Below are 56,130 nucleotides of genomic sequence, written 5' to 3'. Positions count from 1 at the left end.
TGCAGGTGCAGGTGGACAAAGCCGTTGTCATTGGCCATTGCTTCCTTCCTCCTCTCGCAATTTTTTTGCCAGCTCCCGAATTTTTGCCAGCCGCCGGTTGAGGCTGGAACGGCTGATCCCCGGCGGGCAGACCTCCATCAGCTGGTTGAGGGATGCCTCGGGGTTTTCCAGCCGCAGCCGGGCGGCCAACAGCAGGTCCTCCCCCAAAAAGTCCGCCCCCCTCTTTTCCAGTATGTACTCGATGTCCGCCGTCTGCCCGGCCGCGGCGGTGGCGGTCTTGTCGATGTTGGCGGTCTCGCAGTTGGTGAGGCGGTTGACCTGGTTGCGGATGTCCTTGTAGATCTTGACGTTCATCACTTCCAGCGACTTCATCGGCGCGCCGACGGCCACCAGCACCTCCTCGATCTCCTTGCTGTCCTTGAAGTAGAGGAGGTTGACGTTCCCCCGGCGGGAGGCCTTGGGCTGCCAGCCGATGCGGCGAAACTCCTCGGCCAGATCCTCCATCAGCCCCCGGCGGGAGGAGGTCAGTTCCAGGTGGTACTCCTTTTGGGGGTTGGTGACCCGCCCCATGCTCAAAAAGGCGCCCGCCAAAAAGTGGCGGCGGCACTCGGTGCAGACAAAGCACTGGCGCTGGATCCGCAGGCTCACCTCCTGCCCAGCGTGGCCGTAAAAGAGGAGGATCTGCTGGATGTCGTCGGGGTCCACGATGCGAAAGGAGTAGAGGCTGTGCCCGGCGGCATTCTGCCGCTCGATGCTGTAGGTGCGCATCATCTCGCCGAAGATGCGGCGGGTCAGCCCCTTGGCGAACTGCACCACCGCCTTTTTCTCCGATACCAGCTCGATGGAGGCAGCGGAAAAAGACCTGCCGCCGAGCAGCAGGCCATACAGCATGGCCGCCGCACAGCAGCGGGTCTCCGGCACATTTTTCATGATCTCCGTCTTGACCGAGGTGGAAAATGACATGGTCTACCTGTCCTTTAAGATGTCCCGGTGGGTGACCTTGGCCTTGAGCCCCTGGTCGGCAAAATGGCGGTTGAGGGTCTCTGCAATGGCCACCGAGCGGTGCTTGCCGCCGGTGCAGCCGATGCCGATGACCAGTTGGCTCTTGCCCTCGTTTTTGTAGTAGGGGACCGAAAAATCCAGCAGGTCAAAGAGCTTTTGCACGTAGAGCCCCGTCTCCTTCTGCCCGAACACGTAGTCGTAGACCGGCTGGTCCAGCCCGGTCTGGTGCTTGAGTTCGGGGATGTAAAAGGGGTTGGGCAGGAACCGCACGTCAAAGACCAAGTCGGCCTCCACCGGAATGCCGTACTTGAAGCCGAAGGAGAGGGTGTCGATTTGGAAGAAGGAGGAGGCGCTGTCGGCAAAGATGTCGATGATGCGCTGCTTGAGCTGGGTGATGGAGAGGAGGGTGGTGTCGATGACGTAGTTGGCCTGCTCCTTTACCGGCTTGAGGATCAGCCGGTCGGCGGCCACCGCCTTTTCCAGCGAACCGGCCACATCTAGCAGGGGGTGGCGGCGGCGGGTCTCCTTGTAGCGGCGCACCAGCACCTCGTCGGCGCAGTCCAAAAAGAGGATCTTCACGTCGACCCCGGTGGCCTTGATGCCCTCCACCTCTTCCAGCAGCTTGTAGAAGAAGTCGCCCGAACGGGCGTCGGCCACCACCGCCACCTTGCGCAGCTTGCCGTCGGTCTGTGCGCAGACCTCAAAGAAGCGGCCGATCAGGGCCGGCGGTATGTTGTCGATGCAGTAGTAGCCCATGTCCTCGATGACCCGCACCGCCTGGCTCTTCCCCGCCCCCGAAAGGCCGGTGATCACCAAAAGCTCCATCTTCGCGTCCATTTTTACATCCCCCTCGCCAACTGCCCGGACGGGCAGTTTGTCTTGTTTGGTCGGTGGGAGACAGCTCTCACTGCTCCCCTAAAAAGCGCACTTCCGGCTCCAGGGAGAAGCCGGTCTTTTCGCGCACGATCCGCTGCACCTGGGCAATCAGCCCCAGCACGTCGGCGCAGGTGGCGCCGTCGGCGTTGACCACGAAACCGCAGTGCTTCTCGCTCACCCGGGCCCCGCCCACCGAAAAGCCCCGCAGCCCACACTCGTCGATGAGCTTGGACGCATAGCTGCCCTGGGGGCGTTTGAAGGTGCTGCCGGCACTGGGCTGCTCCATGGGCTGCTTGGTGTAGCGGCGGCCCAGCAGGTCGTCCATCTTCTCCTTGATGGCCCCCTTCTCCCCCGCCCGCAGGGCGAGGGAGACCCGAGTGATGAGGCAGTTCCGGTCGGAAAAATAGCTGTGGCGGTAGGAAAAGCCGCACTCCTCCCGAGAGAAGGTTGTTTCCTCTCCCCCCTCCCAAAAGGTCACGGAGGAGAGGACATCCTTCATCTCGCCGTCATAGGCGCCGGCGTTCATGTAGGCCGCCCCGCCCACGCTGCCGGGGATCCCCCAGGCAAATTCCAGCCCGGAGAGACCGTGCTGGTAGGCGCTGTAGCAAAGCCTCGCCAAGGAGACCCCGGCGTCCACCTCCACCGCCTCGCCGTCAAAGGAGAGGTGTCCGTATTTGTTGGCGCTCTTGAGCACCACGCCGCGGTAGCCCCCGTCCCCCACCAGCAAGTTGGAACCCCGCCCCAGCGGGAACCAGGGCAACCCCTCCTTCTCCAGCAGGGTGTAGAGCTCCCCCGCCGCCTGGACGGTGTGGGGGACGACCATCCAGTCGGCCGTCCCCCCGATGCGAAAGGTGGTGTGGCGGGAAAGGGGTTCATCGCGCAAGATGTCGCAGTCCTTGGTCTTTGCCTCTTGAATAAAGCGGTCGTAGTTCAAAGCGTTCCTCCTGCCAGTGCAGTATTTCCGGTCACAGGGAGACCGGGACGCGCCGGTTGGCCAGGGCCTTTTCAAAGCGGCCCAGGTCGGCGTTGACGATCAGTTCTTCGGGAAAATCGGCGGCCGCGAGGATGTTGGTGGCCTTTTCAAATTCCCCCACCCGAAAGGGGGAGTGGGCGTCGGTGTTGACGATGACCTCCACCCGGTGCTCTTTGCAGAGTTTGGCGATGGTGAACATGTTTTCGGCCGCCCCCTCGCGGAAGGTCACCGACGAGGCGTTGAATTCGATGTACTTGCCGCTGTCCTTGAAGAGGGGCACCACCCGCTCGTAGTCAAAGCGGTAGCAGTTGGCCCCGGGGTGGCCGAAGACGTCCACATAGGGGTTTTTCAGCAAGTTGAGCACCGCCTCGGTGTTCTCCTCCACGCTGCCGGGGGCGATGACCTCGGGGTGCATCGAGCAGACCACCCACTCCATCTTCTGCAAAAAGTGTTCGTCCAGGTCCACCTTGCCGGTGCAGTCCATCAAGTTCAGCTCGCACCCCCGCAGCACCCGCACCCCTTCGATGACCGGGGGGAGCTGGTGGAGGTTGCCAAAGTGCCAGAGGTCGGGCGAGTCGGGCATGGAGGGGGCGTGGTCGGTCATCCCCAAGATTGGAAGCCCCTTTTCGGCGGCGCCCCGGGCCATCTCAATGACGGTGCCGTAGGCGTGGGTGGAGGCGATGGTGTGGGTGTGGGTGTCTGCAATCAATCTCATGCTGTTTTTATCTCCTTTGGCGTTACACTATTCACTCTATGTGGCCGGGCGGCCGTTCATCCCCTAAAAGAGGTCGACATCCTGCTCCTCGGCCTTTTTCACGTCCTCGATCATTCCCAGGTTGGTCAGCAGCTGGCGGGCGGCGTTGTAGCCCATCCTCTTCTGGCGGTTGTTCATGGCCGCCACCTCGATGATGATGGCCAGGTTCCGCCCGGGCTTCACCGGGATGGTGAGGGAGGGGATCTTGATCCCCAGGATTTCGGTGTGGGTGTTTTCCAGGCCGATGCGGTCGTAGTTCTTGTCGGCCTCCCAGGGCTCCAGGTGGATGATCATATCCACCTTCTCGCTCATCTTGACCGAGCCGATGCCGAAGATGCGGCGGACGTTGACGATGCCGATGCCCCGCAGTTCGACAAAGTGGCGGATGTTGTCGGGCGAAGTGCCCACCAGGGTGGTGGTGGAGGTCTTGCGCAGCTCCACCGCGTCGTCGGCGATGAGCCGGTGGCCCCGCTTGACCAGCTCGATGGCGGTCTCGCTCTTGCCGACGCCGCTCTCCCCCAACAGCAAGATGCCCTCGCCGTAGACCTCGACGAGCACGCCGTGGCGGGTGATGCGGGGGGCCAGTTCGATGTTGAGCAGGGAGTTGAGCCCTGACATGAAGGTGGAGGTGGGCTCGCTGGTGCGCAGCAGGGGGACGCTGTTTTCCTCGGCGTAGCGGATGGCGGACTCGAAAATTTCCAACCCGCGGGTGAAGATGACGGTGACCGGCTGGGTCTTGAAGAAGCGGCAGAGACTTGCGTCCCGCGCTTCGTCGTCGAGGTCCAGCAGGTAGGAGTACTCTAAATTGCCGATGAGTTGGATGCGGGAGCAATCAAAAAAATCGTGATGGCCCGCCAGGTAGAGGCCGGGGCGGTTCAGGTCGCCCACGGTGATGGCGATCTCGGCGGGGTCCTTGGGCATCACGATGGGTTCCAGGCCGAATTTGTGTACGATGGTGGCAAGACTTACGCTGAATTTTCCTTCCATATTTGCAGTCCCCCTTAATGTATCTTAAGTATATATGAAAAATGGCCGCCTTTCAACTGACATTTAGCCGGAAGCGTTTCTTTTAAAAAACGATTATGGTATACTGGGTGCAAGCAAGACCGGCCGGCCCTTCCCTCTGCAGACAGGGGCCTGCCAAACCAATACAGAGGAGTTCTTTGGATTATGAAAGTAGCGCTTTTCGTCGAGACCTATCTGCCGTACATCAACGGTGTGGTCACCCACGTCCACTCGCTGAAGACCGGTCTGGAGATGCTGGGCCACCAGGTGCTGGTGGTGACCGCCGACCCGGAGGTGAAGCGCCACACCCTGAAAGACGGGGTTCTCTACTGCCCCTGTAAAAAGCTCAAGCGGATCTACGGCTATGGCCTGGCCGCCCCCGTGAGCCGGGTGCGGGAAAAGCTCATCGACAACTTCGCCCCCGACATCGTCCACGTCCACCAGGAGTTTGGCATCGGCCTCTTCGGCTACCAGTACGCCAAGCGGCGCAAAGTCCCCATGGTCTACACCATGCACACCATGTACGACGACTACCTCTACTACGTAGTGCCCAAGCACCTGATCCCCGCCGCCAAACAGGTGGCCGGCCGCTACTCGCGGATGTTTGTCAAGGCCGCCGCCCAGGTGACCGGCCCCTCGAAAAAGGTCGAGAGCTATCTGCGCAGCCACGGCATCAAAAAGCCGGTCAACGTGGTGCCCAACCCGGTGGAGCTGGACACCTTCAACCTGGAGCACGCCGACATGGAGAAGGTCGCCGCCCTGCGGGAGCAGTTTGGCTACGCGGCCGACGACTTTGTCACCGTCTTCGTCGGCCGGGTCGGGAAGGAGAAAAACATCGACCAGCTGTTGGACTTCTGGGCCGCCTCCCAGTTGGCAAAGGAACCCCGCCTCAAGCTGATGGTCATCGGCGACGGGCCGGAGCGGGAAGCGTTGATTGCCAAAGCCGCGGCGCTGGGCCTCTCGCCCCAGGTGCAGTTTATCGGCAAGGTGATGCACGACCAGCTGCTGGAATACCTGGTGGCCTGCGACGCCTACGTCACCGCCTCCCTCTCGGACACCAACTCCATCTCTATGCTGGAGGGGATGGCGGTGGGCCTGCCGGTCTTTCACATCCACGACCCCCTGAACAAGGGCCAGGTGGTGGAGGGGGTCAACGGCTTCATCTACAACAGCGCCGACGAGCTGGCGGAAAAACTGCTGGCCTACCGGGATTTGGAGGACAAACAGCCCCTCAAGGAGTCGGTGGTGGAGTCGGTGCAGCACTCTGGCGCCAAGACCCTGGGCGAAAATCTCGAAAAAATCTATGTCAAGGCCCTGCGCTCTTGACTAACGCAAATTTTGTGATATACTATCGCATCGGGCGGAAGGGATACAGCTGTCCTCGAAATGTGGACATTTCCCCCTCCCTGCCCCTGTGTACGATATGGAAATGACTGCGGCCCGGCCTGGGTCGCCGCCTGCACTTCAAATGGCGCGCCAAATCCCCCAGCCAAAGCGGGGGCGCGCCATTTTTTGTGGCGCAGAGAAGAAAACGGAGGGTACCACGGTGAAAAAACAACACTACGACATTGCCATTATCGGCGGCGGCATCGGCGGCATCATGGCCGCTTACCGGATCGCGGAGAACGCCCCGGAGAAATCGGTGGTGCTGGTGGAAAAGGGCCATGCCATCGTCAAGCGGGTCTGCCCCATCGTCGCCAAAAAGGTGCAAAAGTGCATCAAGTGCGAGTCCTGCGCCATCATGGAGGGGATGGCCGGCGCCGGCGCCTTTTCCGATGGCAAGTATGTCATCTCCACCGAGTACGGCGGCTGGCTGACCGACTTTTTGGCCCCCAGCACGGTCATCGACTACATCGAGCAGGCCGACAAGATCCTGGTCTCCTTCGGCGCCACCACCGAGCGGTTCATGCCCAACAACGACCTGAAAAAGCTCTGCCTGCAAAACGACCTGCACATGGCCCAGGCCCAGCTCAAACACCTGGGGACCGACGCCAACTTCGACACCATGCGCAAGCTCATCGAGGAGATCAGCTCCAAGGTGGAGATCGTCACCGACACCAACGTGATCGACGTCAACCGCGAGAGCCACGAGATCTTCACCGAGGACCGCAGCGGCACCGCCTCCTTCAAGGCGGACGAGATCATCTTTGCCGTGGGCCGGGCCGGCAGCCGCTTCTTCTCCGAGTGGTGCGCCCAAAACCAGATCCCGCTGGAAAACAACCAGGTGGACGTGGGGGTGCGCGTCGAGCTGCCCTCGATGATTTGGGACGACTTCTCCAAAAAAATCTACGAGCCCAAAATCTGGTACCGCTCCAAAAAATACGGCGACGTGACGAGGATGTTCTGCTTTAACGAGCGGGGCCAGGTGGTGACCGAGAACACCGACGGAGTGCTCACCGTCAACGGCCACGCCTACCGGGATGAGGCCAAGAAGAGCCAGAACTCCAACTTTGCCCTCCTCTCCACCATCCGCTTCACCCAGCCCTTCAACCAACCCATCGAGTACGCCCGCCACGTGGCCCGGCTGGCCAACCTCATCAGCGGCGGCAGCGTGCTGGTGCAGCGCCTGGGCGATTTGGAGAACGGCCGCCGCACCGATGAGGCCCGGCTGCGCCAGTCCACCACCCGCCCCACCCTGGACGCGGTGGCCGGCGATCTCTCCCTGTGCATGCCCAAGCGCCAGCTCGACAGCATTTTGGAGACCCTGCACGCCCTGGACGCCATTGCCCCCGGCACCGCCAACCACGACACCCTGCTCTACGGCATTGAGTGCAAATACTACTCTGCCCGCCCGGCAGCCGACGACTTTGCCATCAGTGGCTGCAAGGGCATCTACGCCCTGGGCGACGGGGCCGGCTTCACCCGTTCCCTCTCCCAGGCGGCGGCCAACGGCCTTTACGTGGCCGACAAGCTGACCAAGAAATAGCCTTCTTTCCCCTTTGCGAAAGCGGCCAGACCGAGCGATTCGGCCTGGCCGCTTTTTGGCGTGCGCAGCAAAATGGAATGCCCGATCCGCCGGCAATTGCGCAAACGATTGCTAACAATCTCTCAGAATCTGGCAATGGTCACAAAATTTCCTGAAAAGAGTCCCCATTTTTCTGCTGTACCGAAACCTGAAACACCTCGTCTTGCAGCAGGTCAATGGGGTTGCAGCGCCGATCTGCACACAGCTTTTGATAACTTGCGACGGCCTCTGTCAGCTCTTTTTCAGTCACCTGTGGAGAAGTGCGAACAGACACCGTGACCACACTCTCCTCTCTCCCCTCCCCGGGCTGAATATAGGGGGCGGCACTGGCAATCAGCCCCCACTCGCTCTTGTAGCCGTCCAACCGTCGATTGAGGAGGAGATAGCCCAAATACTCCTGTGCCCCCAGGGGGTAGGAGCGCTCCTCCTCCGCGCGGAGGGCCCGCACTGCGCCTGCGCCCAGCGGCCCCGCTTCAATGATTGGCAGGGTGACCCTCGCGTCGGCCAGGTCGCGGATCTCGGCAAAGCCGAACTGGCCGTTTTCCTCCCGGGTGAGGCCCATCCACTCCTCGCTGTATTCGCCGGTGTAGGCGTAAATTTTGGCGCTCGGGCGGATGCGCAGCTGCTCGATGAAGAACTGCCGCAGCAGGGGCAGGTTGCCCCGGTAGACCAGCTCGTCGGAGACAAAGACCTGGTCGGCGCTGTCCAAAAAGACCTCCCGCTGGGAGAGCTGGCGCTGCAAATCGCCCAGGTCCTCCCCCCGCAGGGCGAGGTACTGGTTCTCCTCCGGCTGCAGGATGCAGAGGACCGCCGTGTAGCCGCGCTCGTCCCCCTGCAGCGCCAGGGCGCGGACGATCTTGCGGCGGCTGATCTGCTGCCCGTCGGCACAGCCGGTGAGCAGCAACAGACAACAGAGCAGAGCTGTCACCACACTAGTGAACCGCTTCACCGCGGGCACCTCCTCTCGTCTTTTCCCCTCTGCCCACTGTCCGCTTGTAAAACACGTAGAGCAGGGGCAACAGCGCCAAGGTCAGGGGGGCAAAGCACCCCTTGACCAGGGCGGTGAGCCACTCGTACAGTCGGCTGCTGGCCCCCACCGCCGCCGAGAGGGCGGCCACCAGGGACAAAGCCGTCCAGACCCCGCTGTTGTAGCGGCGATCGGGCAGCACCCCCTGTAGGGCGGTGCAGAGGGCGAGCAGCAGGGCGGTCACCCGCACAAAGGAGATGAGCACCCAGATGACCAGGTAAAAGGAGTCCAGCCGCTGAACCACCGACAGGTCGGAGGAGACGGCCAGGGCGTAAAAGGGGTACTGCTGCATCTGGGCGTAGTTCCCCAGGGCCAGTTTCACCAGCAGGGAGAGCCCCACCGACCCGCCGGTGGCCAGCCAGAAGTAGCCCTGAAAGACCGAGGGGGTGCGCTGCGCCAGGTGCTTGACCAGGGTGAAGAGGAGCAGGAGCTCCACATTGGACTGCAAGACGGCGACAAAGGTCCCCCAGAGCCCGGTCCACCGCACCTGCGAATAGGCCCGCAGGGCCGACGGCTCCACGTTCCCCACCGTGCCGAAGAAGATGAGGGCGACGGAGAGGGCGGCGCAGACAAAAATCACCGAAGCGGTGCGGGCAAAGCTCTCGATCCCCACCACCACGCCGAAAATCAGCACCCCCAGAAAGGGGATCAAAAAGACCAGATAGCTGCTCTGGGGAAAGATCTCCCGGTTGAGAAAGCGGACGAATCCGCAGATGGAGTGGGCGGCGGACAGCCCCAAAAAAGCCGCCAGCAACCCATTGTAGAGCCGCCCCAGGGGCCGGTTGTAAAAGAGCATGAAGTCACAGAGGTTCTTGCCGGTGCCGTCCTCCAGCGCGAAAAAGAGGGCGCCGATCCCCCAGACGGCCAGGTTGCCCAAAACCAATCCGGCGATGCTGGAGCCAAATTCCACCTGTCCGGCAGAGGCGCGGGGGTAGTAGGTCAGGTAGCTGAAGAGGTTGGAGAGGACCAGCAGCAGGACAAACTGCTTGCGGCCGATATACTGTATTCCCTTATGCATCGCCGTGCCCCCCATCGCTCTGCACCGAGGAGCCGGGCAGGTCCTGCACGATGCCGCTGCGGCTTTTCTGCAGGGTGGGCCAGCTGGCCCGCACAAAGACGTCGCGAAACGCCGCCTTGCCAAAGGGGGAGATGGGGCTGGTGTAGGGGATGCCGAAGGTGTTGATGGAGCAGAGGTTGAGCAGCAGCGCCAACAGCCCCAGGGCGATGCCGTAGAGCCCCCAAAAGCCCCCCAGCAGGATAAAGGCGAACTTGAGGATGGTCACCGGCTCGTAGAGATTGGGCACCACAAAGGAGCTGACGGCCGTCAGGGCCACGATCAGCACCATGGGGGTGCCGATGAGGCCGGCCGAGACCGCCGCGTCGCCGATGACCAGGGCCCCGACGATGCTGACGGCGTGCCCCACCGATTTGGGCAGCCGCAGCCCCGCCTCTCTCATGATTTCAAAGATGATGTGGATGATGAGGGCCTCCACCATCAGCGGGAAAGGCGTTCCCTGCTGCGCCTCGATGATCTTGACCAGCAGCTCCTTGTGCAGCAGCTCCGGGTGGTGGGTCACCACCGCCACATAGCCGCCGGGGAGGAGGAAACTGATTGTAAAGGCCAAGAACTTTAAACAGCGGATAAAGGTCACGTAGTAGGGGCGCTGGGCGTAGTCGTCCAGCGACTGAAAGTTCTCGCTGAAGAGATAGGGCGCCACCAGCACAAAGGGGGTGCCGTCGATGAGGATCCCCACCCGGCCCTCCATGATTTTGCCGCAGAGGGTATCCGGGCGCTCGGTGTACCCCACCCCAGAGAAGAGGGAGGCGTTCTTCTTGTCCAAAAACGGGGTCACATAGCCGCTGTCCAGGATGGCCTCCAGGCGGATGGTGCCCAGCCGCTCCTTGATTTCCGCCAGCACCTTGGCGCTGACCTTGTCGGTCATGTAGACCAAAAAGACGTCGGTCTTGCTCTCGCTGCCCAGATTCATGTATTCAAATTTCAGGTGGGGGCTCTTCATCCGCCGGCGGATCATGGTCAGGTTGATGCGGGCGGCCTCCACAAACCCCTCCCTGCTCCCCCGCATGTTCTGCTCGTTCCCCGGCTCGGAGATGGAGCGAAAGTTGAATCCCTGCACCCCCAGGGCCAGCCCCTTTTCGCAGCCGTCGATGAGCAGCACCGCAAAGCCGGACATGGCAAACTGCAACACCTCTTCCCTGGTGAGGACCACCTTCTGGTCGGCGGCCAGAAAATCGGTCCGCCCCAGGGTCAAAAAGAGCTCTTCCGGCTCTTGGATGCAGGCGTCCCGGTACTCGCGCAGGGGCTCGATGATCAGCTCCGCCAGGGTGCCGATGCCGATCATCCCCTCGCAGAAGACCAGCTCGCACCGGTGCCCCGCCAGATGGATGGATTTATTCAAAAAGTCGGAGCTGTTTTGCACCAGCGCCCGCAGGGCGACGATGTTCTCCGTCAAATCAGCGCACAGTCTCATTTCCATCACCTCTCTCTGGCCTATTCTGGCCTTTTTTCCACCGCTTCATACATAATAGAGGCGGCTGACACCATACTAGCGACAGGTGATGTTATGTTAGTTTTGATTGTGCGCACGACGATACTTTACGCCATCGTCGTCATAGCCCTGCGACTGATGGGAAAGCGACAGATCAGCGAGATGCAGCCCTCCGAACTGGTGACCACCATCCTCATCTCCAACATTGTCTCCCTCCCCATCGAAAACACCGATATCCCCATTTTGGCCGGCATCCTGCCCATCTTTTTGATCATCTGCTACGAGGTCTTCCTCTCCTTTTTCTCCCTCAAGAGCAACCGCTTCCGCAAGATGGTCACCGGCACCCCCATCGTGGTGGTGCGGGAGGGGAAAATCGTGCAAAACGAGCTGGAGAAACTGCGGATGACCGTAGAAGACCTGCTGGAAGAGCTGCGCCTCAAGGACATTTTTTCCCTGGAGGACGTCTACTATGCCATTGTCGAGACCAACGGCAAGCTCAGCGTGCTCCAGCGCTTCTCCGCCTCCACCGTACAGAATAAGGACATGCAGATCGCGGGCACCGACCCCACCCCACAGCTGGTGGTCATCAGCGACGGCAAATTGATGGAACAAGCCCTGCGCGACTGCGGGATCACCCGCCAATTCGTGGAGGACAAGCTGGCCGCCAGCCACTGCCGCATCCCCGACGTCTTTCTCATGACCTGCGACAGCTACCGCAACATTCGCATTGTAAAAAAAGAGGGGAGCTGAGCCCCTTTCCAGCTATTTTTTCTGAAAAGGCATATCACTTTACAGTATAAAGGAGGCAGTTTTGTGAAGCGCGTCATCCTCGCACTGAGTATCTTCGCCCTTTCTGTGGCCCTGGCCGTGACCTCGACCCATATTCTCACCAACTGCTACAACGACATCAACGGCAGGCTCAACGAGGTCATCTTGCTGGCCACCGACGGCAGCGAACAGCTGCCCGAAGAAAACGAAAAGCTGATGCAGTCCTGGGAGGACAGCAAACAGCTCATCAACCTGTTCACCAACCGCAAAAACGTAGAGGACATCGGGGTGTCCATCTACAAGATGCAGGGCTATTTGGAGAAGGGGGACCTCTCCCTCTACCTGGGTGAGTGCTACGGTGTCCGCTCCAACTTGGAGCACATCCTTAAGGGCGACAATATCACCTGGGAGATTTTGACCTAGTCACCTGTGTTCACAGCACACAAAAACGACAATGGGGCGCTCGAGAATCTCGTTCTCGGGCGCCCCATTGTCGCCTTGACTGGCAAGGCTTTATTGCATGTGGGAAAATTGCTACTTTCCGTCCTTTTGCAGCAGCCGTTTGAGCTCGTCCATAAAGGAGTTGATGTCCTTGAACTCCCGGTAGACCGAGGCAAAGCGCACATAGGCCACCTCGTCGATCGCCTTGAGCTCCTCCATCACCTTTTCGCCAATTTCGGTGGAGGTGACCTCCCCCATCAGGGAGTTGAGAAAGGACGACTCGATGTCGGCCGCCAACTCCTCCAGCTGGCTCAAGGGGATGGGGCGCTTCTCACAGGCCCGGATCAGCCCGCCCAGCAGTTTGTCCCGGTCGAACAGCTCCCTCGACTTGTCCTTTTTGATGACGATGAGGGGCAGGTTTTCAATCACCTCATAGGTGGTGAAGCGCCGCCCGCAGCTGAGACACTCCCGGCGACGGCGGATCTTCTCCCCCTCTTCAGTGGGGCGGGAATCGACGACTTTGCTCTCTGTATAGGAACAAAACGGACATTTCATATAGCTCTCTCCCTCTCTGCACCCGCCTTTACAGCAGGTCCTCCAAAACATATTGGAGCTGAAACGGCGCAACCCGGCAGTCCACCAGCAGCTGAAAGACGCTCTCAGCCCGCTGGGGCAGTGAAGTGAAATCGGCAATGCGGCGCGACTCTCCGCTCTTACAGGCGGTCACCTCAAACCCGTAGCCAAGGTAGTAGACTTCGTCCAGCTCTCGGTACTCCCCAATCAGGTCGTAGCGAACTCTCTCTTCAAAATCTTCTGTGTAGGCTGTCTTCACAATCATTTCGATTCCTCCATACATATAATATGAAAAATTATACGTTGGATTCCGACAAAAGACAACCAAAAACATTCGACAAATTTCTCGTTTGCTAAGCAAATGCTTATAAATTTACTGTTTTCACAGATTTGGCTCACATCTGAACAATTTGCCATTTTCCCTGCCCAGCAGAGAAAATCCTCGCAGCGGCCCCTCCGGCAGCGGTGCAATCGGCGGCCCTCCTGTTGGGTGAAAAGGGACATTCCCCGCCTGCCGGCCCTTTCTGTCGCCCCTCGCCGCAAGTGACAAGGGGCGGGTCCATTGGCCGCCATCCCCAAAAATCTGTCCTTTCTCTCCGCTCGCCGCCGGCGAGTGCGGGGAACTTTAGGGGCCACCCTGAAAGGGTACAAAAAAGGTGGTCTCCCCTTTTTTCAGGCGCTTTTTAGTATAGGGGATTTCTTGATAAATTGCAACTCTGTGCAGGTCAAAAAAATACCGCTGTCCCATCGGACAGCGGTATTTTTCAAACGCAGGGAACAAAGGCTCGAAGGGCCCTTACTTCTTCTTTTTGGTCTTGGAGGCCTTGGGAGCCTTGGCGGCTTCGGCCTTCTTTTTGGCCTTGTGCTCCTGCCAAACCACCCACAACGGGCCGCTGATGCAGAGGCTGGAGTAGACGCCGGAAATCATGCCCACAATCATGGGGAAAGCGAAGGTCAGGATGGAGGTGACGTTGAAAATCAGCGCCACGATGCAGACCACGCTCATGGCCATAACGGTGGTGATGGTGGTGTTCATGGTGCGCACAAAGCTCTGGTTGATGCTCAGGTTGACCCGTTCGGCCACCGGCATCGAGCGGTGCAGCTGGGTGTTCTCGCGGATGCGGTCGTAGATGACGATGGTGTCGTTGATCGAGTAGCCCAAGATGGTCAAAACGACGGCGATGAAGTTGTCGTTGAGGGGGATGCGGCAGAGGGTAAAGACCGCAAAGACCATGACCACGTCGTGGAGCAGGGCCACCACGGCCATAACGCCCGCCGACCAGCCGCCGATTTTGCGAAAGCGCAGGGCGATGAAGAGGATCATCAGCACGGCGGCAAAGACCACAGCGGCAATGCACTTGAGGAAGAATTCGCCCCCCATGGTGGGGTCGACGCTGTCGATCGACTCCTGGGTCAGCTCGTTGGCGGCAAACTTTTCATCGAGCATCGACTGGATCGAACTGACCTTGTCGATGGAGATGGTGCCCGAATTGGGCAGGGAGATCACCACATTCTGTTTGCCGGTGGCGCTGTTCTGCGAGTACTGCAAGTTGAGGTGCTGGCCGTCCAGCGCCGCTTTCATCTCACTTTCAAAGGAGGATTTGTCCAGCTCACCCTGATAGGAATAGGTGATGATAGCGCCGCCGGTGAACTGGATGTCCCGCTTGACGCCGAAGATCACCGAGACCAGAATGGTCACTGCCACAATGGCCAGAGAGATGGTGAAAAAGATTTTTCGCTTGCCGACGATATTCATGTTACTCTTCATCTTTTTTACCTCCGTACAGCCATTTGGAGCCAAAGCACTTGAACTTGGAGACGGACTTGAGCATCAGCCGTGAAGCGCCCATGCCCATGACAAAGTTCATGAGCACACCCACCAGCAGGGTGTAGCCGAAGGAGTAGATCGAACCGGTGATGGCCGAGGGGAAGAACTGGAAGATGGGTTTGAGCAGGGTGGCAAACATGCTTGCCGGCGGGCCGAAGGCCCCCATGAGGATGATGGCCACGATGATGACGGTGATGTTGCCGTCAAAGATGGCGGAGAAGGCGCGCTTGTAACCGGACTGGATGGCCGCGTTCACCGATTTGCCGGAGCGCAATTCTTCCTTGATGCGCTCGGCGGTGATGACGTTGGCGTCCACCCCCATGCCGATGGCGAGGACGATGCCCGCGATGCCCGGCAGGGTGAGGGTAAAGCTGGGGAAGGGGGCAAAGTAGCCCGAGATGGCGGCGATGGCGCCGGCCGTCTGCCCCACCAGGGCAATGGAGGCGACAGCGCCCGGCAGCCGGTAGACGATGATCATGTACAGGCAGACCAGCAGCAGTGCGATCCCGCCGGCCAACACCATGGCGTCTTTGGCGTCCAGCCCCAGGGTGGGGTTGATGGTGTTGTAGTTGTCGGCCGTCAGGGCAAAGGGCAGGGCGCCGGCGTTGATCTTGTCGGCCAGCTCCTTGGCGCTCTCGGCGTCAAAGTTGCCGGAGATGGTGGCGATCCCGTCGGTGATGTGATCCTTTACATTGGGGTAGCTGATCATCTGGTTGTCCAGCCAGATGGAGATGATCCCATTGCTGGGGGCCAGCTTGGCGGTGGCCTCTGAGAACTTCTCCTTGCCCGAGTCGTTGAGCTCCAGCTGCACCACAAACTGGGCGCTGCTGCCGCTCTGGCCGCTGGTCTGGCCGGCCTTGGCGCTCTTGACGTCGCTGCCGGTCAGGATGATGTTGGTGGCCGTCGTCCCGGTCGGGGCGCCGGTGCTGTCGGTGCTGTTGCCCTCGCGGAAGGTCAGCTCGGCGGTCTCCCCCAACTCCTTGATGGCGTTTTCGGGGTTGAAGTCGCTCTCCCCCTCTTTCCAGGGGAAGCGGACGATGATGCGGTCGTTTTGGTAGTCGGTGTAGACCTCGCTGTCGGTGATATTCTGGGACACCAGGCGCTGTTTGATGACCGACTCGGCGGCGGACATCTCGTCGTCAGTCGCCTCCACATCGGCAGGCGGGGTAAAGGTCACGTCTACGCCGCCGCGGATGTCGATGCCCCACCGGATGCTGTCAACGCCCTTGATGATGATGTTTTCCACATCGCCATACCGGGTGCTGATGCCCGCAATTGCGGTATAAGCCAGCAACACGATGAGTGCAAAGACAACGAAAAATGTGATTTTTCCTCTCTTTTTCACCGGTGAAACTCCTCCAGTTGCAATTTTGAGCGGTGCAGTTGAAAAGCGGCGGAACCGGTCTGCTCCAACCGGCGCTCCCCCGCTCACAAAAGGCACCGTACACATACCGTTCATTATAGGCAAAAAGAGGGGAAAAGTCAAATATTCGGGCGAGGGCGCACCGAGGCGAGAGCCGATTTTTCCGGCAAAGAAGCAGGGCCCCTTCTCCCCTTTCCGCGCCCTTGGGGCAACAGGCGGCCCTGTCCTTCCGGCAGGCGATCCGGACGGCGGTTGGCAGCTGTCTCTGTTTGCCCTTCTCTCCTGTGGGTCCCGACCGGGCCCTTCTGCAAAAGCCGGCCCTCATCGGCCCTCTCTCCGCTGCCAAAAGCGCAGCGATCCCGGCCCTGACGGCTCTTTGACCGGCCTCTTGACAGCCGAACGGACGGGCGCCCATCCCCGCCAAAAGGCCCCTTTGGCCGCAATGGAGACGACCGGCCGTCGCTGGAGACCAGAGAGCCCCTTCATTCTGCCCCCCCCCTATCCTTGCGGTGTCCGCCGGGAGCATGCGGCGCGCGGTTGCGGCCCCTCTTTTGCTGCCCCCTGTACAAAAAAGAGCAGACGCCTTATCGGCGTCTGCTCTTGGGAAGAGGTGAGGTCACCTCTCCGCCCTCTTCTCTTTTTAGGCGGCCTTTTGCTCCAGCCGCTTTTCCAGCGAAGCGATGCGGGTCGCCAGGCAGAGGATGGAGATGGCGCTCTCCAGCTCTTCCAGCGGCGGGTAGGTGGGGGCGATGCGGATGTTGGCGTCATCGGGGTCCTTGCCGTAGGGGTAGGTGGCGCCCACCGGGGTCAGTTTGACCCCCGCCTCCTGGCAGAGCTGCTCCACCCGTTTGGCACAGCCGGGCTCGGTGTAAAAGCTGATGAAATAGCCCCCCAGAGGCTTGGTCCAGCGGGCGATCCCCAGGCCGCCCAGCTCCCGCTGCAACATCTGCTCCACCAGTTCAAACTTGGGCCGCAGGATGTCGGCGTGTTTCTTCATGTGCTCGGCTATCCCCTGGGCAGAGCCGAAGAAGCGGACGTGGCGCAGCTGGTTGATCTTGTCAAAGCCGATGGTCTGGGGGACCGTCAGGGCCTTGATGCGGGCCATGTTCGCCCGGGAAGCGGCGATCACCGCCACCCCGGCGCCGGGGAAGGAGATCTTCGAGGTGGAGGCAAAGACGATGGGCCGGTCGGGACAGCCCGCCTCTTCGCAGCAGCGCAGAATGTCCAGCACCCGGTCGCGCCGGTCGGGATAGAGGTCGTGCACCATGTAGGCGTTGTCCCAGAAGATGGTGAAGTCCTTGGCGGCGGGCTTCATGGCGGCAAAGCGCCGCACCGTCTCATCGCTGAAGCTGGTGCCCTCGGGGTTTTGGTACTGGGGCACACACCAGACCCCTTTGATGAGGGGATCGGCCGCTGCCAGCGCCTCCAGCCGGTCCATATCCGGTCCCTGCGGGGTCATGGCCACCGGGATCATCTCGATGTCCAGCGCCTCGCAGATGCCGAAATGGCGGTCATACCCCGGCGCCGGGCAAAGGAATTTGACCTTCTTCTCCTTCCCCCAAGGGCGCTCGCTCCCCAGGGCGCCCTTGAGCAGGTACTTGGCGATCACGTCGTACATCAGGTTGAGGGAGGAGTTGCCGCCAATGAAGATCTGGTCCTCCCCCACCCCCAGCAGTTCGCCGAAGAGGCGCTTGGCCTCGGGCAGGCCGTCAAAGAAACCGTAGTTGCGGCAGTCGCTGCCGTCTTCGCTGAAGTAGTCCCCCTCCCCCCGCAGGACGTCGTACATCTCCATCGAGAGGGCCAATTGCTCGCTGCAGGGTTTGCCCCGGGACATGTCCAGGGACAACCCCTTTGCAGCTGCCTCCCGATATGCCGCCCGGAGGGAGGACAGCTCTGCCGCCGCCTCTCTCAGCCCCATTTCCCCGTATTCCTTTGCCATCTTTCCTGCCTCCCACAAACTCTCTCTAACAGAAAAAAGCTGCCCTGTATTGCAATTTCAAAAATGAAAAACTTGCAATTTACAGGTGCTTTTTCAAACTTTTATCTTTGTCGATTATTATATACCCTTATTTTATCGGCTGCAACCCCCTTTCATACATTTATCCAGTTATATAAAAGTGCAAGTTAAAAAGTTACATTTCTTCAAATTTCTCACAACTGCCGGCGCCTTTTTCCCCGGTCTTTTCCCAAAAAAGACGCCGGGCAAGCCCTTTTGGGGCCTGTCCGGCGCTCGCTTTTCTCTTTTTTAGAACTCTGCCGAGCCCGTTGTCCGGGGGAAGGGCAGCACGTCGCGGATGTTGGGGATGCCGGTGATGTACATGATCAGCCGCTCAAAGCCCAGGCCGTACCCGGCGTGTTTGGTGCCGCCAAAGCGGCGCAGGTCCAGGTACCACTCGTAGTCCTCTTCCGCCAGGCCCAGTTCGGCCATCCGCGCCGTCAGCACGTCCAGCCGTTCCTCGCGCTGGCTGCCGCCGATGATCTCGCCGATGCCGGGCACCAGCAGGTCGCAGGCCGCCACCGTCTTGCCGTCGTCGTTGATGCGCATGTAGAAGGCCTTGATCTCCTTGGGGTAGTCGGTGACAAAGACCGGCTTCTGAAAGACCTTCTCGGTCAGGTAGCGCTCGTGCTCGGTCTGCAGGTCGCAGCCCCAGAAGACCGGGAACTCGAACTGGTCTTTGTTTTTCTCCAGCAGCTCGATGGCCTCGGTGTAGGTGCAGCGGGCAAAGTCGGCGCTGGCCACCCCTTCCAGCCGCTCGATGAGGCCCTTGTCAAAGAAGTTGTTGAAGAAGGCCATCTCGTCGGGGCAGTTGTCCAGCACATAGCGGATGGCGTATTTGAGCATCGCCTCCGCCAGGTCCATGTTGTCGTTCAAATCGGCAAAGGCGATCTCCGGCTCCAGCATCCAGAACTCGGCCGCGTGGCGGGGGGTGTTGGAGTTTTCCGCCCGGAAGGTGGGGCCAAAGGTGTAGACCTTGCCAAAGGCCAGGGCCATGCTCTCGGCGTTGAGCTGACCGGAGACGGTGAGGCTGGTCTTTTTGCCGAAGAAGTCCTTGCTGTAGTCCACCCGGCCGTCCTCGGTGCGGGGCGGGTTCTCCGCGTCCAGGGTGGTGATGTGGAACATCTCCCCCGCCCCCTCGCAGTCGCTGCCGGTGATGATGGGGGTGTGGGCGTAGACAAAGCCGTTTTCGTTGAAGAAGCGGTGCAGGGCAAAGGCGGCCACCGAGCGCACCCGGAAGGCTGCGTTAAAGGTGTTGGCCCGGGGGCGCAGATGGGCGATGGTGCGCAGATACTCCATGGAGTGGCGCTTTTTCTGCAGGGGGTATTCCGGGCTGCTGGGGCCCTCCACCGAGATGGAGGCCGCGTGGATCTCCAGCGGCTGCTTGGCCTCGGGGGTGAGGACCACCTCCCCCTCCACCGAGAGGGCGGTGCCCACGTTCAGCTTGGCGATTTCCTTGAAATTCTCCACCTGGCCGTCCTGAAAAACCACTTGGAGATTTTTAAAGCAACTCCCGTCGTTGAGCTCGATAAAGCCCAGCGCCTTGGACGAGCGCAGGGTCCGAACCCAGCCGCAGACCGTCACCGTCTTGCCGCCATAGGCTTCGGCCTCCCGGAAAAGCTGTGTCAGTTCCAATCTCTTCATAGTGCAGTAGCCTCCAAAAATCAGTTGATAGCTTTATTAGTATAGTACAAAATTCCGCCCAATACAACAAAAAGGGAGATCCCGCTAAAGAAAGGCGGCTTCTCCCCTCCCCTCGTGACCCTCACACCACCTGAAAGAGGTAGAACTTCAGGTAGTCGGTCTCGGGCACATTCCAGAGGATGGGGTGATCGGGGGCCTGCTGGCGGGCCTCGATCTGCCGGAGGGACACCTGGGCGTCCGCCGCGGCGCTGACGAGCATCTTTCGAAAGAGCTCGTCTCTCATAAAGTGGGAGCAGGAACAGGTGGCCAGATACCCGCCCCGGGGCAACAGCTTCATGGCCCGGTAGTTGATTTCCTTATAGCCCCGCTCGGCCCCGTGTACCGTGTGGCGGGATTTGGTGAAGGCCGGCGGGTCGAGGATGATGAAGTCGTAGGTCCCCCGCCGCTCCTTGGCCAGGGCCGGCAGCAGGTCAAAGACGTTTGCCACCGCGAAGCCCATCTTTTCCTCCAAACCGTTGCGGCGGGCGTTCTCCCGCGCCATCTCCACGGCGGAGGCGGAGACGTCCACCGCCTCCACCCACTCGGCCCCGCCCTTGGCGGCGTTGAGGGCAAAGCTGCCGGTGTGGGTAAAGCAGTCCAGCACCCGCCGACCAGCCGCCAGTTTCGCCACCGCCTGGCGGTTGTACTTCTGGTCCAAAAAGAAACCGGTCTTCTGCCCGTTTTCAAAGTCCACCTGGTAGGCGATCCCGTTTTCGACGATTTCGGTCCGGGTCTGCGCAGGGGGGGCGACCCCGTCCAGGGGGTAAAATCCCTTGCCCTCTTCCATCCCCTCCAAACGGCGGATGGCCACGTCGTTTCGCTCGTAGATGCCGTCGATTTTCTGGCCGTCCCCGGTGAGGATCTTGTAGAGCAGCGAAAAGAGCAGCCCCTTGCGCCGCTCCATCCCCAGCGAGAGGGTCTGGGCCACCAGGATGTTGTCGAATCGGTCCACCGTCAGCCCGGGAAAGGCGTCGGCCTCGCCGAAGATGAGCCGGCAGCAGCGGATGTCTTCGCCCATCACCGCCTTGCGGTAGTCCCAGGCATAGCGCAGCCGCCGCTCCCAAAACGCCTCGTCAAAGCGGTCGTTGGCGTTGCGGGAGAGCAGCCGGATGCGGATTTTGGAGTGGCTGTTGTAAAAGCCTGTCCCCAGGTAGCCGCCCTTGGGGCCAAAGACGTCCACCAGTTCGCCGTCCAGGCAGTCCTCCCCCGCCTGGCGCACCTCGGTGTCGTAAATCCAGGGGTGCCCCCGCAGGATCGACGCCTCTGCCTTGGGGCTCACCGCTGCGGCCGGATAGGGCCTGGTCTCTTTCATCTTGTCTCCTCCTCTTTTGGCGCCAAAACCACCTGCCCGTTTTGGCAGACGGGGACCGATCGGCTGATGTTTAGCTGGATGCAGTAGGCGATGTCCTCTGCCAGGTCGTTTTTGAGCATGGTGCCGTAGTGGCGGGTGGGGCGCAGCAGCCCGTCCATATCCGCCCCGTAGCCCTCGAACATCTTCCAGGCGGTGTAGCCCAGGTCGTTGCAGGCGACTTCGCCGCCCCCCCACAGCTTTAGGTAGTGGATCATCGCCCCGGCACTCACCACGTCCTCCAGGGAGAAATTGCCCTTGGTGCCCGCACAGACGATCTGCACGTCCTCCCCCCGCCGCCAGAGGCGCCTTGCCACCGCCTCGGCGTTGTTGAGACAGCCCAGGTAGATGGCGCTGGCCCGCTCGGCCTTGGCCATCGCCTTGGTGCCGTTGGTGGTGGAGAGGATGAGCACCCGCCCCCCGATCCGCGCCCGGGTGTATTCCAGGGGGGAGTTGCCGCAGTCAAATCCAGGGATGATCTGGGTCTTGCGCTCGCCCCCCAGCAGGGCCTCCCGGTAGGCGGGCACCTCCCTGCGCAGGCGAAAGGCGTCCTCCTTGTGGGCGACCGGGATCACCGCCGCGCAGCCGTTTTCCAAGGCCGCCGTGACGGTGGAGGTGGCGCGGAAGGTGTCGATCACCACCGCCGTGCTGCCGGCCAGCTGCTGCGGGTCGACAAAGTCGTGCTGGGCGTATACTGTCACTTGCATCTCGTCAGATCACCTGTCCTTCTCTTGGCTCCGGCTTATTATACGGCATCTGCCCCCATTTGAAAAGGGGCGGCCCCTCAAACGGCAAAAAAGGGCCCGGCCACCAAAAGCGGCCGGGCCCCTGTCGCCCCCGTCAGCGGATATAGGGAACGTCCTTCATAAATTTCTCAATGACCTCCCGCGGCGGGACGGTGCGCGCCCCCTTGTGGGAGATGGTGTAGCAGGCGGTGGCGTTGCCCCAGTCCACGCAGTCGCGCAGGGGGAGACCCCGGGCCGCCGCCGAGATGAAGCCGGCGTTGAAGCCGTCGCCCGCGCCCACCGTGTCCACCACCTCCACGTCAAAGGTGGGCAGGAAGCCCTCCTCCCCGTCGGTGTAGTAGTGGACGCCGGCCGCCCCCGCGCGGGAGATGACCACCCGGTCGGGGGTCACCAGGGAGCGGGCCGCCTCTTCCGGGTCGCCCTTGCCGGTGAGGGGCATGTACTCCTCCACCCCGGAGCCCAGCAACAGGTTGGAGATGTTGACGATCCGCATCACCCTCTGCCGGAACTCCTCGGTGAGGGGGTTGGTCTCGATGCGCAGGTTCAGGTCAAAGGAGACCAAGATCCCCGCCGCCGCGCACTTTTCCATAAAGCCGATCACCGTGTCGGCCGCCGGGTTCTCCCGCAGCATAAAGCCGGTGGTGTGCACCCAGCCGATTTGGGGGATGATCTCGTCCGGCAGGTCCTGCGGCCGCAGCTGCAGGTGGGAGGGGTTTTCCGGCGGGTAGACATAGATGACCCGGTTTTTGTCCTCCCCCACCACCGCCATGATGATGACGGTAGGGATGTCGGGGTTGAGGGTCAGGTAGCGGGTGTCCACCCCGTCTTTTTCAAAGTCCTCTTTGATGAACTGGCCAAAGGAGTCGTGGCCCGCCATCCCGGCGAAAAAGACCGGCATCCCCAGCCGCCCCAGGCCGGAGGCGGTGTTGCCCACCGAGCCGCCGCCCTGCACGGCGATCTCGGGGCGGGGACTGTTGACGTCGGCCTCGCCCCGGGCGACCGCGTCCATGATCTGGCGGGATTCGCCGTAGGGCAGGATGATGTCGGGGTTTACGTCCCCCAGGCAGAGGATGGGTTTCTCTGTTTTCAGCTGTACCATGTTCGCGCGTCCCTTTCTGTGGCATATATTTCGCCGCGTTCGGCGCAGTTTCCGTCCCCATTATAGCACGGGCCCTGCCGGAGAAGCAATTGAAAAGGCGATTCCCCGCCGCCAAAATCCGCCGCGTTTGGCGGCCCGCTTTTGCGCGGCCGATGAAAAGGACGCCCTTTTTTCGACAATTGGGCGATTTGCCGAAATGCCCCCCTTTCCCCAGCGGCTCAACCCCGCCGAAGCCCCAGCCAGAAAAAGAGGAGGGCGCACAGCGGCAAACAGACGCAGAGGATCCGGCAGGTCAGGAGCACCGCCCCGCTGCGCTCCCTGCGGCGCAGCAGCCGCAGACACCAGAAGAGGGCTGCCAGGGCGTAGAGGCAGAGCAGCCAGAGCAGCAGGGCGGACGCGTCAAAGCGGTAGACGCTCTCCCCCCGGCAGGCCAGGTCCGACAGGGGGAGGGCCAGCAGCCCCATCCACCCCAGGCGAAGCAGAAAGGGGGCCAGCCGGGCGCTCTCCCCCCGCCGCACCAGCTTCCCCCAGCAGACGGCCGCCGGCGCCGAGAGGGGCGCCCCCAGAAAGAAGGCCGCCCACAGAGGGGATGCCGCCCCCTCCCCCAGCAGATGGGAGAGGCCGCAGCAGAGGAAGAGACCACCCAAGAAGGCCGCCACCGCCAGCACCCCCACCCGCCACCAGAGGCGGGGCCCCCGCAGCGGGCCGTCCACCAGCGCCCGGGCAGGCGGTCGCCGCAGCTCCCGCCGGTAGGTCAGCTCCACCCCGCCCAGCAGCAGGAGGACCGGGGTCAGCGCCCCCACCGGCCCCAGGGGGATGTCCATTCCAAAGGCGGGCAGCAGCACCACCGCCCCACAGCCCCCCAACAGGCAGAGCACCCGGCGGCCGCTGACACCCCCCCACGAAAAGGCCGTCTCCAGCGCCGCCAGAAGGGCGCAGCCCCCGGCGGCCGCCCAGAGCAGCAGCGCCCCGCCCACGCCTCCCAAAGCCAGATCTGCCCGCCGGGACCACCCGGCGCAGAGAGCCGCCCCCCAGAGGGGCAGGGCGGCGGCTGCCGCCATCCAGGCCGTGGGCTCCCCGCCGCGGGCCCGCCCCCACAGCTCCCCGTAATAGGCCAGCTTTACGGCGGTGTACATCTCCCCCACCGCCGCGGCCAGCGCCAACATCCACCACATTGTCCCCTCTCCCCTTTTCCTCTCGTGTCGCCCTCCCTCCGGGCGGACGCCTCTCTATCCCTATGCGTGGGCGGGAGAAAAAAGAGCGTCCATTCCCTCCCGTGTCGATGGAAACGTTTTTCCTTTTTGTGGTTTTGTGCTATACTGGGAAAAAGAGATTTTTTCAAGGGGGTATATTCACAGTGAAGTGCAGAGCAGACTTCCCCGTCAAAGGGGCCATTTTCGACATGGACGGCACCCTGCTGGACTCCATGCACCACTGGCGGGTGTGGGACTTCGCGGCGCTAGAGCCGTGGGGCCTCACCCTCACCGAGGCGCAAGAGGAGGAGGCGAGGGCGCTGATGACCGACAAAAAGCTCATCGACCGCGCCCAGTACCTCGTCGACCGCTACGGCCTGAATGCCACCGCACAGGACATTTTTGACCGCTGGCTGCTGCGCATCGGCGCGGCCTACGAGGGGGAGATCGAGTGCAAGCCCATGGTCCCCCAATACCTGCAGGCCCTGCATCAGAGTGGCGCCAAGGTGGGCATCGCCACCATGACCGGGCGCGACTTCTCCCGCGCCGCCCTAGAGCGGCTGGGCCTCTGGGACCAGCTGGACTTCTTCCTCACCGCGCAGGAGACCGGCATCAGCAAGAGAGACCCCGACATCTTTCTGCGCGCGGCCGAATGCATCGGCCTCCCCCCTTCCCAGTGCACCGTCTTTGAGGACAGTCTCTACGCCATTGAGACGGCCAAAAAGGCCGGGTTTCAAGTCTGCGCTATCTTCGACGAGACCGCCAGGGAGGACTGGCCGCAGATCTGCGCCCTCGCCGACCGCCACATCGAGTGTTTTACCGAACTGCTGGAAGACTAAACCGCCATCCAAAAGGGCCCCCGCCGGACGATCTGTCCGACGGGGGCCCTTTTCTCGTTCCCTATTGCTGTGGGCGCTCGCTCTCCCATTTTTTCAGCCAGCAGCGGGTCATGGCCACAAAGGCCTCGGGCTGGTCGATGGCCAACTGGTGCCCGGCGTGCTCCAGCAGGGCCAGGGTGGCCCGGGGGTAGTGGGGCAGCAGCTCGAGCATCTCCTCATACCCCACCACATCGTCCTGTCGCCCCAGAAAGAGGAGGGCCGGGGCGTCGACGGTCTTCCCCTCTTCCGGCAGCCGGGCATAGCCGTAGCCGGTGCGCACGATGGCGTCTAGGTAGCCCGCGTCAAAGCGGTCTTTCACCCCGTCGATCTCCCGCTGCCAGGCGGCATAGCTGCGCCGGTTTTGCACCGCGATCGCCCCGCCGTAGGCCTCCCTCTCGGGCTGGGGAAGGGCCTGCACAAAGGCCGGCTCCTCCACCAGTGGCACGAGGGGCGGCAGGATGCGCTGGGCGTGCACCGGGTTGGCCACCGGGCAGAGGAGGATGCCCCCGGCCGCCCGGCTGTCCTCTGCCGCCAGCAGTCCCCGCACCAGGTACCCGCCGTAGGAGTGGCCCGCCACCAGATAGGGGGCTTTCTCTCCCACCACCCGGTCGATGAAGGCGCGCACAAAGGCCAGCATCTCGTCGGTGTTTTGCACCCGCGCGCAGGGCGGGGTCTCCCCCATCCCCGGCAGGTCCAGGTAGACGCGCCGGTAGCCCGGCAGGTCGGCAAACACCGGTTCCAGGCGCTCGGTCATCTGCAGGCGGCAGCCGGTCCAGCCGTGGATCGCCACCAGGGGCATCCCCTCGCCCCGCTCCTCATAGGCCACCGGCGTGCCCCATATCTCCGCCTTCATCCTCTCTCCTCCTCTGAAAACAGCTTTTTGGCGATGTCGGCCGACTGCTTGGCGTCCCTGGCGTAGTAGTCCGCGCCGATTTTTTGGGCGTATTCGGGGGTCAGCACCGCGCCCCCCACCATCACCCGGCACTCCGGCAGGGCGGCTTTGAGGGCGGCAATGGTCGCCTCCATGCTGCCCAGGGTGGTGGTCATCAGGGCCGAGAGCCCCACCAGCTTGACCTCGTGTTCCCTGGCCGCGCGCACCACCTCTTCCACCGGCACGTCCCGCCCCAGGTCGATGACGGAAAACCCGTAGTTTTCCAAAATCACCTTGACGATGTTCTTGCCGATGTCGTGGATGTCCCCCTTGACGGTGGCCAGCACGATCCGTCCGCCGTCGCCCTGGTCGCTGCCCGCCGCGGCGATGGCGCCCTTGACCGCGTCAAAGGCCCGGCCCGCCGCCTCGGCCGACTGGATGAGCTGAGGCAAAAACAGGGTCCCCCTCTCAAACTCCTCCCCCACCCGGTCCAGGGCGGGGATGAGATAGCGGTTGACGATCTCCAGGGGCGAATGGGTCTCCAGCAGGGTCAGGGTGCACGCCCGAGCCCGCTCCCCCAGCCCGCCGCGAATGGCCTCGGCCACCGCCTCCTCGGCGTTTTCCGCCGCGGGGGCGCTCGCCTGGGGAGCGGTCTCCCTCTTCCCGCCGTAGGCGGCAATGAAGGCGGCCGCCCCCGCGTCCAGGTTGGCCAGCACCCGATAGGCCCGCACCGTGTCCATCATGGCCGCGGCGTTGGGGTTGAGGATGGGCAGGTCCAGCCCCCTCTGCAGGGCCATGGCCAGAAAGGTGCGGTTGACCAGCTCCCTGGCCGGCAGCCCAAAGGAGATGTTGGAGACCCCCAGCACCGTCTTGACCCCCAGCTTCTCCTTTACCAGGGAGACGGCCTTCAGCGTCTCCATCACCCCGTCCTGCTGGGCCGAGGCCGTCAGCACCAGGCAGTCGATGTAGATGTCCTCCCGGGGGAGGCCGTGCGCCAGGGCCGCCTCCACGATCCGCTCGGCCACGGCCAGCCGCTCCTCCGCCCGGCGGGGGATGCCCGCCTCGTCCAGGGTCAGCCCCACCACCGCCGCGCCGTACTTTTTGCACAGGGGCAGCACCCGGTCGAGGGAGGCCTTCTCCCCGTTGACCGAGTTGACCAGCGGCTTGCCGCAGTAGACCCGCAGCCCCCGCTCCAGCGCCGCCGGGTCGGTGGTGTCGATCTGCAGCGGCAGGTCCAAAATGGCCTGCAGCCGCTTGACCGCCTGTTCCATGGCGGCAGGCTCGTCGATGCCCGGCATCCCCACGTTCACGTCGAGGATGTCGGCCCCGGCCCGCGCCTGGGAGATGCCCTGGGCCAGGATGTAGTCCCAATTCCCCTCGGCCAGGGCCGCTTTGAACCGCTTTTTCCCGGTGGGGTTGATCCGCTCGCCGATCACCCGCGGCCGGTCCACCGCCACCACCCGCGAGGGGGAGCAGACCGCGCTGACACGCGCCGCGGTCCGCCGGGGCGGGGTTTTCCCCTCCACCAGCGCCGCGATCTGGCGGATGTATTCGGGGGTGGTGCCGCAACAGCCCCCCAGCAGGGTGGCCCCCAGCTCCAAAAAGGGGGCCAGGTCGGCGGCGTACTGGCCGGGCGACACGTCGTAGCGCCCCGCCTCCAGGTTGGGCAGCCCGGCGTTTGCCTTGACGATCAGGGGCAGGTCGGTCCAACCGGCCAACTCCTTGGCCAGGGGGTAGATGTCCCGGGGGCTCAGCGAGCAGTTGATGCCCAGCGCCTGCACCCCCAGCCCTTCCAGCGTCAGGGCCATGGCGGGGATCGAGACCCCCGTGAAGGTGTGCCCGCCCTTTTCAAAGGTCATGCTCACCCAGACCGGCAGGTCGCAGACCTCTTTGGCCGCCAGCACCGCGGCCTTGGCCTCCAACAGGTCGGTCATGGTCTCGACCACCACCAAATCGGCCCCGGCGGCGGCCCCGGCGCGCACCTGTTGGCGAAAGAGGTCCACCGCCTCCTCAAAGGGGAGGCTGCCGCTGGGCTCCAGCAGTTCGCCGATGGGGCCAATGTCCAGCGCCACCCGGCAGCCGCTGCCGTCGGCCGCCCGGCGGGCGCAGCCCACCGCCGCAGCGACCACCTCCTCCACCCCGTGCCCACAGCCCGCCAGCTTTTTGCGGTTGGCGCCAAAGGTATTGGTGTAGATCACCTGGGCCCCCGCCTCGATATAGCGGCGGTGCACCCCCTCGATCAAGTCCGGCTGGGTCAGGTTCAGGAGTTCCGGCCGCCCGCCCAGGGGCAGCCCCGCATCCTGCAGCACGGTGCCCATGGCCCCGTCCAGAAGGACATAGCGGTCCTTTTCATCCCAATTTTTCTGCACAGTGCAGTCCCTCCCGTCTGTAGACACAATTTTTTTGCAGGGCGCAGCCCTCACAGCCCCGCCGGGGCCCTTCCCTCGACGGCGCGCCCACCCCGATGATGGCGCTGACCGACTTCTCGGGCACCATCATCAGCTGTGGGGTGAGGGTCAGTCCGATCTGCCGGGGCGCGTCCAGCAGCCCCAAAAAGTCCCGCTGGCAGACAAGCGGCAGGTCGCCGTACCCGGGGCTAAAGCGCCAGGTGCAGCTCTTCCCCTCCGCGGCGGCCGCCCGGCGGATCTCCTCCCCCGCCAGGTCGCAGAGCGCCTCGATCGCGGCGGTGCCCAGGGCGTCGAGGACCACCGCCCGGGCCATCTGCTCCACCTGGGCGCGGCGGATCAGCCGGTCCACCTCGCCCCCCAGCGTCGCCCCCAAAAGCGCGCAGCCGTCGCAGCCCTCCAGCAGCGCGGCGATCTGCCGCCCCGGGAGCAGGGCCCCGCTCCCAGTGAGGGCGAGGGCCTTCCCCCGCCGCTCCAACCCAAAAAAGCGGTGGCAGTAGCGGGGGCGGGCGGCGGCCCGCAGCTCCTCCTCGCAGCTCTTTAGCAGCGCCTCCATCTCCTCTGTCAGGGGGCCGCCCCGGTGGCGCAGATAGCGCAGCGTCTCCTCTCGGGAGATGGGCAGCGAGGCGGCGTCCACCGCCGTCACGCTGCCCCGCCCCCGTTGACACAGTCCAGAGCAGTGGCGATGTTTTCACAGATCCGCCGGGCGACGGCGGGGTTGTTCATGGTGTAGATGTGAATGCCCTCCACCCCGCTGCCGATCAAGTCGATGATCTGCTCGGTGGCATAGGCGATCCCCGCGTCCCGCAGGGCGGCGGGGTCGCCCTCGAACCGGCTGAGCATCCGGGCAAATTTGGGGGGGATGCTGGCCCCGCAGAGGGTGACGATCCGCTCGATCTGCCGCTTGCTGACGATGGGCATGATCCCCGCCTCGATGGGCAGGCTGACCCCTGCGATCCGCGCCTTCTCGACAAAGTCGTAGAAGCAGCGGTTGTCAAAAAACAGCTGGGTGATCAGGTGGGTGGCGCCCGCCTCCTGCTTGCGGCGCAGATTTTGCAGGTCGTGAAGGGCGTCGGGCGCTTCGCAGTGGCACTCGGGGTAGCAGGCCCCCACCAGATTGAACCCGCCCCGGCGGGCGATCCGCTCCATCAGCTCGTTGGCGTGGCGGTAGGGGCCCTCCTCGGCGCCCTCCACCCGGTCGCCCCGCAGGGCGAGGATGTTTCGCACCCCCACCTCCTCCAGCCGGTCCAGAAGCCCCAGCAGGGTCTCCTCGTCGGAGTTGATGCAGGTCAGGTGGGCCAGGGGCTCCACCCCCCGGGCGCGGATGGCGCCGGCCAGCTCCACCGTCAGGTTGTCCTTGACGCCGGTGCCCCCCGCGCCAAAGGTCACGCTGATAAAGTCCGGTCTTAGGGCGCACAACTCGTCTAGCGTGCGGTAGATGCTCTCCACCCCGCTGCTCTTTTTCGGCGGAAACACCTCAAAGGACAGCACGCACTTTTTTTGTTGGAACAGCTCACACAGATCCATCCCTCTTCACTCCCCTTCCCCCCTGTCTCGCCGCCCTTTGGCGCGGCTGCAGAGGCAAGCCCATCCCCGCCCATCCCCGGCGGAGGGCTTTTGGGCTATTATAGCATTCCTCCAAAACGCACACCAGCTTTTTGTCAGCTTTTTCAAATCTTCTTTTGTTGTCAGACGGGGCATAGTGGGTCCGCCCGCCGGAATACTAAGGGGGAGGTGAGCCAAATGAACCAATCTTACAACTGTCTGTCCGACCTCCTCTCCGGCGACGCCGAGGCCAGAGACGCATTTGCCCAGCTGCCCGGCTACGTGCAGGAGACCATCCGCCAGCGGGGCGATCATGTCTGCACCCGCGATGCCCTGCTGTCCTACGCCGACAAACTGACCCGGGGCGACGACTGAGATGGGCCCCAACCAGTACGGGGTGGCCCCCTTGAGCGAGGATGCCTGCCGCATCCTGCGGGAGGCGGAACAGGCCATCTGCCATTCCTGCGGTCAGCCGGTGGTGCTGGTCGCCTATCAAAAGGACGGGGAGTGATCCCCGTCCTTTTTCCATCCATTTGCATTTTTTGGCCTCCCCTTTTATAATGAGCTGGCAGTGGTCGGCCGCCGGCAGACGGCCTGGCCAAATTTCTTGTACAGGGGGTCTTTCCATGTCGATCCGCCGCCGCAGGGCGCTCTTCACCGCCCTGCTCATTCTCTACACCCTCTTTGTCTTTTCCAACTCGCTGGACATGGGGCCCAGTTCCTCCTCCAAAAGCGGGGCGGTGCTGGCCCTTGTCAACGGCTTTTTTGACTCCGTCGGCCTCCCCCTTCACCTCAGCGAGCACTTTGTCCGCAAGGCCGCCCACTTTGCCGAATACTTCGGCCTGGGGACGGTGGCGCTGGCCAGCTTTCGCCAGTACACCGCCCGCTGGCTCCCCCACCTGGCGATCCCCCTCTTTTACTGCCTGTTCATCCCTCTGTGCGACGAGAGCATCCAGCTCTTGGTGCCCGGGCGCTCCGGGCAGATCAGCGATGTCTGGCTCGACTTTGCGGGCGCCCTCACCGGGCTGGCCGCAACTGCCCTCCTCCTTTGGCTGTGGTGCCGCCACCGGGCAAAAAGCCGCCAAAATTGACGTCATTTCCCTCTGATTGTCTCCCCTCGCCCTGCAAACACTCTCTGTGAGGGGGAGATTCAACATGTCCGAATCCGTTCATCTCTGTTTGAGCGACCTCATCGACCAGGACCTGACCAGCTACGAGTACTTTCACTCCCTGCCCGCCGACGTGCGCCAGCAGGTGGAGGAGAGCGATGTGCGCACCTTCTCCGAGCTGCAGGCCTGCGCCGAGGAGTACCGCCAAAACAGATAGATTCCCGCCCCGGCATCAGCGCCGGGCAGAAAAGGGATGGGGCCGCCAACATTTTTCGGCGGCTCCATCCCTTTTTTGCTGGAAAATGCAGAGAATTTGCAAAAGGGGTTGCTCGTGACCTTGCGTCACATAGTATAATACCCTCAAAGAGGTGATTCGACATGGAGCGAAGCGAACTGCTCACCGTGGGCCAGCTGGCCGCGCAGATGGGGGTCACGGTGCGCACCCTGCAGTACTACGACAGAGAGGGCCTGTTAAAGCCCTCGGCCAAGAGCCCTGGCGGGCGGCGGCTCTACACCGAAAAGGACGTCGTCCGCCTCCACCAGATACAGTCCCTAAAATACCTGGGGTTCTCCCTGCAGCAAATCAGGGAGAATCTCCTTTCCCTGGACACCCCCCAGCAGGTGGCCCTGGCCCTGGCCCACCAGCGGGAGGTCGTCGGCCGCCAGATCGCCGAGCTGCAGCAGGCCCTGGACGCCATCACCGCCCTGGAAAAAGAGGTGGTGCAGATGCAGGCGGTGGACTTTAAAAAATACGCCGAGATCGTCACCCTTTTGCAGCAGAAAAACGAGGGGTATTGGATCGTCAAGTTCTTCGACGACTCGCTGATGGAGCACATCAAAGACCGCTTTCGCGACCGGCCTGAGCAGGGGCTTGCCCTCTTTGACACCTGGAAAGCCCTCTGCGATGAGATCATCGCCATGCAGGAGGCGGGGGTCATCCCGGACGGGGACACCCTCGCGGACATCGGCGGCCGCTGGTGGGCCATGGTGACCGAATTCACCGGGGGCGACCTCTCCCTCCTCCCCCAGCTCTCGGCCTTTGCCGACAGCAAGTCCCAATGGGGCGACGAGTTCCGTCAGCGCCAGGAGCGGGTGACCCCTGTTCTGGAGCAGGCCCTGAACGCCTATTTTCAAAAGGCGGGTATCCGCCTGCCCGAACAGGAGGAACACTAGATGAGCAAGAGCGCACTCACCGTCCAAAACCTCTGTAAGCGCTACGGCGAAAAAGAGGTGCTAAAGGGGGTCTCCCTCACCCTGAAGGAGGGGGAGATCGCCGCCCTGCTGGGCCCCAACGGCGCCGGCAAGACCACCGCGCTGGAGTGCATCGAGGGGCTGCGCACCCGAGACAGCGGCAGAGTGGAGATATCAGGCCAGCTGGGGGTGCAGCTGCAGTCCGCCTCCCTGCCGGCCACCATCCGCCCACAGGAGGCGCTGGAACTCTTTTGTCGCTGGAACGGCGGCGAGCGCGACCGGGAGGCGGAGGCCGAACTGGGGATCGACGCCCTGGGCAAGCGCCCCTATCGGTCCCTCTCCACCGGCCAAAAGCGCCGCCTCCACCTGGCCCTGGCCCTCATCGGCCGACCCTCCCTCCTCTTTTTGGACGAACCCACCGCCGGGCTCGACGTGGAGGGGCGGGCCGCCCTGCACCGGCAGATCGGCCGGCTGAAAGAGCGCGGCTGCGCCATCCTCTTGGCCAGCCACGACATGGCCGAGGTCGAGCGCCTCTGCGACCAGATCGTCCTCCTCAAAGGGGGGCGGGTCGCCTTTTCTGGCAGCCCTTCCGAACTGCTCTGCCAGGGCGAGACGGGGGCGCAGATTGGCCTCAAAACCGGTGTTCCCCTGGACGCGGCAGCGCTGCGCAACTGCCGGTTCACCGGCGAGCACCAGGGCTATGCCCTCTACCAAACACAGCAGCTCGGCGAAGGGCTGTGGGAGCTGCTCTCCCTCGCCCGCAGCGCCGGCGTGCGGGTGGAGGATGTGCGGGTGGAGCACCAGAGCCTGGAGGACCGATTCTTGGACTTTGCACTGCAGGAGGAGACGAAATGACCGCTTTTTTCTATCAGGCCGTTCTCCAGTGGAAACTGGATCTGCGCAACCGCGACGTGCTGCTCACCTACTATCTGGTCCCCCTGGTCTTCTTCCTCTTCATGGGGGGCATCCTCACCTCCCTCGACCCCGGCGCCAAGGAGACGGTCATCCCCGCCATGTCGGTCTTCGCCGTGAGCATGGGGGCCTTTCTCGGCGCGCCGGTCCCCCTCACCGCCCTCTACGGCAGCGAGACCAAAAAGGCCTATCAGGTGGGCCGCATCCCCCTCTGGGCCCCGGCGGCGTCCAACTTCCTCTCCGCCTTTGTCCACCTCTTTCTCGTCAGCCTTCTCATCCTCCTGCTGGCCCCGCCCCTCTTTGACGCCAGCCTCCCCCTCCATCTCCCCCACTACCTGGGGACGATGGCCCTCTTCCTCTTTTCCTGCCTCTGTCTGGGGACCGCCCTCGGCCTCTTCTTTCAAACCAGTTCCCGGCTGACCATGGTCGCCCAGGTCTTCTTTCTCCCCTCCATCATGCTCTCGGGGGCCCTCTTTCCCGCCGCCTTTCTACCCGATCCCCTGCGGCTCGCCGGACGCCTCTTCCCCGCCTCCTGGAGTTACTCCCTCCTCACCGGCGAGGGGGGATGGCAGGCAGTCGCCGCCCTCCTGCTCATCTCTCTTGTGGCCCTGGGCCTCTGCGGGTGGCGGCTTTCAAAGAGGGGCGGGCTCCTGACCCGCTGACACCTGCCGTTTCACGCGTGGGCGCTGTCAATGACAGCGCCCACCTGCTGTTTTGAGGGACAGCCGAAAGAAAATTGAAACAAATTTGTAGGGAGATGGGGACTGCCCAATTTCTCCCCTCTGTTGTATACTAAAAGGGCTACAAAAACAAATGGGAGGGATTTGATGCAGCCCCTTGTCAACCAGTGCGGCGGCCGCGCCGCCGTTGCCGCCTACCTCGCCGGCGTTCTGGCCATCGGGGTGGTGGATTTTTTCTGTTTTCCCTGGCCCTACCTGTTGGTCACCGCCGCCGCCCCCCTCTTTCTCCTCATCCCGCCGCTGGCCTACCGCCTCCTTCGCCTGCGGCCAGTCCCCGCCCTCAGCCGGGCCGTCGCCCTCTTCGCCTTTCTCGCCTACGGCGTGGGCATTGCCATGAAGGGCTACCACTGGTTCCCCTGGTTTGACAAATTCGTCCACCTCCTCTCCGGCGTTCTCTTTGCCCTGCTGGGCCTCTGCCTCTTTGCCTACCTGAAGCGAAATCGCCCCCTCGCCGGGGAGGACGCCCCCTTCGCCTTTTACTTCGCCCTCTCCTTTCCCATGCTCGTCGCCGCCTGCTGGGAGATTGCCGAGTACGCCTGCGACTTTGTCTTTCACACCGACCCCCAGCGCGTGCTCACCACCGGCATCCACGACACCATGCTCGACATGATCGCCTGCCTGCTGGGGACCCTGCTGGTCCTCTGGGCGCTCTGGCGGTTTCACCGCCGCCGAAAGGCAGGCCCCTTGATGCGCGTCTTTCTCGATTTTTGGCGGGCCAACGCCGCCGTTTCCGCCCCTCTCGAGAGCTGCACGCACTGACGGACGAAAGGCCTTTCAAAATGGGGAGACCCCCTCCCTCTTTCCGCAAAAAGATGGCATAATGGAACTGGAAAAAAGCTATTTTGAGCGGGCGGGTCGCTTTTGCCCGTCCCGGTGTGAAAGGGGTGGGCCGACTGTGAAAAAGGCCAGGTATCTTCCCCTGCTGCTCGGGTCCCTCCTCTTGACAGCCCTCTTGGGCTGCAAGGAGGAATCCCCCCGGCTTTCGCTGAACATCCTCCCGGGCAACGTCACCATGGAGGTGGGGGAGACGCGCACCCTCCCCTTTGAGGTCCAGTCGCCGGTCTACCTCTTCCGGCAAGAGCTGCCGCGTGAAGAACGCCGATGTGGCCCATGTTCACTCCGATATGTCCGACGCACTCACCGTCGAAGCCCTTTGCGAGGGGGAGGCGACCGTCACTCTGGAAGTTGCGTACCAGGGGAGCAAAGCCTCGGACAGCGTCGATATCCTGGTTGTCCCCCCATCCGAAGGGGACTAAACACCCCCAACCGCGCAGAAACCCCCAGGGCCCGTGAATGGGCTCTGGGGGTTTTTACAGGGCAGCTCTCTCACCGCCAAAAGCGGCAAATCTTTCTCTCCAGCGAAGGGGGCAGCTCCCCCCGTCCCTGTGCGCCCGCAAAGACGACCCGTCCCATCCGCCTCATCCCCGCCGTGTGAAAAAATTCCTCCATGGCGCGGATGGCCCCCCGGCTCTGCCCGCAGAGGTAATCAAAGGGGGTCGGGGTGTTGCAGGCGGTCAGCAGCAGGTACCGCTGGCGCGGCGACAGCCGGGGCTTGGGGAAGGTCTTGGTCTCCTCCATCGCGGTGCCGAGCAGCCGGTCAAAGAGATTTTTGACCGCTGCGGGCAGGTTTGCCCAGTAGGTGGGGGCGGCCAGAACGACCGCGTCGCACCCCTGCAGGAGCTGGGCGATCCTCTGCACCCCGTCCGGCACCACGCAGACCCCCGTCTCGATACAGGCGCGGCAGCCCCGGCAAAGACCGATTTCCTCCCGGTAGAGCTCCACCCTGTCCACCGCCCAACCAGCCCTCTCGGCAGCGGCGACGGCGCACGCCAACATGGCCGCCGTCGAGCCGTCCGGGTGCGGACTCCCCAGAATCGCCAACAGCCGTTTCATCTCGACCCCTCCCCTCTGGCAATGGCGCGGTAGAGGGTTTCAAACCCGCCCGCAAGAAACGCCTCTCGGGTGAGACCCATCGCCTTTTCGATGTACTTTTCCTTGCTCGCGGCCACCTGCATGAGGCTGGCCAGCATTGCCCAGAAGGCAAACACCGTGGGCAGGATTTCCAGGTCGGGGCGGAACGCGCCCGTCTTCATCCCCTCGCACAGAAAGCGGCCCATCAGGTCGTTTATCTCCTCGCCCACGGCAAAGATCTCCCGCTCCACCGGCAGGGTGTCGGGGCTCTCCCAATCGATGTTGATTTCCCGCAGGGCCAGGCCAAAGAGGAAAGGCGCTTCTCCCTGGTAGCGCTGGAGCGCCCCGCAAACGGCGTCGTAGCGGCCCCGCGCGCCCGTCCCCTCCGCGAGGGCGGACGACAGACAGTCCCGCAATCGCCGCATACTCTCCAGGGTGAGGGCGCCGACGATCTCCTCCTTGCCCTGAAAGTAGACATAGAGGGTGGCCTTGCTGTACCCCGCCTCCCGGGCGATTTCCTCCACCGTCACCGAATCCACACCCCGCTTGGCGAAAAGGGCGGCTGCCGCCTGGGCGATGCGGCCCCGGTGGGCCTCAGCGGGTTCCTTCTTTCTTCTCCCCACCGGCTCTTCCTTCCTTTATTAATTAAACTATTGGTTTAATTAATTTTACCACGGCTTTTTCCCTTTGGCAAGGGTAAAAGCAAGTGGGGCCTTTCAAACTTGTTCTTCTCCTCGGACAGCGGTTCCCCTCATTGGCCGCCAAAGACTGGTTGCCTGCCCCGTCAAACCACTTCCCCTTCCTTCCCCGGGGATATCTGTCGGCACTTCTCTACATCTTTCCGCGCAGAAGGCCGTCCGCCGGACATGAAAAATGGAGGGACTGACCGCCCCTCCCCGCTGTTTTTCTCATCTGCAGGCACCGGCCATCCCCTCGAGTTTCTTCCTCACGGACGCCGCGGCAAAAAGGGGCCCTCTTTTTCAAATGGCCGTCCACCGACCGGCGAGGCACCCTTTGGGAGAACGCTCCAAGCCGAATGATCCGCCCCGTCGGACAGGTCACTCCCCCACCAGGCGATGGGGAGAACTTTTTTGCGGAGAGGGGGCGTCTCCCCGCTCCGGCCCCTGCAGACCGGCGGCTCTCGCCCCCTCCAAAGGAGGGGCAGACCTGTCCGCCATCTCGCACATCTCCCCCCAAAAGCGCTTGGGCATGTTTCCCCGCTGGCAGCGGGGGTTGACCCGGGCGGCAATGGTGGCGGACTGGTGGTACCCCCGCCACAACTGGCGGTAGAGCTGCTCCTGCGGGGTGTCGGGGGGGAGCTCCAACGCCTTGACCGAGACGATTTTGGCCCGGTGCGGGCGGTAGATCAGGGCCATCTGGTGGGTCTTGTCGTGGATCATAAAGGTCTCCTCCGGGTAGCGGTCGCAAAAATGCTCCCGCAGGACCGGCAACACAAAGTGTTTGGGGGAGATTTGGGAGAGGAGGGCCCCGTCGTACTCGGCAAAGCGGACAAACCCCAGCAGCAGATGCGCCTCGTTCGACACCGAGAGGGCCATCTTCTGCACCCGGCTCACCGCCTCGTCCCCCAACATGTCGCAGACGGCGGGCCCATAGCGGTAGCCCCGGCAGAGGAAGCGGTAGAGCCAGAGATCCCGCCCCTCCTCCCCGAACAAAAAGGCCCTCTGCACCAGCTGGCGGGCCTCCTCCCCCATCCGCTCGCCGATGGAGCGAAAGACCCGGCCCGCCCGCGCCCTGTCGCTCTCGATCTCCCGCACGGCGTAGAGCCCAGTCTGGCAGTCCTCCCGGCAGACGATGTCCAGGGGCGCCTCCCTCCTAATAAAGCTCTCAAAGACGCAGCAGAGAAATCCGGCAAAGCTGCCGTCGTGCAGGTAAATCAAATCTGGCCGGTCAAACAAGAGACCACATCCTCTCGGGTCACCGGCGGCTCGTCGAACAGGGAGAGCTGTTCCGGCCGGTTCTGGGGGAGCATGGCGGCGCTGCGCTCGGACACCAGGGCGCGAAAGGCGGCCTCCGGGCTGATTTTCAGCCCCACCGCCGTCTTCCCCGAACAGGTGATAAAGTACTGGGCCCGCTTGAGCACCACCCCGATTTTTTTGAGCCCGTCAAAGTGCAGGGGGCCCAGCCGCCGGGCCTTGGCGATCCGCTGGGCGCTCTTGACGCCGATGCCCGGCACCCGCAGCAACATCTCGTAGGGGGCGCGGTTGACCTCGACGGGGAAGTGCTCCATGTGGTGGATCGCCCAGTTGCACTTGGGGTCCAGGTAGGGGTTAAAGTTGGGGGCCCGCTCGTCCAGCAGTTCCCCCGCGTCGAAGCCGTAAAAGCGCAGCAGCCAGTCGGCCTGGTAGAGGCGGTGTTCCCGCAGCAGGGGCGGCTTGGTGGTCAGGGAGGGCAGGAGGGCGTCGCTCTGCACCGGGGTGTAGGCCGAAAAGAAGACCCGTTTGAGACCGTATTTGCGGTAGAGGCCCTGGGTCAGCCGCAAGATCTGCAGGTCGGTGTCCGGGGTGGCGCCGATGATCATCTGGGTGCTCTGCCCGGCGGGGGCAAATTTGGGCGCGCCCCGGTAGCGCACCAGGTCGGTCTGGTTCTGGGCGATCCCGCTGGTAATCAGCCCCATGGGGCGAAAGATGTCCGCCTTCGACTTGTCCGGCGCCAGCAGCCGCAGGCTCTGCTGGCTGGGCAGCTCGATGTTGACGCTCATCCGGTCCGCCAGCATCCCCAGCCGGGCGATGAGCCGGTCGTCCGCCCCGGGGATGGCCTTGGCGTGGATGTAGCCGCGAAAGCCGTACTCCTCCCGCAAGATCTGCAGGGTCTCGATCATCCGCTCACAGGTGTAGTCAGGGTTTTTGAGGATGCCGGAACTCAGAAACAGCCCCTCGATGTAGTTGCGGCGGTAAAACTGAATGGTCAGGTCGGCCAGCTCCCGGGGGGAAAAGGCCGCGCGGGGGGTGGCGTTGGAGCAGCGGTTGACGCAGTACTTGCAGTCGTAGGCGCAGATGTTGGTCATCAACACCTTTAAAAGGGAGACACAGCGTCCGTCGGCGGTAAAGCTGTGGCAGATGCCCGCGGCCGCCGCGCTCCCCAACTGCCCCTTCTTGCCGGCCCGGTCCACCCCGCTGGAGGTGCAGGCCACGTCGTACTTGGCCGCGTCGGAGAGGATCTCCAGCTTTTCCAGCAGCTCCATTTCCTGTGTCCCCCTCACTCCAAAATAAACATTTGTTCTTTTTCTATTTTACCCTCCCTCCCCTTAAAAGTCAATCGCTCCGTGCCAAAACGGCCCTGCCACCTTCTTCCTGCCCCTCCTTCTTTTGGAAGGGACAGCCTCTCGCTCTCTTCCCGCAAAAAATCGCAACCAGACAGGGACGCGAGAGGGTAAGTCCTCCCCTTTTGAACCGCGCAGGACTGACAAAACAGAGGGCAGTCCCTCTCCCCTCCGGCAAACCCTCCCAGCGCCTCACCTGCGCAGGCGCCAGGAGAAAAATTCCCCCTTTTCATTTTTCACAGACACGAGTAGGCCTCCATCGGCGCAGCTGGTGGTCCTACAAATGCGAGCAAAGCCCTCTATTCTCAAGCTACAACCGAAGGCGCTGATATGGTTTGCCACCGGCAAAAGGCCGCTGCTCGCAGCCCGCAAACCGGTGCATGGGTTTTTGTGTGTCATTCGCTCTGCCAGTTGGTCTTCCCTGAATTGATGCTGGATACCCCCTATCTCCTTTGCATTCCCACCTGCAGTGCCAGCGCAGTACCCCCTGACGCTCAAACTGCCGATTTCCATATTTGCAACCTGCACTTCAAACTCGCGCACCGCTCAAAAACAATTCGACCACCTTTTTCCATTGAAAAAAATCCCCAAAAACTGGAACCGCTCATTTCAGGTCAAATCCCTGCGAGCACATGGCTCTGGCCGGAGAGCACCGCTGCCTCCACAACTGTTCTCTCTTTTCCCTTGCAAACCTCTCGCATTTTCCCTCTCTGCTCTGTTTTCCCCGCAAGTCGCCTTTCCGCAGTACAAGGAGCCTTCAGTCCTTTTGCGCCGCCCAAGTTCTTTGGGAGCACCCCACATAACCAGATGCTTTTTTCTGAAAAAACAAGTGACAAGGCAGACACCTTGTCACTTGAATTGCCCCCGATTTACAGTCAAATCGCAGCCGCCAGGAGTTCCTTCCACAGGAACGCGACCACTCTCACTCTTGCCCGCTCCCCCCCTCACAGACAGGGGCCCACACATAGCGTCAGCCATCCCTACATGAGGGTGCCATCGCCGCCCTTCAGAGGGCCACGCGCCGCGGCAGAGAACCGGAAAATTGGCCCCGCATCCGCCCGCAGCAATCCAGCTGCACAGAGGCGCGCCGCCCGCAGCGATCTTGCAGGCGGCGCGCTGTTTTTGGCTCTTCCCGCCCCTTTGTGGGTCCGTCTCCCCGCAGGGAGGGCAGCCCCTGGGAAATACTCGGCCCAGGCGTCAAAAGACGATTTTGTTGAAGTCCTTGCCGCCGGCCTTCTCCCAGTCGCTGCCCACCAGGCCCACCAGCAGGTACCGCCCGGTCATGGGCTCCATCGGCAGGTCCTGCAGCAGGGCGAACTCCTCGATCTCGCCGGTGGTGCGCACGTGCATCCGCGGCCCGGTGCAGTGGTGCAGCTCGTCGCCGATGAGGATGTGCTCCTCGTCGCAGTAGGAGATGGGGATGTCTTTGGCAATCAGCTCGTTGACCTCGGTCTCCAGCCGCTTTAAGTCGATGTCCGGCTTCTCGGCAAAGCTGAGCACAAAGCCGTGCTTGACATCGCCGTGGGTGTATTTGCCCTTGTACTTGCGCAAAATCAGGTGTTCGCAGAGGTCCTCCGCGGTGTGGGCCATCTTGCGAAAGCGGATGGAGCCAAAGACGATTTTGGTCAAATCCTCCGGCTCGGGGCCGAAGAGGTTGGGCCGGGTGATGATGACCTCTCCCCCCACCCCGATGAGCAGGTGGGCGTTGCGCCCCCCCAAAAAGGGGTAGATGAGGTCAAAGTGCTCCACGATGACCCGCTTTTTCTTCTCGATGGCCTTTAAAATGGCCTCGGCCAACACGTGCATCTGGGTAAAGGCCGACTCGAAGCGGATGTCCAGGTGATAGGTGTGGGGGCTGTAAAAGCCCGAGTCGTCCTCGTCCACATCCAGGATGGGGAGGGGGCGGACGTTGACCCCCTCGTCGTCGTTGGTGAGTTCCAGCCCGGGGAACATCCCCTTGACCAGCATGCTCTTGCCCGAGCCCCCCTCCCCCACAATGCCGATGAGCAGGTCAAAGGGGCTGAGGTACTGCTGGGCGATCTGCATCCCCAAATCGGCCATCCGCACGTTGCCGCGGGGGGCGAAGAAGACGCTGTACAGATGGTTTTTCTGCATTCGATCGGAATAGGGCATGGGGCGCTCCTCCTCTACAAGACGGCAGGCGCCCCTCACGCGAAGCGCCTGCCGCCACGGCCCGCCGCTGCGGGCCCTCTCTTATTTTTCTACCAGTCAAACTCCAGGTCCAGCAGCGGGGCGTGCTGCTGGGCGCCGTAGACGTCGGTCTCCCCCAGGTCGCCCGAACAGATGGGGCGCTGGATGGTGATCTTGATGGCCTTGGCCGGCTGGAACTCGATGATGTTGATGATCTTCTCCGGGGGGATGTGGTAGAGACGGCAGACCACGTCCTCGTTGATGATCTTCTTCTCACAGGCCTTTTCAAAGCTGGCAAAGTCCTTGAACATGATGTCCAGCGTCAGCTCGTAGGGGCCGGAATTCTTGCTGCGGATGATCTCTGCGAGATCGGTGAGTTTCTGTTTCACAGCTCTCTCCTCCTCATTCTACCATTACAGGTCCACACAATCAACGGCAAAGGGGGCGACGGGGTCGTCGACGGCAATGACGTGATAGATGCTGAACACATAGACTTCGCCGGCGTGAAAATCGCTGGGCGAGTAGGGGAACGCCAGGTTGCCCGCGGTGGCTCGGCGGCCCTCGTAGCCGTAGTGGAGCATGGTGGAGCGGGCGAAGGCGCAGATGGTGTCGGCCTGTTTCTGGGTGTCGGCCACCGCCTCGATGACGATGCCCAGCTCGTGGGCGCCCTTGGTGGTGGGGGTGGGCTCCAACTCCGCCATCACCCCGTTGCGGCCGTAGATGTTGAAGTGCAGGTAGTAGTGGAGGTCGGCGTCCCGGAAGTTGTCGGCCACCCGGGCGCGCACCCCTTCGAGCACCTCGTCGATCTTCTCGATCATGATGGGGTCTCTGGCCCCGGCGATGGAGACGGTGCGGTAGCCGATGCAGCGCGCCCCCTCCAACTTGACGGTGTACGCGTCGGGCACAAAGCGGCTTCCGCTGACCCGGACGATGTTCTCCGTCTCCTGCTCAAATTTGCAGTCGGTCAAATCCAGGTGGCCGCCCGGCCCCGGCAGGATGTAGGGGTTGGTCTTTTCGTAAAGGGTGTGGGCCGCCACCGAGAGGGTGGTGCAGCGGCGCAGGGGGCTCAAGGGCTCCACCCGGAAGTAGTCCTCCCCAATGTAGCCGAACATGCAGTCCGAGCCGCTGCCGGGGGTGGCGCAGATGGAGGCGCACTCGAGGATCTTGCCCAGGTGGATGGCCAGCCCCTTGTCGCAGCCCGCCCGCACTGCCGGGGCGGCAAAGACCGACGGGTCGTAAGTGCGCCCGGCCAAAACGACCTGCGCCCCCTCGTCCAGGGCCTTGATAAAGGGCTCCATCCCCATCTGGCCCACAATGCGGGTGGTGGCGCCCACCGCCTCCTCGGTCAGTTCGGGCGCCGGGGCAAGGGGTTTCACCTTCCCCGCCCGCAGGGCCGCCTTGACATCCTCTTTTGCAAACTCGGCGTGGATGACCGCCAGCTTGAAGTGGAGGTCTTTCTCCCGGGCGATCTCCTCCACAATCTCGCGGCACCAGTTCAGGTGGGGCTCGCCGCCGCTGCCGCCGGCGGTACCGATGACCACCGGAATGCCCTCCTTGACCCCGGCTTCCAGCATGATCTCCAGATCGCGCTTGACCGCGTCCCGGTCGGTAAAGGAGACCCCCGCCCCCAGGTAGTAGGGCCCGGGATCGCTGGAGCCTGCGTCCACGGCGATCAGGTGGGGATGGCGCTTCATCCCCTCTTCAAAGCTCTCCTTGGGGAAACCGTACCCCAGGATGGCGGTGGTGGACAGAATGCGAAATTCCTCTTTCATCAAAAACCCCTCCTAGCGCTCGGCCTGGGCTCTGCGCAGGGCCAGGATGCGCTGCATCTCGTTGTAGACGATCATGTACCCCTCGTCGACCCCCATGCCGGGTTTGGCGAGGATCTGGTCGGGGCAGGTGGCCATGGCCAGGTTGACACAGACCTGGGCGCTGCGGTCGGTCTCGTTGCAGGTGCCGCCCTGGTAGGCGCCGATCCCCTTCTCCTTGCAGTAGAGGACCGCCTCCACCACGTTGTTGATGCCGCCCAGGTCGGGGGTCTTGATCTGCACCATGTGCCCGGCCCGGTTGTCGGCAAAGTAGCGGATGTCCTCCAGGGTGTTACACCACTCGTCGGCCACCAGCTCCACCGGGATGCCCCGCTCGTCCACCAGGCGGGTCAGCTCCTTGAGGGCGAGCATCTGTTTCTCCCGGTCCTCCACGTCCATGGGGCCCTCGATGCGCAGGTGGAAGGGGGCGGCGATCTTGGCCAGCTCGGCCAGGTAGTCGGCCATCCCCTGGTAGTTGTCGTTCCCAAAGGCCGCGCCGATGGTGCCGTAGACGTCGATGTGCAGCACCGGGGCGTAGTTTTCGTCCAGCCGCAGCTTGCAGATGCGCTCGCGCAGCCAGCCCACGTACTCGGCCAGCTTTTCGCCCTTTCGGCCCAGCTTGGTCTCTACGTTGTTGATGAGGGCGTGGGGCAGCACCTGGGCGCCCTTCATGATCATCTTGTCGGTGTTCTCATAGCGGTTGTCCCCCGACTGGGTGAAGATGGGGATCTCCCGGTCGGTGACCTGGGTGTGGTACTCGTCGGCCACCACCTCGCACATCAGCCGGTGGGAAGCCTTGGCCACCGCGTCGAGGATGGCCTGGGTCACCCCGTAGCGGATGGCGGTGTGCAGCTGCTTGCCGCCCACCTGCAGCCGGTCGATCTCCTCCGCCAACTCGCGGAAGCTGTCGGCCTCTCTGCCCACCAGGCGGGGCTTTATCTCCCGCTCGATGACGGGGATGAAGTCCTCCGCCAGAAAGAGGGGGTCCCTGCCGCCCGCGCCGCTGTACTGGACCGCCGCGCAGTCACCGTAGGCCACCTGCCCGTCCTCCAGCACCAGCATCACCGAGATGGCCTCGCCCGCCTGGCGGACTGCCGAAAACCCGGCGGTGGCGGTTTTGCCCAGATAGGCCGCGCCGTCCGACTCGGCCCCCAGCTTGATGGCCCGCTGGTCGTCAAAGAAAAATCCGGTGCGCCCCTTGGCGCAGACCAAATCAACAATTTTCACAGTATATTCCTCCTGCTCTCAGCTGTCTGTCGCGTTTTTCTGCCCGCTCTGCCCTATCTCCAGGGGCGGCCCACCAGCCGGCCTTTGGAGATGGCGTAGACATCGTCGATGACCATCTGAAAAGACGCCTTGCGCTTTTCAAAGGCCGCCCGCTCCTCGATTTTTTTGCGGTTGTAGTCCACCAGTTCGGGCGAGAGGGGGACGGCCCCCGCGTCCAGGATGCGGATGGCCCCGTCGTTGTCCCGGGCCGAGAGCATCTTGCCGGCGTTGAAGCGGCTGGGGGCAAAGGGGACGTCCAGCACCCCGGCCTGGAAGGCGCGCACCGCCCCCAGGGCGATGTCTCCCCCGCCCAGTTCAAAGCACTTGTCGACGATGCAGCGGGTCTCGGCGGCAATGATCTGCTTTTCCTCCTCCAGCCCGGCGGCGGTGAGGGTCTGGTCGCTGAGCATCGAGATGACCTGCTTGGTGCAGCGCAGCCCCTGGGCGTTTGCCTCCATGGTGGGGATGCCCATGGCCTCGTGCGGGGTCTTGACGATGACCTTGGTGGCCTTGGCCAGGGCTGCGGCCGCGCTCCCCCAGGAGATGACGCCAAAGGCCTTGGCCTCGTCCTGCGGGAAGCCGCCCATCCACTGGTGGAGGACGGTGGTGACCTCCACATCGGTGTAGCCGTACTTCTCCAAGTACTCGTCGGTCAGCTCTTCCAGGGTGCGGATGGCGGCCACGTCCTGCACCAGGTTGCCGCACTGGCCGTAGCCCACGGTGATGTTCTTGACCCCCTGTTCGGCGGCCAGCAGGCTCTCGATGATGGCCACCGCGTGGGAGATGCAGGGGGGCACCAGGGTGCCGGTGAGGGGGCCGTAGGGCTCTCGGTTGATGGGGATGCCCGCCTCCTCGTAGAGGCCGGTGAGCCGGTCGCAGTACTGCCAGTCGAGGATGGTGCGCTCCAGCGGCACGTTCTTGGCATAGGGGACGTTGTAGGAGATACCGCCCCCCTCGTAGCTGGTGAAACCGGCGGCGTAGCAGATCTCGGTGAGGAGGCGGGCGTCGGGGGTGCCGTGGCGGATCTGCACCGGGATGTCCAGGCTCTGGATGATCTGGCGGCAGCCGGCCACCCCGTGGTTGACCGCCGGCAGGCCGTTGAGCATCGACTTCTGGCTCTTGGCCGACTCGACGATCCCCTTCTCGGCGTCCTCATAGCGGTTTTGCCGGGTGTAGCTGTCGATGGTGGTGGGGAGCAGGTCCGCCTCCCCCTTGTCCTGCAGGTAGGTCAGCAACTCGATGTGCTCCTTGATGAGAGCGACCCCCGCCCGGGGCTGGATGAGGGTCTTCCCCTCTCTTTTGGCCTGGCTCAACTTGCGGGAGAACACCTTGCTCTCGGGCAGCTGGCGGTGAAAGTCAAAGGCCTCCTGCAAATCCACCTCTTTGCCGGTGGGCCACTGGCCCAGCACCTCTTGGCGAATTTGCTGAAAGGCGCCGTCTTCGATTCGCTTATTTTGAATTTCCATCGCAGGTCAACTCCCTCTTCATCATCTGTAAAGCGGCTTTGGGGTAGTGTTCGGCCAACAGGCCCATGGCCGCCAGAATGTAGTGTCTGTCCACCCACACCTGCGCCTGTTTGGGCCGCAGGGAGATGGGGTCGGCCGGGCTCCAAAGGGCGTGTCGCACCGCCTCCTCCGGCCGGGGGGCGTGGATGAGGGCGCCGCCGGTGGCGATGATCCGCCGCACGTCGCTTAAGTCCTTGCCGGTCTGCACATAGGTCAGCCCCACCGGGGTATAGGTCTGCTCGATGGTGCCGGCGTGGCGGGCCACAGCGGTCTCCACTGCCAGGGATGCCAGGGCAAAATCGAGCTGTCGGCCCGCCGCGCTGTCGGGCAGTTTGTCGGTGTGTGCGGCCAGGTCCTCCACCATCTGCCGCACCGTCTCGGGGGGGAGTTCGGCTAGCTGGGCCACCCGGTCCAGTCCGGCGGCCTCGAGGATGCCGTGAATGCTGTAGCGCATGCCGATGTCCCCCTCCACCGTCCGCTTGGCGTAGGGCTCGGGCAGCCCCTTGTAGACGGTGTCCAGCTGCTTGGGCATCCCGCTGGCAATGGAGTAGACGTCGGTGGTGGCGCCCCCCAGGTCGACCGCCAGCAGTTCGCCGATGCCGGGCTCCCCCGCAAGGCCGTCGGCCAGCAACGTCATGGCGGCCAGCATTGCCGAGGGGGTGGGCATGAGGATGCCCGAGACCAGCTCCGAGGCCTGGGAGAGCCCCTTGGCCCGGATGATGCGGTCGAGGAAGATGTCGCGGATCTTCTGCTGCGCGGGCTCGATGTTGAGCACCCCGAAGCGGGGCATCACATTTTCGCACAGCAGGGTCTCCTTTTGGGCCAGCAGCCGCTGGCAGCCGCGGGCGGCGGCCCGATTCCCCGCCACCACCACCGGGAAGTCGCCGGGGACCCCGGCCAGCATCTCCGCGTTGTGGAGGATGCAGTCCCGGTTTCCCCCGTCGGTCCCCCCAGTGAGGAGGACAATGTCGGGCCGGGCGGCGGCGATCTCGTCTAAGTCGTCCTCGGTGAGCTGGTAGGAGTAGACCCCCACCACCTTGGCCCCCGCCCCCAGGCTGGCCTGCTTGGCGGCCTCGGCCGTCAGTTCGGGCACCAGCCCGCAGGTGACCATCCGCAGTCCGCCGGCGGCGGAGGAGCAGGCGTAGCGCTCGGCGTAGTCCAGCTTGCCGGTCTGCTCTTCCAACTGTGCCACCGCCCGCGCAAGCCCCTCCCCCACGTCGGTCTGCACGGTGGTGTAGCTGGAGGCGGTGCCCAGCAGGGCGGGCGCGTCCACGTCAACGGCGGTCACCTTGGTGTATGTACTTCCAAAGTCGATCAAGAGGATCGGTCGCATCGCTCCCTCACCCTCTCACTGGACGCCCAGGTCTTTTTTGAGGGAGGCGATAGTGGTCTCCGGCGAGGTGCCCGGGGGAAAGACCCGGTCAAAGCCCATGGCCAAAAACCGGCGCTCCACGTCCTCAAAGGGCTGCTTGCCCACCACGATGTTTCCCCCCACGTAGAGGAGGATGCCCTCCAGCCCCGCCTCGTCGCACTTCTGGCGCAGGCCCCGGCAGTCCAGCTCCCCGTGCCCGTAGAGGGAGGAGACCACGATGGCGTCTGCGTCCGACTCGATGGCGGCGGCAATGTACTCCTCCTGCGAGACCATGACCCCCAGGTTGATGACATTGAACCCCGCGTCGGTGAACGCGTGGTCGAGGATCTTGATGCCCACGGCGTGGACGTCCGCCCCGATCACCCCGATGACCAAAGTTTTCTGTTCCATTTCGCACCCCTTGCTTTCGCAAATTTGATTTGAACTATATCTATAATATATATTGTTATATATCATAAATCAACCAAATCATCTCCTTTTTTCCGGAGAATAAGGGAGAAAATCCCGGCTTTCTTTTGGCTAATTTGGATGTTTCTCCATCTATACGCAAAAAAAGAGGGAAATGAACTAGTTCATTTCCCTCTTTTTCTTTAAAACCGTCTTTAGCGGCCCTTTTTGCCCCGGCGCACCTCTTCGATCTGCTCCTCAATGGCGAGGAGGGAGCCGCCGTCCACCAGGTAGTCGTAGCGGATGACCGTCTGCCCGGCCCGGGCGGCGGCGCGCACCCACTCCCCCTCCTCCTTTGAGCAGAAGCGGTTGTAGTTGGGGGGGAGGATGAGGACGGGGTGTCCCTCCACAAAGGACCGCACCCCCTCCTCGCCGAAGAGGCGGGCGTCCACCCGGCCGCCGTCGATCCCCAGGGCGGTGCAGCTGCGGCGGATGATCCGCCCGAACTTGTCGCTGGCGGTGAGGATGCCCACCCGCCCCTCCTCCGGGGCGCGGGCCAGGGCGGTCAGGGTCTGGTTGGAGGGGGAGAGCACCACCCGCACCAGCCGGCAGCGCCCCCCCACCGCCTGGGAGAGCTGGTGGAAGTGGGTGGAGGTAGTGATGACCAAATCCTCGTGGTCGCCGATTTTGTAGGGGGCGCCCAGCACGTCGTCCAGCAGGAACTGGTAGACGTCCACGTCCGCCACTCGGGAGAGCTGGTCAGCCATCTGGGAGAGGGCCTCGGTGTTGCAGTCCACTAGGGCCAGCCGCACCTGCTCATACCCCTCTTCCCGCTCCCGCAGCTTGAGGGAGAAGAAGATCTCGCTCTCCCGGCTGGAAAAGCCCAACTCCTCCATCCGGTCCAGCAGGGCGTCGATGGCCGCCATCGCCAAATCCTTGCGGCCGCCGGAGGCGCTCTCCTCCCGCCCCCGGACAAAGGTCCCCCGGCCCTGCACCATCTCGATGAGCCCCTCTTTTTCCAGCTCGTCGTAGGCGTGCTTGACGGTCCCCTGGGCCAGGCCGGTCTCCTCGGCCAGCTGGCGGACGGTGGGCAGCTTGTCGCCGGGGGCCAGCCGGCCCTCGGCGATCTGGCCGGCGACTGCCTCGGCGATCTGGCGGTAGACGGGGACCTGGCTCCCCTGCTTGAGCTCTATCTCCATGGGCGTCCTCCTCCCCCTTTTCGCTGTCTCACTTTCCGTCGCGGGCGGCCAGGTACTCCGCCCGCCCGGTCTCGTAGAGGTTTTTGCCGGTGGAATCGATGACCACCACGGCGGGGAAATCCTCCACCTCCAACCGGCGGACGGCCTCGGCCCCCAGGTCCTCGTAGGCCACGATCTCGGCCTTCTTGACACAGCGGGCCAGCAGGGCCCCCGCCCCGCCGATGGCCCCAAAGTAGACCGCGCCGTGCTCCTTCATGGCGGCGATCACCTCTGGCCCCCGCTTCCCCTTGCCGATCATCCCGGTCTCGCCCAGGGCGATGAGGGTGGGGGAATAGGCGTCCATCCGGTAACTGGTGGTGGGGCCGGCCGAGCCGATGGGGCGGCCCTCCTTGGCGGGGGTGGGCCCCACGTAGTAGATGGTGGCGTTTTCGATATCAAAGGGCAGGGGGGCGCCCTTCTCGGCCAGCTCCACCAGCCGCTTGTGGGCGGCGTCGCGGGCGGTGTAGATGACCCCGCTGATGAGGACGCTCTCGCCGCAGCGCAACTGGCGGGCGGCCTCGCGGGTCAGGGGGGTGGTGATCTTCTTCTCCATCTCAAAGCACCTCCGTCTTGTGGCGGGTCACGTGGCAGTTGATGTTCACCGCGCAGGGCAGCCCGGCAATGTGGGTGGGCATGGTCTCGATGTTGACGGCCAGGGCGGTGGTCTTGCCCCCAAAGCCCTGGGGCCCGATCCCCTTTTGGTTGATTTTTTCCAGCAGCTCCTCCTCGAGCCCGGCGTAGAAGGGGCTTTGGCTGCGCTGGTCGAGGGGCCGCATCAGGGCCTGTTTGGCCAACAGGGCGGCCTTGTCAAAGCTGCCGCCCAGCCCTACCCCCACCACGATGGGGGGGCAGGGGTTGGGGCCGGCGTCCTCCACCACCTGCAGCACGAAGTTGCGCACCCCGTCCAGCCCGTCGGAGGGCTTGAGCATCTTGATCTGGCTCATGTTCTCGCTGCCAAAGCCCTTGGGGGCCACGGTGATTTCGATTTGTTCGCCGGGCACCAGCTCGCAGTAGAGGAGGGCCGGGGTGTTGTCCCCGGTGTTGACCCGGTCCAGCGGGTCGCGCACCACCGATTTGCGCAACCGCCCCTCGGCGTACCCCTGGCGCACCCCCTCGTCCACCGCCGCGCGCAGGTCGCCGGCAATGTGGACCTCCTGCCCGATCTTCAAAAAGACGCAGGCCATGCCGGTGTCCTGGCAGATGGGCACCCCTTCGGCCCCGGCGATCTCGTAGTTTTGGATGATCTTGTCCAGGATGCCGCAGGCGGTCTCCCCGTCCTCGCAGGCGCGGCAGGCGCGGATGCGCTCCTGCACATCCTCTGGCAGACGGCAGTTGGCCTCGATGCAGAGGCGCTTGACCACCTGGGTGATCCGGGCGGCTTCGATCTCTCTCATAAAACCCCATTCCTTTCGCTGCGCCCCGGCGCAGACGGCAGGGCGGCCCTTCCCTTTTCAGGGCTGCCTCTGTCGAAATGATATAGTTCAATTTACCTCTATGGTATCACAATCTCCCCCCATTGCAACCCCCTGGCGAAAAAACAGGGAGAAGAAAAGAAAACGGCCGCCGGCTTTTTTTTTGAAAGGCCGACGGCGAGAAATTCTTTTTTTCGTTTGCTCCCATCGCCCCGCTCTCTCCCCTCTTTTCAGCGGGCCAGGGCAATGCAGAGGGCAACCAGCGCCGCCGTCAGGAGCAGGGCGGGCAGCCGCAACACCCGGGGGAGAAGGGGGATCTTCAGGCCGTACCGGGTCCTGGCGACGGCTGCCAAAACGCCGTAGAGCACCAGCATCCCCGCCAGGGGGGCGGCGAGGTAGAGGGCTGTGGACAGCGACCACTCCCCGCCCCGCAGCAGCAAGACGGCGGCAGCCCCACAGGCGGCGGCCAGCCCGAAGAAGGGGGCGCCCGACACCCACCTGGCAAACTGCAAAAAATCTCTGTCCGGCTGTTTTTGCAGCGGTTTTCTCTCCATCCGAGCCGCCTCCCCTCTCCCTTTACAGACCGCGTCCCTTTCCCCTTTCATTATAGCACCTCTCCCGGCAAAAGCTAGCGGCAAAAAGGGAGGGAGCAGAAAACCTGCTCCCTCCCACATCCGCTATTTTCCAGTCAGCCGGTCCAGCAGCGCCTGCAATTCGGCGCGGCGGCGGTCCCGCTCCTCCGGGGCGGGGCGCCAGCTCTCCCCCTCCCGACAGAGGACGTCCCCCTCCCGCAGGCCCTCCGGCAGCTCCGCCAGGGGGACGGCGCGGTTTTCGCCCTCGTCGTCCTGCAAGACGGCGAGGGGGCCCTCGATGCGGTCCACGCTGTAAAACATCCCCTCACTCCCCCTTCTGGCAGACGACATCCAGATCGCTGCCGTCGGTGGAAAAGACGATGGTGCCGTTTAGGTCGGTGCGCAAAAAGCGGACGCCCCGATTGGCCAGCAGGTCCACCGTCTCCTGGTGGGGGTGGCCGTAGGAGTTGCCCGCCCCCACACAGGCCACGGCGATCTCGGGGTCCACCCTGTCCAAAAAGGCCGCCGAGGTGCTGGTGCTGCTGCCGTGGTGCCCCAGTTTGAGCACCTGGGCCCCGATCTCCCCGGCCCCGTACTCCTCCAGCAGGTCCTTTTCGGCCTTTGTCTCCATGTCCCCGGTAAAGAGGAAGCGCTGGCTGCCGTAGCGAAAGAGGACCACGGCCGAGGTGTCGTTCAGGTCGTCATACCCCTCCAGCGGCCCCAGCACCGTCAGCCGGCCGTCGCCGTAGGTGAGCTGCTGTCCCGGCTCGCTGTACACCACCTTGACCTGGCTCTCGGCCGCCTGGGTGAGCAGGTCTTTGTAGGTCTTGGTGGTGGGCAGCTGGGTCTGGGGCAGGCGGGGCATCAGCAGGGTGTCGGTGGGGATGGCGGCCATCACCACGTCCAGCCCGCCGATGTGGTCGGAATGGGGATGGGTGGCGACGATGAGGTCGAGCTTTTCCACCCCCTGGTTTTTTAGGTAGTTCACCACCGTGTCGCCCTTGTCGTTTTCGCCCCCGTCGATGAGGACGGCGTGCCCGTCCACCAGGATGAGGGAGGCGTCCCCCTGCCCCACGTCGATGAAGTGGACCGATGCCTCCCCCTCGGGGATGGAGATGTCCGAGAGACCGAGGCTGGTCAACAGGTCGTTCCCGCCGGGGATGGCGCCCAGCCACTCCGGGTCCACCCCCAGCACCACCAGCACCAGGGCCACCAGGCTGACCAGCACCCCCAACAGGGCCTTTTTTATCTTTTCTTTTTGCTTTTTGCTCGTCCTGTGGACGGTTTTGCGCTGTGCCACGGCTCACGCCCTCCCTTCTGGCGGCCGGCCGGCCGCCTGCTCTGGCCCCGCTTCTCCCCCTGGGCCTGCCGGCGCGCCCGCAGGGCGGCGGCGGTCTTGGCGTCGGGCTTGACCAGGCACTCGGGCCCAAAGCCGATGAGGTCCCAGCGGCCCGCCCGCTTGAGCGCCTCCAGCACCAACTGCTGGTTTTGGGGCAGAAAATACTGGATCAGCGCTCGCTGCATGGCCTTCTCGTGGGGGTCGGTGGCCACGTAGATCTCCTCCAGGGTAAAGGGGTCCATCCCGGTGTAGTACATGCAGGTGGAGATGGAGAAGGGGGTGGGGTAAAAGTCCTGCACCTGCTGGGGGCGCAGCCCCTCCTCCTTCAAAAAGAGGGCCAGGTCGATGGCCTCTTTGAGCCCGCTGCCCGGGTGGGAACTCATGAGATAGGGCACCAGGTACTGCTTCTTGCCGATCTGCTTGGTCTTTTGGTAGAAGGCCCGCTGGAACTTGCGGTAGCTGGCAATGCCCGGCTTGCCCATGGCCCGCAGCACCCGGTCGCTGCAGTTTTCGGGGGCCACCTTCAGCTGGCCGGAGACGTGGTATTTCACCAGGTGGTCAAAAAAGGTCTGGTCCCTGTCCAGGTTCAGGTAGTCAAAGCGGATGCCCGAGCGGACAAACACCTTTTTGATGCCGGGGATCCGGCGCATCCGCTCCAGGATGTCGTCGTACTCCCGGTGGTCGACCTTGAGTTTGGGGCAGGGGGTGGGGGCCAGGCACTTGCGGCCGTTTTTGCACATCCCCCGCTCCAGCTGCCCGTCGCAGGAGGGGCCGCGGAAGTTGGCGGTGGGCCCCCCCACGTCGTGGATATACCCCTTGAAGCGGGGGTTGTGGGTCATCCGCTCCGCCTCCTCCAGCACCGACTCGGCCGAGCGGCTGGTGACGTGCCGCCCCTGGTGGACGGCGATGGCGCAGAAGTTGCAGCCGCCGAAGCAGCCCCGGTTGTGGATGATGGAGAACTCCACCTCCGCAATGGCGGGCACCCCGCCCAGCGCTTCGTAGCTGGGGTGGTAGGTGCGCTGGTAGGGCAGCGAATAGACCCGGTCCAGCTCCTCCCTCGCCAGAGGGCGGGAGGGGGGCGTCGCCACCAGCACCCGGTCTCCGTGCTTTTGCACCAGCAGGTGGCCGGTGGCGTAGTCGCACTCGTTGTACTGAATGGCCTGGGCCTTGGCATAGCTGCGCTTGTTCTCCCGCACCTTTTCAAAGCTGGCGCACTTCACATAGCCGTCGGGCAGCTCGCTCCGCTCGGCAAAGTAACAGGTGCCCCGCACGTCCCGGATGGCCGCCACCGGCTCCCCCGCCGCCAGGCGGTCGGCCACCTCGACGATCTGGTGTTCCCCCATGCCGTAGAGGAGCAGATCGGCCTTTGCGTCCTGAAGGATGCTGGGACGAACGGCGTTGTCCCAGTAGTCGTAGTGGGCAAAGCGGCGCATGGACGCCTCCACCCCGCCGATGAGGATGGGCGCCTCGGGATAGAGGCGGCGGACAATGTTGGAGTAGACGATGGTGGCCCGGTCGGGGCGCTTGCCCATCACCCCGCCGGCGGTGTAAAAGTCGGTGGCGCGGCGCTTTTTGGCCACGGTGTAGTGGTTGACCATCGAGTCCACGTTCCCCGCCGAGATGAGAAAGCCCAGGCGGGGCTGGCCGAACTGGGTGAAGGGGGCGTCCTCCTCCACATCCGGCTGGGAGAGGATCGCCACCTTGTAGCCGGCGCTCTCCAGCACCCGGGTGATGATGGCGCAGCCGAAACTGGGGTGGTCGATATAGCTGTCGCCGCAGATGTAGACAAAGTCGGGCCGGGTCCAGCCCCGCTCCTCCATCTCGGCGCGGCTGATGGGCAGAAAATCGTTCATGGGTGTCCTTTCCGGCGGGCGGTGCCGCACAGCAGAAGGCGGGCAGAGGGGTGTCCCCTGCCTGCCGCACTGTCCTTTTTCTCTAGTGCTCGAGGGCGTCCTGGTTGGCGCACATCTCCAGCCACTGCTGCCGGCTGATGAGCACCTTGCGGGGCTTGGAGCCCTCGAAGGGGCCGATGATCCCCCGCTCCTCCATCTCGTCCACGATGCGGGCGGCCCGGGCATAGCCCAGCTTCAGTTTGCGCTGCAGCATGGAGGTGGAGATCTGGCCGGCGTCCACCGCCACCTCGATGGCGTCGGGGAGCATGTCGTCCCCCTCTTCCCCGCTGCCGCCATTCGAGCCCTTGCCCTTTTCGGCGGCGGCCTGCTTGTCGATCTCCTCGATGATCTGCTCGTCATAGGTCTTGGGGGTGTCGGGCTTGATGGCCTCGACCACCCGCTCGATCTCCTCGTCGGTGACAAAGCAGCCCTGGATGCGGGTGGGCTTGGAGGCCCCCACCGGGAAGTAGAGCATGTCCCCCCTGCCCAGCAGCTTTTCGGCCCCTGCCCCGTCGAGGATGGTGCGGGAGTCCACCTGACTGGAGACGGCAAAGGCGATGCGGCTGGGGATGTTGGCCTTGATGACGCCGGTGATCACGTCCACCGAGGGGCGCTGGGTGGCGATGATCAGGTGCATCCCCGCGGCGCGGGCCATCTGCGCCAGGCGGCAGATGCTGTCCTCCACCTCGCCGGGGGCGGCCATCATCAGGTCGGCCAGCTCGTCGATGATGATGACGATGCGGTAGAGGGGCTTCTCCCCCCGGCTCTCGCAGAGCTTGTTGTAACCGCCCAGGTCGCGGACGTTGTTGGCCGCAAAGAGCTTGTAGCGGTTGAGCATCTCGGTCACCGCCCACCCCAGGGCGCCGGCCGCCTTGTGGGGGTCGGTGACCACCGGGACCAGCAGGTGGGGGATGCCGTTGTAGACCCCCAGCTCCACCACCTTGGGGTCGACCATCAGCAGCCGCACCTCCTCGGGGGAGGACTTGTAGAGCAAACTCAGGATGATGGAGTTGATGCAGACGGACTTGCCCGAACCGGTGGCGCCGGCAATCAACACGTGGGGCATCTTGCCGATGTCGGCCACCTTGACGTTGCCGGCGATGTCCTTGCCCAGGGCCACCGAGAGGGCGCTGCCCGCATCCCGGAAGGCCGGGGAGTCCAACATCTCCCGGATGCCCACCACACTGGTGTTCTTGTTGGGCACCTCAATGCCCACCGCCGCCTTGTTGGGGATGGGCGCCTCGATGCGGACGCCGGAGGCCGCCAGGTTGAGGGCGATGTCGTCGGCCAAGTTGGTGATCTTGCTGATCTTGACCCCGGCGTTGGGCTGCAATTCGTAGCGGGTCACCGCCGGGCCCCGGCTGATGTTGATGATTTTTGTCTGCACTCCAAAGCTCTTGAGGGTGTCCACCAACCGCTCCCCGTTTTGCTTGAGTTCGCGGGAGATGTCCCGGTTGTTTTCAGCGGGGGGCGGATTGAGCAGCCCCACCGAGGGGTAGTTGTAGGCGGGGGCCTCCTCCTCTTCCTCCTCGGGGGCGGCGAAGGGCTCTCCCTCCTCCCCCTCCCCTTCGGAAGCGGGCGCTTTTTCCTCCCCGCCGGGGACGACGGCCGAGGCGGGCTTGATGTCGGGGACGGTAAAGGTGAAGATCTCGGCGGGGTCCAGCTCCTCCTTTTGGGGGGCGGGGGCGCCGCCGTTTACGATTTTTTGCACCAGGGCGTCCAGGGCGTCCTCGTCCTCCTGGCGGCGGGCGGGGTCGGGCAGGGGCAGGGCCTCCTCCGGCTCCTGCGGGGGAAGGGCGGGGGCCGCCTTCTCCTTTTTGCGCCGGGGGGCGGGGCGCTCCTCGTCGGGCCCCAGGGGAATGTCGATGGGGCGGGGGCCGCCGATGTCCACATCGATGTTGGCCGCGCCCCGCTGCATCCGCTCGGCCACCATCTCCTTCGCCTGGCGGACCGGCTTCTGCACGCTCTGGTGCAGGTCCAGCAAAGTCTTGCCGCTGATGAACATCAAAATGACGAAGGCGGCGATCCCCATGGTGAGAACGGCGCCGGTCTTGCCGAACAGGGACAGCAGCGGCCAGCCCAGCAGGCAGAAGGCGAGGCCGCCGCCCCGCTTGGCCGCCCCCATGGCGTAGAGGTTGAGAAATTTGTCAAAGAAGTTGTTGCCCAGCAGTTCGGGGGCAAAGAGGAGCTGGATGGCCC

55 protein-coding genes (2 of these 55 running past the window's edge) are annotated in these 56,130 nt (G+C 63.5%); 13 read left to right on the top strand and 42 right to left on the bottom strand.

Features of this window, described 5'->3' with window-relative positions; translation table 11 throughout:
- The 6 genes from KQI11_RS04500 to hprK all read right to left on the bottom strand — a co-directional run.
- Positions 1-38 carry the 5' end (the start) of a DNA polymerase III subunit alpha gene (locus tag KQI11_RS04500; RefSeq protein WP_216401232.1) on the bottom strand. 3,520 nt of this gene lie to the left of the window's left edge, so 38 of the gene's 3,558 nt are visible here — the first part of the coding sequence; it begins with the start codon at positions 36-38; the stop codon falls past the left edge of the window.
- Positions 28-963 carry a DNA-binding protein WhiA gene (gene whiA, locus KQI11_RS04495; RefSeq protein ID WP_216401231.1) on the bottom strand — a complete coding sequence of 312 codons (936 nt, stop codon included), beginning with the start codon at positions 961-963 and terminating at the stop codon, positions 28-30. Before whiA ends, KQI11_RS04500 begins: the two co-directional genes overlap by 11 nt.
- A 3-nt stretch (positions 964-966) precedes the next feature.
- Positions 967-1,827: an RNase adapter RapZ gene (gene rapZ, locus KQI11_RS04490; RefSeq protein WP_185915327.1), complete on the bottom strand. Its 861-nt coding sequence runs from the start codon at positions 1,825-1,827 to the stop codon at positions 967-969.
- A gap of 79 nt (positions 1,828-1,906) precedes the next feature.
- Positions 1,907-2,812: a UDP-N-acetylmuramate dehydrogenase gene (gene murB / locus KQI11_RS04485; protein WP_216401230.1), complete on the bottom strand. Its 906-nt coding sequence runs from the start codon at positions 2,810-2,812 to the stop codon at positions 1,907-1,909.
- A gap of 31 nt (positions 2,813-2,843) precedes the next feature.
- A complete protein-coding gene (locus KQI11_RS04480; RefSeq protein ID WP_216401229.1) occupies positions 2,844-3,566 on the bottom strand; it encodes a phosphatase in 723 nt (240 codons plus the stop codon).
- Between the two features lie 63 nt (positions 3,567-3,629).
- A complete protein-coding gene (gene hprK, locus KQI11_RS04475) occupies positions 3,630-4,592 on the bottom strand; it encodes an HPr(Ser) kinase/phosphatase (protein WP_216401228.1) in 963 nt (320 codons plus the stop codon).
- Between the two features lie 183 nt (positions 4,593-4,775).
- Between hprK and KQI11_RS04470 the strand changes: the two genes are divergently transcribed.
- Both KQI11_RS04470 and KQI11_RS04465 read left to right on the top strand, forming a co-directional pair.
- Positions 4,776-5,936 carry a glycosyltransferase gene (locus tag KQI11_RS04470; protein ID WP_185915180.1) on the top strand — a complete coding sequence of 387 codons (1,161 nt, stop codon included), beginning with the start codon at positions 4,776-4,778 and terminating at the stop codon, positions 5,934-5,936.
- A 220-nt stretch (positions 5,937-6,156) separates the two neighbouring features.
- Positions 6,157-7,536 (top strand): NAD(P)/FAD-dependent oxidoreductase, encoded by a 1,380-nt coding sequence (locus tag KQI11_RS04465; RefSeq protein WP_256135646.1) that lies wholly within the window; start codon positions 6,157-6,159, stop codon positions 7,534-7,536.
- Positions 7,537-7,675: 139 nt separating this feature from the next.
- Here the strand turns inward: KQI11_RS04465 and KQI11_RS04460 are convergent, their stop codons facing one another.
- Genes KQI11_RS04460 through KQI11_RS04450 form a run of 3 tightly spaced genes read right to left on the bottom strand, consistent with a single transcriptional unit; the run spans position 7,676 to position 11,091 of the window.
- The gene (locus KQI11_RS04460) at positions 7,676-8,524 is read right to left on the bottom strand and encodes a hypothetical protein (protein ID WP_216401227.1); all 849 of its coding nucleotides are present in this window, start codon (positions 8,522-8,524) and stop codon (positions 7,676-7,678) included.
- A complete protein-coding gene (locus KQI11_RS04455; RefSeq protein ID WP_216401226.1) occupies positions 8,508-9,620 on the bottom strand; it encodes a GerAB/ArcD/ProY family transporter in 1,113 nt (370 codons plus the stop codon). Before KQI11_RS04455 ends, KQI11_RS04460 begins: the two co-directional genes overlap by 17 nt.
- Positions 9,613-11,091, bottom strand: coding sequence for a spore germination protein (locus KQI11_RS04450; protein ID WP_216401225.1), 1,479 nt, complete (start codon positions 11,089-11,091; stop codon positions 9,613-9,615). Before KQI11_RS04450 ends, KQI11_RS04455 begins: the two co-directional genes overlap by 8 nt.
- A gap of 93 nt (positions 11,092-11,184) precedes the next feature.
- On the opposite strand from KQI11_RS04450, the gene KQI11_RS04445 reads away from it, so the two are divergent.
- Together KQI11_RS04445 and KQI11_RS04440 are read left to right on the top strand one after the other, a co-directional pair.
- A complete protein-coding gene (locus KQI11_RS04445; protein ID WP_216401224.1) occupies positions 11,185-11,859 on the top strand; it encodes a DUF421 domain-containing protein in 675 nt (224 codons plus the stop codon).
- 63 nt (positions 11,860-11,922) lie between these two features.
- Positions 11,923-12,300 (top strand): DUF4363 family protein, encoded by a 378-nt coding sequence (locus KQI11_RS04440; RefSeq protein ID WP_216401223.1) that lies wholly within the window; start codon positions 11,923-11,925, stop codon positions 12,298-12,300.
- Between the two features lie 111 nt (positions 12,301-12,411).
- On the opposite strand, the gene nrdR is transcribed toward KQI11_RS04440, so the two are convergent.
- From nrdR to KQI11_RS04390, 10 genes are all read right to left on the bottom strand, one after another.
- A complete protein-coding gene (nrdR, locus tag KQI11_RS04435; RefSeq protein ID WP_021659088.1) occupies positions 12,412-12,873 on the bottom strand; it encodes a transcriptional regulator NrdR in 462 nt (153 codons plus the stop codon).
- A 28-nt stretch (positions 12,874-12,901) separates the two neighbouring features.
- Positions 12,902-13,156 (bottom strand): DUF6514 family protein, encoded by a 255-nt coding sequence (locus tag KQI11_RS04430; RefSeq protein WP_216401222.1) that lies wholly within the window; start codon positions 13,154-13,156, stop codon positions 12,902-12,904.
- Positions 13,157-13,687: 531 nt separating this feature from the next.
- On the bottom strand, positions 13,688-14,659 hold the full coding sequence (gene secF / locus KQI11_RS04425) for a protein translocase subunit SecF (protein ID WP_216401221.1): 972 nt from the start codon (positions 14,657-14,659) through the stop codon (positions 13,688-13,690).
- Positions 14,649-16,064 (bottom strand): protein translocase subunit SecD, encoded by a 1,416-nt coding sequence (gene secD, locus KQI11_RS04420; RefSeq protein ID WP_185915189.1) that lies wholly within the window; start codon positions 16,062-16,064, stop codon positions 14,649-14,651. The genes secF and secD overlap by 11 nt, the downstream gene beginning before the upstream one ends.
- Before the next feature lie 658 nt (positions 16,065-16,722).
- Entirely contained in the window at positions 16,723-18,021 is a 1,299-nt protein-coding gene (locus KQI11_RS04415) for an aspartate aminotransferase type Ic (protein ID WP_286172538.1), read from the bottom strand.
- A 306-nt stretch (positions 18,022-18,327) separates the two neighbouring features.
- On the bottom strand, positions 18,328-19,722 hold the full coding sequence (gene asnS, locus KQI11_RS04410) for an asparagine--tRNA ligase (RefSeq protein ID WP_216401220.1): 1,395 nt from the start codon (positions 19,720-19,722) through the stop codon (positions 18,328-18,330).
- Between the two features lie 121 nt (positions 19,723-19,843).
- Positions 19,844-21,073, bottom strand: a complete 1,230-nt coding sequence (locus KQI11_RS04405; RefSeq protein WP_216401219.1) for a class I SAM-dependent rRNA methyltransferase — start codon at positions 21,071-21,073, stop codon at positions 19,844-19,846.
- Positions 21,070-21,816, bottom strand: coding sequence for a 2-phosphosulfolactate phosphatase (locus KQI11_RS04400; RefSeq protein ID WP_185915192.1), 747 nt, complete (start codon positions 21,814-21,816; stop codon positions 21,070-21,072). The genes KQI11_RS04405 and KQI11_RS04400 overlap by 4 nt, the downstream gene beginning before the upstream one ends.
- 133 nt (positions 21,817-21,949) lie before the next feature.
- Positions 21,950-22,954: a carbohydrate kinase family protein gene (locus tag KQI11_RS04395; RefSeq protein WP_185915193.1), complete on the bottom strand. Its 1,005-nt coding sequence runs from the start codon at positions 22,952-22,954 to the stop codon at positions 21,950-21,952.
- 218 nt (positions 22,955-23,172) lie between these two features.
- Positions 23,173-24,129, bottom strand: coding sequence for a hypothetical protein (locus tag KQI11_RS04390; RefSeq protein WP_216401218.1), 957 nt, complete (start codon positions 24,127-24,129; stop codon positions 23,173-23,175).
- 182 nt (positions 24,130-24,311) lie between these two features.
- On the opposite strand from KQI11_RS04390, the gene KQI11_RS04385 reads away from it, so the two are divergent.
- Entirely contained in the window at positions 24,312-24,986 is a 675-nt protein-coding gene (locus KQI11_RS04385) for an HAD family hydrolase (RefSeq protein ID WP_216401217.1), read from the top strand.
- A gap of 61 nt (positions 24,987-25,047) precedes the next feature.
- Here the strand turns inward: KQI11_RS04385 and KQI11_RS04380 are convergent, their stop codons facing one another.
- From KQI11_RS04380 to KQI11_RS04365, 4 genes are read right to left on the bottom strand one after another with little or no spacing between them, the layout of a single operon-like run.
- Complete coding sequence (locus tag KQI11_RS04380; protein ID WP_216401216.1) at positions 25,048-25,878, bottom strand: alpha/beta fold hydrolase; 831 nt, start codon at positions 25,876-25,878, stop codon at positions 25,048-25,050.
- Positions 25,875-28,265 carry a homocysteine S-methyltransferase family protein gene (locus KQI11_RS04375; RefSeq protein ID WP_216401215.1) on the bottom strand — a complete coding sequence of 797 codons (2,391 nt, stop codon included), beginning with the start codon at positions 28,263-28,265 and terminating at the stop codon, positions 25,875-25,877. Before KQI11_RS04375 ends, KQI11_RS04380 begins: the two co-directional genes overlap by 4 nt.
- Positions 28,246-28,947: a vitamin B12 dependent-methionine synthase activation domain-containing protein gene (locus KQI11_RS13435; protein WP_216401214.1), complete on the bottom strand. Its 702-nt coding sequence runs from the start codon at positions 28,945-28,947 to the stop codon at positions 28,246-28,248. Before KQI11_RS13435 ends, KQI11_RS04375 begins: the two co-directional genes overlap by 20 nt.
- Positions 28,944-29,828, bottom strand: coding sequence for a methylenetetrahydrofolate reductase (locus KQI11_RS04365; protein WP_216401213.1), 885 nt, complete (start codon positions 29,826-29,828; stop codon positions 28,944-28,946). Before KQI11_RS04365 ends, KQI11_RS13435 begins: the two co-directional genes overlap by 4 nt.
- Before the next feature lie 216 nt (positions 29,829-30,044).
- Between KQI11_RS04365 and KQI11_RS04360 the strand changes: the two genes are divergently transcribed.
- From KQI11_RS04360 to KQI11_RS04330, 8 genes are all read left to right on the top strand, one after another.
- On the top strand, positions 30,045-30,221 hold the full coding sequence (locus KQI11_RS04360; protein WP_185915200.1) for a hypothetical protein: 177 nt from the start codon (positions 30,045-30,047) through the stop codon (positions 30,219-30,221).
- Between the two features lies 1 nt (position 30,222).
- Complete coding sequence (locus KQI11_RS13180; RefSeq protein ID WP_256135633.1) at positions 30,223-30,357, top strand: hypothetical protein; 135 nt, start codon at positions 30,223-30,225, stop codon at positions 30,355-30,357.
- Positions 30,358-30,472: 115 nt separating this feature from the next.
- The gene (locus KQI11_RS04355; RefSeq protein ID WP_216401212.1) at positions 30,473-30,937 is read left to right on the top strand and encodes a VanZ family protein; all 465 of its coding nucleotides are present in this window, start codon (positions 30,473-30,475) and stop codon (positions 30,935-30,937) included.
- A 64-nt stretch (positions 30,938-31,001) separates the two neighbouring features.
- Positions 31,002-31,172, top strand: coding sequence for a hypothetical protein (locus KQI11_RS04350; protein WP_185915202.1), 171 nt, complete (start codon positions 31,002-31,004; stop codon positions 31,170-31,172).
- 161 nt (positions 31,173-31,333) lie between these two features.
- Entirely contained in the window at positions 31,334-32,128 is a 795-nt protein-coding gene (locus KQI11_RS04345; RefSeq protein ID WP_216401211.1) for a MerR family transcriptional regulator, read from the top strand.
- A complete protein-coding gene (locus KQI11_RS04340) occupies positions 32,129-33,001 on the top strand; it encodes an ABC transporter ATP-binding protein (protein WP_216401210.1) in 873 nt (290 codons plus the stop codon). It abuts the gene before it with no gap.
- The gene (locus tag KQI11_RS04335) at positions 32,998-33,720 is read left to right on the top strand and encodes an ABC transporter permease (protein ID WP_185915205.1); all 723 of its coding nucleotides are present in this window, start codon (positions 32,998-33,000) and stop codon (positions 33,718-33,720) included. The genes KQI11_RS04340 and KQI11_RS04335 overlap by 4 nt, the downstream gene beginning before the upstream one ends.
- A gap of 165 nt (positions 33,721-33,885) precedes the next feature.
- On the top strand, positions 33,886-34,557 hold the full coding sequence (locus KQI11_RS04330) for a DUF2238 domain-containing protein (protein ID WP_216401209.1): 672 nt from the start codon (positions 33,886-33,888) through the stop codon (positions 34,555-34,557).
- A 567-nt stretch (positions 34,558-35,124) separates the two neighbouring features.
- On the opposite strand, the gene KQI11_RS04325 is transcribed toward KQI11_RS04330, so the two are convergent.
- From KQI11_RS04325 to KQI11_RS04235, 19 genes are all read right to left on the bottom strand, one after another.
- The gene (locus tag KQI11_RS04325) at positions 35,125-35,691 is read right to left on the bottom strand and encodes a flavodoxin family protein (RefSeq protein ID WP_216401208.1); all 567 of its coding nucleotides are present in this window, start codon (positions 35,689-35,691) and stop codon (positions 35,125-35,127) included.
- Positions 35,688-36,332, bottom strand: a complete 645-nt coding sequence (locus tag KQI11_RS04320; RefSeq protein ID WP_216401207.1) for a TetR/AcrR family transcriptional regulator — start codon at positions 36,330-36,332, stop codon at positions 35,688-35,690. Before KQI11_RS04320 ends, KQI11_RS04325 begins: the two co-directional genes overlap by 4 nt.
- A 435-nt stretch (positions 36,333-36,767) precedes the next feature.
- Positions 36,768-37,625, bottom strand: coding sequence for a TIGR03915 family putative DNA repair protein (locus tag KQI11_RS04315; RefSeq protein WP_216401206.1), 858 nt, complete (start codon positions 37,623-37,625; stop codon positions 36,768-36,770).
- The gene (locus tag KQI11_RS04310) at positions 37,604-38,911 is read right to left on the bottom strand and encodes a putative DNA modification/repair radical SAM protein (protein ID WP_216401205.1); all 1,308 of its coding nucleotides are present in this window, start codon (positions 38,909-38,911) and stop codon (positions 37,604-37,606) included. The genes KQI11_RS04315 and KQI11_RS04310 overlap by 22 nt, the downstream gene beginning before the upstream one ends.
- A 1,275-nt stretch (positions 38,912-40,186) precedes the next feature.
- Positions 40,187-41,122, bottom strand: a complete 936-nt coding sequence (locus KQI11_RS04305) for an alanyl-tRNA editing protein (RefSeq protein ID WP_216401204.1) — start codon at positions 41,120-41,122, stop codon at positions 40,187-40,189.
- A gap of 89 nt (positions 41,123-41,211) precedes the next feature.
- Positions 41,212-41,529 (bottom strand): DUF4387 domain-containing protein, encoded by a 318-nt coding sequence (locus KQI11_RS04300; protein WP_021659889.1) that lies wholly within the window; start codon positions 41,527-41,529, stop codon positions 41,212-41,214.
- Between the two features lie 24 nt (positions 41,530-41,553).
- Positions 41,554-42,912, bottom strand: a complete 1,359-nt coding sequence (locus KQI11_RS04295; protein WP_216401203.1) for an acyclic terpene utilization AtuA family protein — start codon at positions 42,910-42,912, stop codon at positions 41,554-41,556.
- 12 nt (positions 42,913-42,924) lie between these two features.
- Positions 42,925-44,175, bottom strand: coding sequence for a methylaspartate ammonia-lyase (locus KQI11_RS04290; RefSeq protein WP_216401202.1), 1,251 nt, complete (start codon positions 44,173-44,175; stop codon positions 42,925-42,927).
- Positions 44,176-44,228: 53 nt separating this feature from the next.
- On the bottom strand, positions 44,229-45,680 hold the full coding sequence (locus KQI11_RS04285) for a methylaspartate mutase subunit E (protein WP_216401201.1): 1,452 nt from the start codon (positions 45,678-45,680) through the stop codon (positions 44,229-44,231).
- Positions 45,664-47,052, bottom strand: a complete 1,389-nt coding sequence (glmL, locus tag KQI11_RS04280) for a methylaspartate mutase accessory protein GlmL (RefSeq protein WP_216401200.1) — start codon at positions 47,050-47,052, stop codon at positions 45,664-45,666. The genes KQI11_RS04285 and glmL overlap by 17 nt, the downstream gene beginning before the upstream one ends.
- 15 nt (positions 47,053-47,067) lie before the next feature.
- The gene (glmS, locus tag KQI11_RS04275) at positions 47,068-47,481 is read right to left on the bottom strand and encodes a methylaspartate mutase subunit S (protein WP_185915216.1); all 414 of its coding nucleotides are present in this window, start codon (positions 47,479-47,481) and stop codon (positions 47,068-47,070) included.
- A gap of 212 nt (positions 47,482-47,693) precedes the next feature.
- The gene (locus KQI11_RS04270) at positions 47,694-48,677 is read right to left on the bottom strand and encodes a GntR family transcriptional regulator (protein WP_216401199.1); all 984 of its coding nucleotides are present in this window, start codon (positions 48,675-48,677) and stop codon (positions 47,694-47,696) included.
- A gap of 28 nt (positions 48,678-48,705) precedes the next feature.
- Complete coding sequence (locus tag KQI11_RS04265; RefSeq protein WP_185915218.1) at positions 48,706-49,269, bottom strand: Fe-S-containing hydro-lyase; 564 nt, start codon at positions 49,267-49,269, stop codon at positions 48,706-48,708.
- 1 nt (position 49,270) lies between these two features.
- A complete protein-coding gene (locus KQI11_RS04260; RefSeq protein WP_216401198.1) occupies positions 49,271-50,110 on the bottom strand; it encodes a fumarate hydratase in 840 nt (279 codons plus the stop codon).
- 248 nt (positions 50,111-50,358) lie between these two features.
- Entirely contained in the window at positions 50,359-50,682 is a 324-nt protein-coding gene (locus KQI11_RS04255) for a hypothetical protein (protein ID WP_216401197.1), read from the bottom strand.
- Between the two features lie 123 nt (positions 50,683-50,805).
- Positions 50,806-51,021 carry a DUF3006 domain-containing protein gene (locus KQI11_RS04250; RefSeq protein ID WP_216401196.1) on the bottom strand — a complete coding sequence of 72 codons (216 nt, stop codon included), beginning with the start codon at positions 51,019-51,021 and terminating at the stop codon, positions 50,806-50,808.
- 4 nt (positions 51,022-51,025) lie between these two features.
- On the bottom strand, positions 51,026-52,000 hold the full coding sequence (locus KQI11_RS04245; protein WP_216401195.1) for a ComEC/Rec2 family competence protein: 975 nt from the start codon (positions 51,998-52,000) through the stop codon (positions 51,026-51,028).
- Positions 51,946-53,892: a YgiQ family radical SAM protein gene (locus KQI11_RS04240; RefSeq protein ID WP_216401194.1), complete on the bottom strand. Its 1,947-nt coding sequence runs from the start codon at positions 53,890-53,892 to the stop codon at positions 51,946-51,948. The genes KQI11_RS04245 and KQI11_RS04240 overlap by 55 nt, the downstream gene beginning before the upstream one ends.
- An 82-nt stretch (positions 53,893-53,974) precedes the next feature.
- Positions 53,975-56,130, bottom strand: partial view of an FtsK/SpoIIIE family DNA translocase gene (locus tag KQI11_RS04235; protein ID WP_286172537.1) — the 3' portion only. Its footprint extends 310 nt past the window's final position; 2,156 of the gene's 2,466 nt are visible here — the last part of the coding sequence; the start codon falls outside the window, past its right edge; it ends in the stop codon at positions 53,975-53,977.

The sequence above is a fragment of the Acetanaerobacterium sp. MSJ-12 genome (assembly GCF_018917875.1).
In the GTDB taxonomy this organism is placed as follows: domain Bacteria; phylum Bacillota; class Clostridia; order Oscillospirales; family Ruminococcaceae; genus Bittarella; species Bittarella massiliensis.
Note: the sequence above shows the minus strand (reverse complement) of the source record. Positions and strands in the feature narration are given on the sequence as shown.

What these genes read in the sequence shown, in the direction of transcription:
- asnS (WP_216401220.1), bottom strand. Translation starts at nt 19,722, where the DNA reads ATGAAGAGATTGGAACTGACACAGCTTTTCCGGGAGGCCGAAGCCTAT.
- KQI11_RS04250 (WP_216401196.1), bottom strand. Translation starts at nt 51,021, where the DNA reads ATGTTTTACAGCGTGGACCGCATCGAGGGCCCCCTCGCCGTCTTGCAG.
- KQI11_RS04445 (WP_216401224.1), top strand. Translation starts at nt 11,185, where the DNA reads ATGTTAGTTTTGATTGTGCGCACGACGATACTTTACGCCATCGTCGTC.
- KQI11_RS04350 (WP_185915202.1), top strand. Translation starts at nt 31,002, where the DNA reads ATGTCCGAATCCGTTCATCTCTGTTTGAGCGACCTCATCGACCAGGAC.
- KQI11_RS04390 (WP_216401218.1), bottom strand. Translation starts at nt 24,129, where the DNA reads ATGTGGTGGATGTTGGCGCTGGCCGCGGCGGTGGGGGAGATGTACACC.
- KQI11_RS04400 (WP_185915192.1), bottom strand. Translation starts at nt 21,816, where the DNA reads ATGCAAGTGACAGTATACGCCCAGCACGACTTTGTCGACCCGCAGCAG.
- KQI11_RS04405 (WP_216401219.1), bottom strand. Translation starts at nt 21,073, where the DNA reads ATGAAAGAGACCAGGCCCTATCCGGCCGCAGCGGTGAGCCCCAAGGCA.
- glmS (WP_185915216.1), bottom strand. Translation starts at nt 47,481, where the DNA reads ATGGAACAGAAAACTTTGGTCATCGGGGTGATCGGGGCGGACGTCCAC.
- KQI11_RS04455 (WP_216401226.1), bottom strand. Translation starts at nt 9,620, where the DNA reads ATGCATAAGGGAATACAGTATATCGGCCGCAAGCAGTTTGTCCTGCTG.
- KQI11_RS04255 (WP_216401197.1), bottom strand. Translation starts at nt 50,682, where the DNA reads ATGGAGAGAAAACCGCTGCAAAAACAGCCGGACAGAGATTTTTTGCAG.
- KQI11_RS04285 (WP_216401201.1), bottom strand. Translation starts at nt 45,680, where the DNA reads ATGGAAATTCAAAATAAGCGAATCGAAGACGGCGCCTTTCAGCAAATT.
- KQI11_RS04265 (WP_185915218.1), bottom strand. Translation starts at nt 49,269, where the DNA reads ATGGAGAAGAAGATCACCACCCCCCTGACCCGCGAGGCCGCCCGCCAG.
- KQI11_RS04430 (WP_216401222.1), bottom strand. Translation starts at nt 13,156, where the DNA reads ATGATTGTGAAGACAGCCTACACAGAAGATTTTGAAGAGAGAGTTCGC.
- KQI11_RS04480 (WP_216401229.1), bottom strand. Translation starts at nt 3,566, where the DNA reads ATGAGATTGATTGCAGACACCCACACCCACACCATCGCCTCCACCCAC.
- KQI11_RS13180 (WP_256135633.1), top strand. Translation starts at nt 30,223, where the DNA reads ATGGGCCCCAACCAGTACGGGGTGGCCCCCTTGAGCGAGGATGCCTGC.
- KQI11_RS04415 (WP_286172538.1), bottom strand. Translation starts at nt 18,021, where the DNA reads ATGGCAAAGGAATACGGGGAAATGGGGCTGAGAGAGGCGGCGGCAGAG.
- KQI11_RS04260 (WP_216401198.1), bottom strand. Translation starts at nt 50,110, where the DNA reads ATGAGAGAGATCGAAGCCGCCCGGATCACCCAGGTGGTCAAGCGCCTC.
- secF (WP_216401221.1), bottom strand. Translation starts at nt 14,659, where the DNA reads ATGAAGAGTAACATGAATATCGTCGGCAAGCGAAAAATCTTTTTCACC.
- KQI11_RS04355 (WP_216401212.1), top strand. Translation starts at nt 30,473, where the DNA reads ATGTCGATCCGCCGCCGCAGGGCGCTCTTCACCGCCCTGCTCATTCTC.
- KQI11_RS04310 (WP_216401205.1), bottom strand. Translation starts at nt 38,911, where the DNA reads ATGGAGCTGCTGGAAAAGCTGGAGATCCTCTCCGACGCGGCCAAGTAC.
- KQI11_RS04305 (WP_216401204.1), bottom strand. Translation starts at nt 41,122, where the DNA reads ATGCCCTATTCCGATCGAATGCAGAAAAACCATCTGTACAGCGTCTTC.
- rapZ (WP_185915327.1), bottom strand. Translation starts at nt 1,827, where the DNA reads ATGGAGCTTTTGGTGATCACCGGCCTTTCGGGGGCGGGGAAGAGCCAG.
- KQI11_RS04270 (WP_216401199.1), bottom strand. Translation starts at nt 48,677, where the DNA reads ATGGAGATAGAGCTCAAGCAGGGGAGCCAGGTCCCCGTCTACCGCCAG.
- KQI11_RS04360 (WP_185915200.1), top strand. Translation starts at nt 30,045, where the DNA reads ATGAACCAATCTTACAACTGTCTGTCCGACCTCCTCTCCGGCGACGCC.
- nrdR (WP_021659088.1), bottom strand. Translation starts at nt 12,873, where the DNA reads ATGAAATGTCCGTTTTGTTCCTATACAGAGAGCAAAGTCGTCGATTCC.
- KQI11_RS04295 (WP_216401203.1), bottom strand. Translation starts at nt 42,912, where the DNA reads ATGAAAGAGGAATTTCGCATTCTGTCCACCACCGCCATCCTGGGGTAC.
- hprK (WP_216401228.1), bottom strand. Translation starts at nt 4,592, where the DNA reads ATGGAAGGAAAATTCAGCGTAAGTCTTGCCACCATCGTACACAAATTC.
- KQI11_RS04470 (WP_185915180.1), top strand. Translation starts at nt 4,776, where the DNA reads ATGAAAGTAGCGCTTTTCGTCGAGACCTATCTGCCGTACATCAACGGT.
- KQI11_RS04345 (WP_216401211.1), top strand. Translation starts at nt 31,334, where the DNA reads ATGGAGCGAAGCGAACTGCTCACCGTGGGCCAGCTGGCCGCGCAGATG.
- glmL (WP_216401200.1), bottom strand. Translation starts at nt 47,052, where the DNA reads ATGCGACCGATCCTCTTGATCGACTTTGGAAGTACATACACCAAGGTG.
- KQI11_RS04335 (WP_185915205.1), top strand. Translation starts at nt 32,998, where the DNA reads ATGACCGCTTTTTTCTATCAGGCCGTTCTCCAGTGGAAACTGGATCTG.
- KQI11_RS04330 (WP_216401209.1), top strand. Translation starts at nt 33,886, where the DNA reads ATGCAGCCCCTTGTCAACCAGTGCGGCGGCCGCGCCGCCGTTGCCGCC.
- whiA (WP_216401231.1), bottom strand. Translation starts at nt 963, where the DNA reads ATGTCATTTTCCACCTCGGTCAAGACGGAGATCATGAAAAATGTGCCG.
- KQI11_RS04340 (WP_216401210.1), top strand. Translation starts at nt 32,129, where the DNA reads ATGAGCAAGAGCGCACTCACCGTCCAAAACCTCTGTAAGCGCTACGGC.
- KQI11_RS04380 (WP_216401216.1), bottom strand. Translation starts at nt 25,878, where the DNA reads ATGAAGGCGGAGATATGGGGCACGCCGGTGGCCTATGAGGAGCGGGGC.
- KQI11_RS04450 (WP_216401225.1), bottom strand. Translation starts at nt 11,091, where the DNA reads ATGAGACTGTGCGCTGATTTGACGGAGAACATCGTCGCCCTGCGGGCG.
- KQI11_RS04395 (WP_185915193.1), bottom strand. Translation starts at nt 22,954, where the DNA reads ATGGTACAGCTGAAAACAGAGAAACCCATCCTCTGCCTGGGGGACGTA.
- KQI11_RS04365 (WP_216401213.1), bottom strand. Translation starts at nt 29,828, where the DNA reads ATGGATCTGTGTGAGCTGTTCCAACAAAAAAAGTGCGTGCTGTCCTTT.
- KQI11_RS04240 (WP_216401194.1), bottom strand. Translation starts at nt 53,892, where the DNA reads ATGAACGATTTTCTGCCCATCAGCCGCGCCGAGATGGAGGAGCGGGGC.
- KQI11_RS04325 (WP_216401208.1), bottom strand. Translation starts at nt 35,691, where the DNA reads ATGAAACGGCTGTTGGCGATTCTGGGGAGTCCGCACCCGGACGGCTCG.